This is a genomic window from Arthrobacter terrae (genome assembly GCF_015708085.1).
Classification (GTDB): domain Bacteria; phylum Actinomycetota; class Actinomycetes; order Actinomycetales; family Micrococcaceae; genus Arthrobacter_M; species Arthrobacter_M terrae.
On the sequence record NZ_JADNYM010000025.1, the window covers coordinates 1 to 55,118 of the forward strand.

The following is a 55,118-nucleotide window of genomic DNA, read 5'->3' on the forward strand; positions in this document are numbered from 1 at the left end:
GGCAGGGCACAGGCTTCCGCCTTGTCAGACGAAGTTACTGCAAAGGCTTAGGGCAACAAGACCGCCAACCAGGGGCGTAGTGAAGAGGACTTCTGACATTTAGTGCCGTCAGCTTCTGAAAATGACACCACCGGTCGCCGCGCACGCCAGGAACGACACCCGAAACAGCCCAATAATTCTCTCAAAATCCCCGTTATATCAACCCAAAGCACCTGTTCATCCATATGAATGAAGGGTATAATTGGACCTATACAGCAGTACAGACGAACGTAACTTTTGACCATACGAAACCAGGTACTGACCATGCTGACCATAACCCTCTACACGAAGCCCGGTTGCTTTGGCTGCCGTAAAACGGCCGAGAAGTTCACCGCACAGGGGATCCCGTTCCAGGAAGTTGACCTGACCACCACGCCCGCCGCGCTGGAGTACGTGAGTGAGGAGCTCGGCTATTCCCAGGCCCCTGTCATTGTCGTGGATGACCACTTCCACTGGTCCGGACTCCGCCCGGACATGATCGATCAGGCCATCGCCGCCTTCCACACCCAGGCCAGCACGCCTGCCCCCGCTGGTGCGGGGGAGTGAGGGGCCATGATGGACGAAGAAGAACTGGCCGTCTTTATCACCGCCGATCCTTTGGCCTGGCGGATCTGGCTGGTCGGGTACGAGAGCGGGCTACGCCAGGGCCACGACGACGAGAGGAATGGGATGGATGATCTGGCTGACCTGATCGCGCGCCGCCAGCTCACCCTCCAAGAGTGCGGAGAGCACATCAGGGCGGAACTGGCGAACACGCTCACCATGGCAGAGGTCCGCGCTGCCAGGGCCAGCACCCGCATTGGCGGCTACCGGGGTGGCCCCGTGACCTGGGACGGTGAGGGGGACTGGTGAGTAGAAAGAAACCCTCCTCCTTCGCCCCCTACTTCACCGGTGAGGACGCGGACCAGGTACGGGCCGCGTTCCTGGCCGCCGGTCACGCCGAGGGCTACGCGTCCATCTCCGAACTCATCGAAGCGGCCACGCTCAAAGAAGTGCGCCGGCTCCAACGCAAACACCACAACGGCCAGCCCTGGGAAGGAGCCGGCCCCGGCGCCCTCCGCCCGGGACAACGCACCAGGACCGAACAAAACACAGAACGAAAAAACACCCCCGCAACCAGCAAACACGGGACCGGTGGGGGCTAAGACTTTTGCCGGCCCTGGCCTGTCAGCCCGCGCCAGCCATGGGCCCGTGAATCAAGAGCGGCGATCTGCTCCGGCGGGAGGGTTTCCTGGCTGAGCTTTTGCCGCTGCACATGCCTCCACACACCCAGAACCCGCTCATGGTCATCGGCTGCCCCCGGGTACCGCGGCCACGACCCAGTCTGCGTTGTGAAGGCCACCAACTGGTTCAGTCGCTCCGCCCAACGCTGCGCATCCCTGACAGCCCGGGATGGTTGCTTCCATCCCGGAAGCTGCTCATCAAGCCACGCCTCGTACCCGGACGGTAACTCAAGATGACGCCACGCCGCCAGCCTGACCGCCAGCCACCGGGCCATCGTCCTCGTCTCAGCGATCTCCGAATGCTGGTGTGGCCAGCAACCCGTCCGGGCCCGATATTCCCGGATCTGCTGGGCCCGGCCAGTCCAGTTCGCCGGAACGGTCTTGGTCTCCGGCCCCGGGGTCGGTTTCTGGTTTGCGGTGTGATCAGAGAGCAGTATTGGATCACGATCCGTCGCGACCTGGATCCGGCGAAAAACCGTTGACCGGGGTACACCGCTGAGTTCAACAATCGTGGCAGCCGGGATACCGGCCCGGAACATCCGCACCGTCTCACTTTCAGGTCCGCTTTTGCCCATGAAGTGGAGACTACCAATCCGGCTCAACCTTCGTGGCCGGAGGAGACGACAAAATTGTCAGGGGGCCGGAGCAGCAAGCGGCAGACCTGACTTAGGACTGGTAGAAGCGTTCTCATTTATGGTAACGTGGGAAACAGGAAACGCCGTTACCATCGTTATCAAAGGGGGGGGGCTAGTTTTATGACTGAGCAGCAGACACCTGAGCAGCGGGCGGCGGAGGCCGCCGAGGCGCTGGCCGCCGGCGGGACTGCCGTCACAGCCCGAGCCGTCCGTGAGCGGTCCGGAGTGCGCATGACCGTGGCGGCCGAGGCTGCGCGGTCTTGGAACGAGCGCGAAGCCCAAACGGAAGCCGTGCCCGAGCCTCCAGCCGCCGTTGAAGCGCGGTTCATTGCGCTGTGGCGCGAGGCAGTGACCTTCTCCAGGGGCGAGTTCGTGGAGGCTCGGACCGGATGGCACGCCACAGTGGAACAGGCCCGTGCCGAACGCGACGCCGCAGTGGAGGACGTCGAGAGGGCTGAGACCGAGCGCGACGCCTTGGCCGAGCGGTTAGAGGACGCAGGCCGCCTGCATGCAAGCGCGTATGAGGCCCTGACGGCCGCGAGAGATGAGGCGCGGGCGGAGACCCTCGCAGCACGGGAACAGGGTGTTGCTGCCGAGACCAGAAGCAGGGAGGTGCTGGCTGGGCAGCGGTCCCGGGCTGATAAGGCGGAGGCCCGCGCCGAGGCCGTAGCGGGCGAACGTGACCGCCTCCTGGCTGAGCGCGACGAGCTGCGCGACATGAACCGCAAGCAGGAGGACTGACGGCCCGATGACAGGAATCGGCCCGGGAAAGTATCTCTGGCAAAGGCATCCGGAGGTAGCGCTGTGGAGTGGTTGGACAACATCTGCCACCACCGCGATCCTCGAACCCCTCTTTCTCCTGCTCCCGATCCGCACGTTGTCGCTGGGACTTATTGATTCCTAAATTTTCTACGCGATAGGTGTTTCTCACTACCGAAGTGAAGCACGCTTACTAGTATGTGAATGACGATTCGATGCTGCAGTTAGCGGGAGGGTCGTTCGTTTGATTGGAGTCTTATTATCAGCTGGGGTTCTCGGGACGTGATGAGACATCAATCGCTCGCTGAAAGCACCGCTGGCATACCTAACTGGGAGAACGATTATGACTACTGCAAATAAGCCTCGTGCGGGTACCCTCACTAATGTCCAGAAAGCAGCACTCGCGGTCGGCGTCGTGTTCCTGCTCGTTGGCGTGCTTGGTTTCATTCCGGGCATCACCAGCCAGTACAACCAGCTCAGCTTCGCCGGCCACGAGTCCGAAGGCATGCTCCTTGGCCTGTTCCAGGTCTCGGTCCTGCACAATATCGTGCACCTGATCTTCGGTGTTGCTGGTATTGCCAGCGCACGCATCATCAGCGGGGCCCGCTCCTACCTGCTCTACGGGGGAATCATCTATCTGGTCCTGTGGATTTACGGTCTGGTCATCGACCAGAACTCAGCTGGCAACTTCGTGCCCCTCAACGGAGCGGATAACTGGCTGCACCTGTTCCTTGGCGTCGGCATGATCGCCTTGGCGCTGCTCCTCACCCGCGGCCGCTCACACAACACCACCGAGGCCTCAACAGCCTCTCGTAGCTAAAGAACGCGGCAAACCGACCATTGACGGGGCTTCCGGATTCTTTGATCCTGAAGCCCCGTCAATGGTCCGAATGCGCCCCCGGCAGGTGGATAAACGGTTTTATTTCTCCGGGAGGCAGTGACTAATGTTGTTATGCCCGGTGGTCTGTGATGAGGAGAGGTTTGGTTATGACTGCGTTGCGCAGGTTTGAGACGATCACCATAATTTTTAATCCGAACAGCACTGGTGACGCCCCGAGGCTGGCCGCGGAGCTCCGCGATGAGCTGGTACCGGCATTGCCTGAGTCGGAAGTGAGGTTGCAGCCAACCGAACACGCCGGTCATGCGGTCGATCTCGCCCGTGAGGCGGCATCAGCTGGCAACGCGCTGGTCGTGTCAGTTAGCGGTGATGGTGGTTATAACGAAGTTATCAATGGTGTGCTCGCCAGTGGTAGTGACGGCGCTGTGTGCGCGGTTCTGCCGGCAGGCAATGCGAACGACCATAGTCGGGTTACGGGACGCAAGCCGCTGGGCGAGGCCATCATTGAGGGTCAGGTACGCAGGATCGATGTGCTGCGGTTGAGTATGGATCAGCAGGGTTCGCAGCCCGTTTATGCCCACTCCTATATTGGTTTTGGCTTGACGCCCGTCATGGCGATTGATTTGGAGAAAGGGAGCAAGGGTGCTGTGAAGGAGGTGTTCTCGGTTGCGCGGACATTCGCCAAGTTCGAGCCCTTTGAAATCCGTCAAAGTGATGGCAAGCACCGGAAGTTCGACAGTTTGGTATTCGCGAACATTGCGCAGATGGCTAAGTACGCGACGTTGAGTGAAGCCGACGAGCATCCGAACGACGGCAAGTTCGAGGTCATTGTCTTCCCGCACATGGCCAAGTGGCGGATCCTGTTGACCGCCCTGCGCGCCACCACCAAGGGTTTGGGTGATCAGCCGAGCTACAGGCAGTACCGGTTCTCAACTCTGGATCCCATTCCGTACCAGATCGACGGTGAAGTGAAATCCGCGGAAGGCCACACCATCATCACCATCGACAGCGTTCCGCAGGCCCTATCGATCCTCGGCTGACTGCCCCTTCAAATCCGCTTCACTAAGCGCCGAACGGCACGCCATTGCCTCGGTGAATCCGTGGTCCGCCGTGCCCGCAGACGAGACATCGATTCAGTTGTCGAAATGCGTGTGGGTGGCTTCCTGGTGGATGGACTGTACGAGGGTGGTCGCGACGTCGCGGAGTTTGAGGTTCCGGGCGCTGGATGCTGATTTGAGAATTTCAACTGCTGTTTCCTGGCTACACCGGTTTGGGCCATGATGATGCCCACTGCAAGGTCGGTGATGGTTCGTGATTTCAGCGCCGTTTTCAGATCGGAGGCGGTATCGATGTGTTGGGCGAAGCGAAGCCCGAGCTGCAAAGCGGTGGTTACCTCCCTGGTATAGCGTGTGACGGTTTCCTGAACGTGGGCATCAAATTTCCCTACTTGTGCCGAAGACAGGTTCAGTGCTGCCTTCGCGTCTCCTTCGAGGTTGAACGGGACGGCCAGGATAGTGCGCATACCGTACTCCTGCACGGTCGCGGCGTACTCTGGCCACCGGTCTTCACCTTCCAGATCGGGTACTTCGACGGTGATCTGGTTCCGGGATGCTGTCATGCAGGGGCCGTCGCCGAAACTGTACTGAATTTCATGACGCTTGAGGTGAAAATGTCCAACGGGCATACCAGTGGCTTAGTTCATGGGGTGTGGCGTTGGCCAACAGCGATCTGCTGACAGTCGCGAAGTCCTATGCTCCGGGTTTCGGATTAACGACAGCTTCGGTGATCCCGCCGGGAGCGTTGTTCCATGTGTCCAGGATTTTCTTGTAGTCCCCGTCTTTGATCAGTTTGTTGATCACTTTGGCTACCAGGTTAGCCATGTCAACGTCGCTTTTTGCTACCGCGATGCCTTGAATGGCTGCGTCGTAGACGTCGCCCAGCGGCTCTAACTGCTGCCCTGTTTGAGAAATGGCGTAGTAAGTGATGGGCGAATCGGCGAGCATCGCATCAACGCCACCGTTCGTCAGCCGGGTTGTCACGTCGGCTTGAGTTTTTAAACTGATGACGTTAATCGGGGCGTTTCCCGCGTCGACGCAGGCCTTGGACCGGTTGGTTAAGTCCGGTTCTTCTTCGATCGTGCCGGTCTGGACTCCCACGGTCTTGCCGCAGACATCATCCATACTGAAATGCTTGGGGTTACCCTTCTGCACCGCCCACAGCACGCCGGCATTGAAGTAGCTGACCATATTCACGGCTTGGAGACGTTCCGGGGTGATTCCCAAGGAGGCAATCGCCACGTCGTATTTTGCCCCTAACCCCGGTAAAATACTGGGGAACGCAGCCACATGGAATTTAGCTTCGAGGCCCAGTGTTGCGGCGATCGCCTTGCCAAAATCGATCCCGTATCCCATCGAAGTCTGGCCGTCGTTTCCACCGGTGAATTCGGCAGGTGCATATCCGGTACCGGTACCAATATCCAACGCGCCTTTGGCCTTGATGTTTGCGGGAAGCATGCTGGCGAGATTCTCGTCTTTGGGGACAGAATCTGCACTGAAGCTCCCCGGTCCTGAAGGAGCTCCGGCCCCGGATTGGGACGCCGAGGTGCAGCCGGCGGTGGCCAGGCAGATGACGATGCCAAGGGCTGCGAATTTAGCCGAGGCCAGCTTGGCTGTTCGTGTGTAAATCTGAATCATCGTTTCATCCTCTGGATAAGATCTAGTGGCGAACTCTTCTGCACTAAAGTGGCTGACCTGTGCCGCACAGCCTAGGCCTGGCCCGCTCCCGGGGGTGGAGCGTTGTGGGGCTGAGAGTCCTGGTGCGGCCACCGCTCTTTCGGGGGCCGCACCAGGATCAACAATTGTTCGTGCGCCGTTATGGCCGATCTCGATTCGGGAATTATCCGTGGGTGTGGGTGCGGTTCCCGGCCTTGGCGAGGCCACGGGCCACCATGAGACCGATGGTCAGCCAAGTGATGAGCTGCATGGCGTCGTGGGCATTGAAGACATCCGCGCCGTTCTCGTTGGCGTTGTCCCCGACGACAGCGGAGGTGATGATCGTCGCGATCACGGCGGCGACGTAAACGGCGAACTCGAGTGTCCGCGTGGAGATCTTGATGTCGTTTGTATTGCGGGTCGTGTCCGTATGGGCGTTTTGGGAGTTGTTCGCAGTCATGGGTTTCTCCTGTGGTGATGTGAGGCGCCGGGGGTGGCATTGCAACCAGGGCCCACTTCTGGAACCTAAGATAACAACTTCTCTACGATGTAGACTGTAGCCGTAGACTACACAACTAGCAAGCCTGCTTAGTATCTTTGGAGCGGGCTTCTACTTACCGAACCGAACGGAAGACCATGTCGTCTAACGAGAATCCGGTGCCCACCGTGGTCCCTGTGAAAAAGAAGAGGCTGAACCGGGAGCTCGTTCTATCCGCGGCTTTGGTATTAGTGGATTCCGAAGGGCTTGACGCTCTGACCATGCGCAGACTAGGGCAGGAACTGGGCCGGGATCCCATGAGCTTGTACCGTTACGCCGCAAACCGCGCGGCGCTGCTGGACGGTGTCTCCGAACTTGTCCTCAACGAACTTGCTATCTTTTCCGATGACCCGGACTGGCGGGCGCAGCTCCGGCGCATCGCCCACGACCTGCGCCGACTGGCGCTCAGGCACCCCAATGTCGTGCCACTGCTGGTGACCCGTCCGCTGTCCACACCCCTGGGTCTCCGCCCGCTGGGGACGCTGCGGCCCCTTGAACAGATCCTGTCCCTGCTGATCGACGCCGGGTTTACAGCGGATAGTGCCCTGCACGTCTACCGCGCCTACTACGGGTACCTCTACGGTCACATCCTCAACGAACTGCAGGAATTCATCGTTGACCCGGATGAAAACGAAGCCCTTCTCCGCCTGGGTCTGCACCGTTTACCGCCGAAGGACTTTCCCCGCCTGCGCGCCCTGGCCCCGGTCCTAGCGGATTACGACGGTGCAGCCGAACTTGATCAAGGCCTCGACATCCTCCTCGCCGGCCTCGCCGCCCGCCTTTCCCTGCCAGAAGCACCAATACAGCCCTGACCGTGAGACTTACCTGAAAGGCACGAACCATGTTTCTACTTTTTGGTCTCAAAACCCTCCTGCGTGACCTGCCCGGACGGATGGCTGCGTGCCAGCACTGTGGGCAGTTCGTTCAGCAGCGGGTGCAGGAACGGGCCACCAAACTCAGCTTGTTTTTCATCCCTGTCTTCACCACATCGAAGGTCTACGACATCACGTGCACCAACTGCGGGCAGAGCTCAACGATCAAATCCCGCCAAAAGAACGCCCTTCTCAGTTAAGGGGCGCGGGCAACGGGATAGGCAGTGACCGGACCGGTTACACCCCTGACCCTCTGCCACGCGGCACGTGAGAGATCTAACACTTCGAGAGCTGGTTCAGGTGCTGTTGGAGACTGCGGCGTAAAGACGCGTCAACATCGGTATCGGGCTGTGTCAAGTGAACCTGGCTCCATGAGGGCAATCTAAGCGGGACCCACCATGGGGGCGTCCCCAGCAGGCAGCCTCGAAGGCCCTGAGTATGGGTGCCTGGAATACGCTGTTTGAGCGCAGTCGGACACAGATGAGCAGGTGCTCCACCCAGCGGTAGTGGTTCAGCGTGCGGAACAGGGGGGCGGGGTCGCCTCTAAACGGTCAACGAAGGCAACGGGGGCTGAAACTTGTTCGGCTAACGGCAGTGGAACGCTGGCCGGCGGGGTTTTTTCGTTGGTGTGCGATCAGGATCAACCCCAATCTCCGGGTCGATGATTTTCGGATTGACGGCATCCGGACGGGGTGCGTCCTCCGGGTCTGGACCGCGACCGCAGCCTCAATCCTCAAGAACGTAGCCCGCGGCCGCGTAGCCCTCGAAACCATCAGACAAAACTCAGACACACCATTAGTTCGGCGTAGCGCGTCAGCCCAGCCCACCGGGCGGGTCGGTGCCGGCATCTTTTATCGTTGTCGTGATTGTGCTGGATGATCCGGGATCGCTACCCCCGGAAACGGGTCTGACGTATAGTAAGCACACTGACGGTTGATCTTTATTGTCATTGCTGTCTTTTCTGTCGTTCTGGTTGAAGGAGACGTTGTGAGCACGAAGGTTGAGAAAAATATTATGGTGAACGTGCCGGTGAGCGTCGCGTATAACCAGTGGACCCAGTTCGAGGACTTCCCCCACTTCATGGGTGGGGTGAAAAGCGTGACGCATATCAGCGATGACCGGCTGGAATGGGTTGCTGAGATCGCCGGGGTGCGCCGGAAATGGGAGGCGAAAATTCTGGAGCAGGTGCCGGACCGTAAGGTGGCCTGGGCAGCAACTGAGGGAGCTACGAACGCCGGTTCCGTATCTTTTGAGGATGTGGGCGGCGGGCAGACCCAAATCCACCTGTCGCTGGATTACGAGCCGGAGGGGCTGGTGGAGAAGATCGGCGACAAGCTGAACGTGGTGGAGCATCAGGCGGAAGGTGATCTGGACCGGTTCAAGGCGTTTATCGAGGCGGAGGGGTATGCCACCGGAGCCTGGCGGGGGACGATCAGCGAAGGCACCGCTGCCGCTGGCACGCCCGGTGTGGAGGACGCTAACCAGTCACGCGGGGACAGCGGCAAGGCCGGGGTATCAGGGAAAGTGGCGGCTGGTATCGGATTGGCGGCTGCTGCAGCTGCCGCTGTCGGGGTAGCTGCCGCCGCGGCCGGCAAGGACGCGAACGAGAAGACGGAACCGGGTGCTCCCGAGGTTGTTGTGCCCGCCGGGCCGGAGCAGTCCTACGCGGCGACGCCGGGTCATCCCCTTACGGCTGATGACGCTGTCGTAGGCGGTGAGCCCCTACCCGCGCCTGCGAGTGGGGGATCCGTGGGGCATCCCTTCGACCAGACCAATAGCCTCATCGACACCGGCGGTGATTCGGATGGCACCGCAGAAAGTGACACCAAAAGTGTGGCAGACCGTGAGGACGCGGACACCGGTACCGGCGTCTTCCCGCCCAGACTGCCGGGCGGCAACGTCAGCGGCCACCACTAGATGAGTAATTCCAAGGTGGGTTAGTGGTCGTAGGCGGTTAGTGAGCGGCGGATGGCTTGGCCGATGCGGTCGTTGTGCCAGATCGCAGCTGTCATAGCCAGCAGGCGTTGAGTGATGCGGGTGATCACGCCGTCTGGTTTTCGACCGCCGTGTTGCTCCAGGTCGAGTTGGCCTTTGAGGGTGTCGTTGATCGATTCGATGATTTGCCGTAGGGGTTTGAAGAACCGCGACGCTGCCCGCGGTTTTTCGCCCTTACGGGCTGGGCGGAGCAGTTCCAGCCCTGCCTTCTCCAGGGTCGCTTCGAAGTTGTGGCCGAAGTAGTTCTTGTCCGCGATGACGGTCTGTTTCTGGCCGTCTTCACGCACCGCTGCCATGGTCGGTGTTCCGGCCAGGACGTCCAGAAAGATTTGGCGTTCATCAGCCTTGGCTCCGGTCAGGGCGTATCCGACAGGAAGGCCGTGCAGCGTGCAGACCAGATGCAGGCGCAAACCCCAGAAGTACCGGCTGTGCGAAGCGCAGTAACCGTACTCGGCCCAACCGGCTAGATCCGAACGCTTGACGGTGTCCCTGGAGCGGGCGCATTCGACCGGGGTGGAATCAACGATCCACACATCATCGGAGCAGATACCGCTGCGCTGGCCGAGCATGCCAATGAGCCAGTTCATCGCCGGTCCAAGCCGGCGCAACCGTTTGTTGTAGCCGGACTGGCCGGGCAGATACGGAAACATTGTGCAAAAGGACCGTCGCGCGTAACGCAGCCATCGGGCCTCGCTGGTAAAGCCGAGCAAAGCCTGCATCACTGCCAAGGTGATCAGCTCGGCATCGGAGATTCTAGGCATGATCCCGATCCTGGGCCGAGGCGGAACATGTTCCGGATAGGCCTTCAACAGATCATCAGCTTCCACATACAATGCAGTAGCAAGGGTGTCCAGATCGGCGTCCACGTGAGCCTCCAAGTTCGACGTTGGGTAGATAACGCCGATTCTGGACACCCCTGCCCACGATTACACCCCGCCACGCCGAGACGACCCCTTGGAATTACTCATCTAGGGAGCAGGGTGTGCCCGGCACGTGATGGGCACATGTCTTCGGAGCGGCGGCCAACAACGGCCGCCGCTCCAACGCATACCAGGGTTGTCGCTGTGCTTCGCCAGGGTGCACAGCTCCACTGCCCGGCACCAGCGCTCCGGGACCCGAAGCATGGCCACATGGACCGGTGTGGGTTCTGCGGGCAGGGGGTTACCGGTGTCGCTGCTTGGTGATCAGTCCCCAGATAAGCAGGAGCACAATGGAGCCGGCGATAGCGAGCAGCCAGGTCTGCAGTGAGAAGAAGTCCTGCAGGTGTGCACCGAAGGCCAGGCCACCTAGCCAGCCGCCCAGGAGCGCTCCGATGACTCCCACAATCATGGTCTTGATAATGCCGCCGCCTTGACGGCCGGGAAGTATCAGTTTGGCAATGGCTCCGGCGATAAGTCCGAGCACAAGAAAAGCAAAAAATCCCACTATGTATCTCCTTTTAAGGGCTTCCATCACGAAAGACCCGCTAACTGCGCGATGGGAGCCAAACCTCGGTGCTGGCTCCCGAAAATGGTGTCCACTGCTCACCTGAGTCTGCGGGGCACCTCAAGACGCCATGGATTCAAGCTCACGAGTTGGTGTGGTACCAGCGGCAGCCGGACGCCGTCCTGGCGACCGACGAGAGCATCGTAAGCATCCTTACAATATAATCATAAGCATGGTTATTATAATGAAGCCAACGTTTTCAGTTCCAGACCAGCAACAAACCTTCGAAAGAGAGTGACGATGACGGAGAACCCATTGACGCCAAACGCGCAGACCCCTTCTCACCGGGCCACCGCCCAAACAGCCGGGACCGGCTCCACCACAGAGGCTGCCAAGACCGAGGCGACGGATGTGGCCCAGGTGACTGCAGAGTCTGCAGGTCATGTGGCTGCGACGGTGAAGGATGAGACGGCCCACGTCGCGTCGGAAGTAGGGTCCCAGGCCAAAGACCTTTTGACACAGATGCGCACCGAACTGGGGGATCAGGCCGACACTCAGCAGCAGCGACTGGCCGGGGGGTTGCGCTCTGTGGCCGATGAACTCCATTCCATGGTTGAGTCTTCCGAGCAGAGCGGAATGGCCAGTGATCTGGTGCGCCAGGGTGCGGACAGGTCCGCTTCTGCGGCTTCCTGGCTGGAAGGACGGGATTCAGCGGCCTTGCTTGAGGAAGTGCGCGGTTTCGCCCGCCAGCGGCCGGTAGCGTTTCTAGCTCTCGCTGCCGGGGTCGGCATCCTCGCCGGCCGGCTAACGCGAGGTCTGAGCGCGGGAACTCCCAGTAAAGGGGCTACCAACTCCGCGGCACCGGATAACTCCGCGGCACCGGTCCCTGTTGTCCCTGTTGTACCTGTTTCGCCGGCCCCTGTTGTGCCTGTTTCGCCGGCCCCTGTTGTGCCTGTTTCGCCGGTTCCTGCATCTATGCCGGTGCAGCCCTATGGCTCCGGTGACGTGTACGCGGAGCCCACACTTGCACCGGGGGAGCCCCCAATTTCTACAACAGCCCTGCCCGGGACGCCGGGTTACCTGGCTCCCGCGACGGAGCCCCTGCCGGATAACGGACGGTACTGATGAGCAGCGAACTACCGCACACCCCCGCCGAAGAGAAAGCTGCCACCACGTCTCTGGGTGACTTGCTCGGTCAGGTCACCGGTGATGTCTCGACTCTGATGCGCCAGGAAGTGGAGCTGGCCAAGGTCGAGCTGAAACAATCAGCGACCCGGGCAGGAAAGGGCGCCGGTCTGCTTGCCGGCGCCTCGGAAGCGGCACGCTTCACCCTGCTTTTCCTCTCCCTGGCCCTGTGGTGGGCGCTGGGCGCCTACCTCACCGGGCTCGGCTGGTCCGCGGTGATCGTCGCCGTCATCTGGGGCATCATCGCCGCGGTGCTGGCCGCCAAGGGCCGCAAGGAGATGCAGGCTATCAAGGGTCTGCCCAAAACGACGCAGACCCTGCAGGAAATCCCCGAAACTCTGAAACCAAGCGAGGAACCACGATGAGCGAAAACCCAGAAGTCCTGCGAGCCAACATAGAACAAACCCGCGCCGCCCTGAGCGCCAACGTCGACGCCCTGGCCGATAAAGTCAGCCCGTCGCACATCGTGGACCGGCAGACCGAGAAGGTCAAGGAAAACGTCCGCGGCGCCGTGACCGGGCTCAAAGACCGCGTCATGGGCGCTGCCGACCACGTCGGGACTACGGCACACTCGGCCGTTTCCGGAGTAGGTGACACCCTCTCCGACACCGGGGAAGCAATCGGAGATGCCCCGCACCGGGTCGCGTCCAAAGCCCAAGGCAACCCGCTGGCAGCGGGCCTGATTGCCTTCGGGGCCGGAATGCTGATTGCTTCTCTGATCCCGGCGTCGCAGAAGGAACGTGAAGCTGCCGAGGCCATCAAAGATGCCGCCGCCCCCCTGACCGCGCATTTGGGTGAGGCTGCGAAAGACGTCGCGCAGGGACTGCAGGAACCGGCACAGGAAGCCATGGAAAGTCTGAAGTCCACCGTGTCCGATGCTGCCGGGCACGTCAAGGACGAAAGCCAGTCCGCTGCGGGCGACGTCACCGACCGGGCAGCAGAAGCCAAAGACAACGTGCAAAACGACTAGGTCCTCAACGATGTCCGGCGGTTGTGTCCGTGTACTTTCAGGCGCAGCCGCCGGACCTCCTTGTGGAAAGCAGGACCACTGGGATGAAAAGGCGAACCCTTCCCGCGGTGAGGTTGGGCAGCATTACCGCGCTGGAGGACACGATGCGCAGGACACCGAACGAGGGAAGAAACCACGCACGGTACACCGGACCCCTCTCAGGGGAACGACCTCTCCCGGGACAGGCCCCGGGTAATACCGTGGTGGGACCGGACCTGGGTGTGAGTCAGTGAGAGCCGGCCCAGAACGGACACCTGCTAAGGTGCCGCCGGGACCGGCGACGGAGCGCGCTACGGAACTTGATTCTTGGCCCACCACACGGCTGCTGATCACCGCTGGTCGGCACGTGGAATACCTCGGCAACCAGATCCTGGCGCCCCTGAACCTGACCATGTCGTCATTTACAGCCCTGATATCCCTCAACACGGCCGGTCCGCTATCTCAATCAGCACTAGCCGGCAGCCTCCGAATCCGGGCCCAAACAGTGGGCAAAATTCTTCAGGGCATGGAAAACGAAGGATTCATCACCAGGAACAGGGGAGTTTCCGATCGGCGCAGCACCAAAGTCGCGCTCACCGACACCGGCAGACAAGCCCTGCAAAACGCTCAGAAAGCCGTAAACGACCTGTCACTGGAAAATACCGACGGATCAGCGGAACTGCGTTTACTGCTCAAAGACTTGATAACGGACATCCCCGCAACGGACACCAACCCACGGTCCAACCCCGGCCATGTGGATCCCGGCAGTGAACCCGGGCAGCGGAATGAGTGCGCTTTTCCTGATATCTGACGCCGTGGGGGTTTGGTGTCAGGCGAACAGCGGGCTTTAGTGGCCGTCGTGCGGATGGGTTGGTGGTATCCGGGCGGTGGTGTAAGCGGGTGCTCTCAGGTTCGTAGCCCAGTTGTAGGTCCCGGCGCCGGGCAGGGGATGGGTAGTGGGGTCGAAGCGGGTCTTGGTGTCGGTTATCTCGGGGTCGGTGGCCAGGCTAAGGGTACCGAACCGGGTCCATGGACCCGTGGGGGTTCCATGGTAGAGCCCAAGGATCCAGGTCCCGGCGCCCAGGGCCTTCTGGAAGACCTCAGGCGAGGCAGGAAGACGCATACCGGTCCCGTCTGCGTGGGCTGCTAGAAGGACCGGGCCGTTGGTTCCTTTGAAGGGCATGAGTGAGGAGAAGGCGCTGGTGCCGGCGTGGCGGCGCGGGAGAAGGAGCCAGCGACCGGCCCGTGACATCCCAGTGGAGGCGAGCAGGAGATCGAAGTGGCCTGTCGCCGTGGTGATGCGCAGTGCCAAGCCAAGGATGTCGGGACATCCGGGAGGCGTGCCGAGGGATCGAGACAGCCGTCCTGTGACGGCGCCAGTGCCGGGGGAATCGATCCACCGGATCCCGCTGCCGGTGCTGGTGGGGGACCGTTCGACCGTTCCGGTCAGGGCCACCCCGGCGGGGTGGATGGGCCGGTCGGGCCGCAGGGCTTTTACGCCCCTAAAGAGTGCCGCGAATCCCAGTCCGGCGGCACCGCTGATGGAGGGTTTCATGCTGTCTCATCCTCAGACGTAGGCCCGTTTTCCACTGCTGTTTCGCTTCCGGTCGTTGGGAACAGGAAGGGCGGTTCCGTGGTTCAAGAGAGAAGAACCCGGGTCTGGTTTTCCCCGAACCGGGACCTTTCTCCGGCGCGGCCGGTGCTGTTTTCGGGGTAATGGTCAGGGTGCCCGTGTCCGCGCCGGAGTTAAGAGGGCCGTTCTTCTGTTCAGGTGTGCTTTTTAAGGAGACCCTGGACGACATTTCTTGGGCGTTGCATCTCTCCGTGCTGGGCTCCGAGCGCGATGACGGCACCGGCGAAAGCCGGGACAGTCCACTGCAGTATCCGCAACTGGTTCTGGGCCTTTTTGAGCTCCTCGGGCGCCCCGGCGCGAGGCTCCGTGGCGCCTTCTGCGCCGGCTCCGGATAGCTCGTTGACTTTCTTCCCGAGGATCCCGGCGTACAGGGTGACCCCCGCCCCGAGGAAGGTCACGGCCGTCTTGATGACCGTGAGCCCGGTAGCGCCGGCCTGGCCGGTTATGCGTCCTTTGTTCCCGGCGATGACGGCCAGGCCGGCAAGGGCGTGGGCGGCGAACGCACCGGTCTGCACCGGGGCCCATTTGCCCCACCCCAGACTGGAGAGGCGGGTCCGTTCGGCGGGGTCTTTTGCACCCGCTGCGGCGCCGTTGAGGCCGACGGCTCCCATCAGGGAACCGCCGAACCATGCCGCGGCACTCAAATCGTGGATTGAACGAGCAAACAGATTTCCTGCCATGATGCATCTCCTCGAACTCCGGGGTCTTCGCGTCACCTCGGGTGCAGCGCAAGACCAGGTCTGGTGCACGGATTTGCCCACCGTGGAGGCCAGCGCGGACCTCCAGTGGAAAGTGTACTTACTGTTCTGCCTCCCGGCCACTATTGCTCCAAGCCCCGTAAGGGGTAACGGTGGAATTTTAGCCAGAGGAAGAGCCAACGCCTTCACACCACCGTTTTCCGGAAAGCTTCGCCCGTGGGGCTCACCATTGGGAGAATGGCCTCATGACACGTGCCGATGTTGCTCTTCCTCGTGGTTATGCTCAATACACTCAAGCGCCGGGTCCGTGATGCCAGGATCCAAGCGCAGCGCGCCGTCAACACCGAGCTGATTGAGCTGTACTGGAATATAGGGAACGAAATCCTCACACAGCAGGACCGGCAGGGGTGGGGAACAGGCGTTGTGAAGCAGCTGGCCGCTGACCTGCGTGCGGAGTTTCCGGAGATGGAAGGTCTCTCCCCGAGCAATCTGCAGTAAATGCGCGCCTTCGCCGCTGCATGGCATAGTTCGGAACCAATTTCCCAGCAGCCTGCTGGGAAATTGCCGTGGGGCCACATGCTAGAGAACTTCCATGCCGCGATTCCTTCCTGGATCGACGCCCATTAGGTGCGTGGGGCAGTACTCGTGGCGGGTTACTTCTGATAGAACTACTCGGACTATGGCCGCCGATGCGCATCTAAGTGGGATACTGCCTACGAGCTGTTATTCATTACTAAAGGAGCAACTTGGCCAAGCAAGTAAGCGATGTATTTGGTGTAGCTACAGAGGTGCGCCCAGACTCCTACGTGGACCGCGGAAGGCTTGACGACGACTTCGCAAAGTATTTGAAGCGGAACGTTCACGTCTCCATACGCGGAGCGTCCAAGAGTGGAAAATCCTGGCTTCGGCAGAAGGCCGTGCCAAATGCGATTATCGTGCAGTGTCGCCTAGGTAAGACGGTTGAAGACATCTATCGAGAGGCTCTGGGAGCCCTTGGCATAAGTCTTACCGTTCGTGAATCGCGGGCAGGGACGTTCAGTGGACAAGTTGAAGCATCGGCCGATTTGGGGAAGGCGCTCATCGCTAAGGTGGCGGCGAAACTGATCGCGGGCTACTCCCGAACAACTTCCACAGAATCAGAACCATTAAGTCAAAACATCGACGATTTGCGATTTGTCTCTCAGCTCATTCTGGACAGCAAGCGTCGTCTTGTCATCGAAGACGTGCACTACCTATCTTTCAGTGAAAGGAAGAGACTCTCATTTGATCTCAAGACACTTTGGGACTTCGGTCTCTACGTCATCATCGTAGGGATCTGGAGACAACAGTCTCTGATCAATCTCAACAGCGACCTAAGTACCAGAATTCGCGAGTTTTCTATTGAATGGTCGGATGAGGATTTGAAAGCGATCCTTGACAAAGGTGTATCAGCCCTCAACATCGAGCTGTCGGCCGCACTTCGTGAACGCCTGGTTCAGGACGCCTACAGCAATGCCGGGCTTCTTCAGTCCCTTGCGCTCGGTGTCTTGGATGATGCAGGTATTACGGAGAAGAAGACGCGCCTTCAGCAGGTCGGATCAGTCGAGCACCTAGACAACGCTGCTATGGAGTTGGCAGAGAGTCTGAACACGCTATATCAGTCGTTCGCCAAACGGACTTCCGCAGGTATCCGCAGCCGAACAAATTCCACAGGCATCTATGCACACGCGATGGCGGGGATCATGGCTCAGGAGGACCAAGACTTAATCAAGGGGGTTCCTCTCAAATCTGTTTTTCAGGCCGCAAAGCAGCGTGAGGCGCGAATTCTTCTACCAAATTTACGAACAATCCTTCAAAAACTCGATCAACTTCAGATTGATGACGAAGGCCGGGGGTTGGTAGTTACCTACGACGAGGGCCGTGAGGAAGTTATCGTCGTAGATCTTCAGGTGTTGCTCTACCGTCGATTCACAACCACTCAGTGGCCATGGGAGGGGTTGATAGAAGAACTCGGCGATGATGAAAATGTTTACGCCTCCGATGCGGACTCCTCGCCTCTCTGGTAGCAGGGTCTTATAACTCTAGGGATACGAGGCGTCTCGTTGAACTGGAGACCGGTGCAACGGCAGCGCCTCTCACTTTCGCGGAATCGAGCGAGTTCATCTCCGGCCGGTGATTCTCATAACTAAGTCTTGAAAACTCTCTGGCCAAATCGGTGTATCCACCGTTAGCTACGAGACACAGCCGGGCAACGCCTGATGAAGCTCCGGCTCAAGTTTTACAGCGACGATGCGGTGTCCACTAGGGTGTACCCAGGTGAACAGATCGAGGTCACTGCAGAGTTACGTCAATCAGGGTCCCTTTCGACTATGGTTAGACATAACTGATGGAGGGTTATAAAGATGGCTGGACATAAGGGGCAGGTGGTTGGCTACGTGCGGGTTAGCGCTGCCGACCAGAACGAGGCACGGCAGCTCGAAGCACTTGGCCCTGTGGACAGGCTGTTCTCCGAGAAGGTCAGCGGCAAGAACACAGACGACAGAGCCCAGCTCCAGCAGATGCTCATCTACGTCCGCGATGGGGATAAGGTCCGGGTGAAATCACCCGACCGTCTGGCACGGTCCACGACGGACCTTCTCGCTCTCGTTGAGCAACTCAAAGCCAAGGGCGTCGCCTTGGAGTTCATCGACAACCCGGCCCTGAACACTGACACGCCGCAAGGGGAGTTCATGCTCACGGTCCTCGCCGCCATCGCGCAGTTGGAGCGCAAAACCATCCGTGAGCGTCAGGCCGAGGGCATTGCCATTGCCAAGAGGAACGGCGTTTACGACCGGGTCCCGAAGCTTTCACCGGAACAGATCCAGCTGGCACGCGAGCGGATTGCCCAGGACGTACCCAAAGCCAAGGTGGCCCGGGATCTTGGCGTCTCGCGGCAGACGCTGTACGCAGCCCTGAACGGCAGCGGAAAGTACGCCGAGGTGAGCTCATGAACGAGGGTGATAGGGATGCCCTCGATCCCGCTGCGTGAGCCGGCTCAGCTGCTGAACCGGACGCATCCCAGACGCTGACCACTTACAGCACGCCAGGATTGAAACCGTCAGGATGAAATCCGAGACCCGCGACAACACCCGTCAATAAATTGAAAAAGGACTTCATTCTGCCAGGCGAGAAGGCATCATGCCTGACGTCTGGTTGGGGTACACGTTATGGGCAGACATTGGCGACGCGTTAGGCATCAGCCGCCAGGCAGCACAGCAGCGCTACGGGAACCGCTAAAACGTTCCAGAAAAGTTCATGGATTTGGGTCGTGAATTTCCGTTCCATTCCTACCAAGACCCCCAAGTGGGACACGGCTTCTGTAACTAGGCCCGCCTCACAAGCTTCCCCCCATAACTATCGTTTGTCAGTGGCATCAGAGAGGATGAGGAGCATGGCTGAAACTATCAAAGCACGACTGCACCGGGTGATTGGTGGATATCTGTGCCTTAGCCGGGGTCGTCACAATCTCGTGCTTGCTGAACATCATTGGCACGAGAGAACCGGAGTATCGCACAGCTCGAAGCTTGAGGGGCTGCCAGGTAGGTCGATCACGCTACACGAGGTCGAGCACCATTCCGCGAACCGGCCTTTCTGTATGACCTGTTGGCAGATGCCCGGAGATTGACTGTTTCACTTCTAAAGGCTTGGTGCTCCGGAAGGTGTCGTGAGACGCCAAGTTGGGGTACACCGCAACTTGACAGAGGTTAACACGACTACCCAGGGTGGCATCAGCTCGGGCTTGTGAACGCAGAGACTTCAAATGCGTCGCTATTGCAGCGTTATGGGGTCTAGACGTGTCGGTCGGTAATCCACTTGCCGGCGGTTGAGCTAGTAATTGGCAGGACTTCCTGGGTATGACATTCGATCGTCTTGCGGCGGTCAAGTCCAAATGCAGGGTGTATTGCGGTTGCCGCGTGATCCTCACACCTGGGAGAAAAAAGTCTCTGCAGGCCCAAAAACAGGAGATTGGCACGTAAAAAACGGTCAGGATGAGGCGTCAACGACTAGGACATCGAAGAGCAGATACCCACGGCCACCAGGCATGTCGCCCACCGTCGCCACTGAGTAGGAGCCGTTCATGGCCGTCTCCCCCAGCTGCACTGGCTGAAGCTTCCCGAACTGGCTATCCGGCACCACAAAGCCACCCTCCGGGCTGTGATTGGTGACGAATCTCAAGGATCCTGGGATATATGCAAGCTTGATTTTAGACGCCGATTTTACCGTGGCCCCGTCCCAGACGGGCTGGATGTTTTTACCGTCGTAGACAACACCAATAGTAGATTTTCCCTCCGGGGTCTGCCCCAAAACCATGCGGGCCGTAAATCCTCGGACCGCGGAAGTTCCACTGGCGAGATTGTCCGCGACATCATTCTCCGCATAGGCGTAGACCGAAATCTTGTCGCCGGGAACGGCGTTCACCTCCTCGACATACCGTCCCGGAGGCAGCTTGATCTGGACGAAATTGCGCTCATCCCCCTGCAGATTGTTGTCCGTAATGGAATTGAGGACCGCATAGTCGGCCGGGTGGCCCATGGTGAACGTTTCCCTGGCGGGCCCCCAACCCCCTGTATATGCTGCAGTAGCGGGTGCAGCAGTGACTGTGGCTTTGGAAACGTCCTTGGGCATCAAGCCCATGCTTTGGACTGTAGAGTCCACTGTTGCCGGGAGCGTGATCCAAAAAACAATGCCACCCGCGATGGCCGTTGAAGTGATGACGACCGCCTTCGTCCGGGTCCACCACTGCCGACGGACAGGAACCACCGCCGGGAGTTCGGGAGCCTGTCGGGGAACCCGTGCGCCTACAGCTATTTGCCGTGATCTGTTCCGCGCCATAAGTTACCTCCTCAGGCTACCTAATCATTGCCGACGAACCGGATCCGGACAAGGCCCTACAGGACTCCTGCGGTCGCTTCCGCCCGGCGGTGGATGTCGTCCCAATTGGTGGAGGCCATGGCCAGAAAGTTCCGCGGCACCACAATCTCCACCGCGACCGTACGGCTACCAGGGGCAACGTAGATGCCGTGCCTCGGATGACCTTCTTCGTTCTGGGGTCGCGCAGCGCGCGCATCGACCCCCAGTTGGGGCCCCATCGATGCCGGAAATGCAAAAGAACGAATCAAACCCGTAGTGCGAACGCAAAGCGATGAACCGAGGATTTTTCAACCGTTAGCGCCCCAGGGCAACCCGGATGACCGCAGGGGGCAAGTTGTCATAGCGGATCCGTCTCGGTGGGATCCCACCGAGACGTTTAAAGGCGAAGTTATGGCCATCGAAGAACGATTCCTGGGCTTGGATGGCCCTGCCCGAATACGACAGGCGCAGCACGAACATGAAAGGCTTGACCATGATGCCGCCAATCATGGCCTGGAACTCGCCGAAGCCAACCTGCTGGGAACACCACGCCCTGGGCGTCCATCGCTTGGCGGATGGAAATTCCTGTTATGAGGCGTCAACGACCTTCATGTCGAAATAGATATATCCTGCATATTGGTATCCAGGTCGAATGGTCCCATTCATCTCGTCATAGCCCAGCTTCAGGCCGGTGGCCGATCGAAGTTGGTCAAAGTCAAACTTGTATGGCCCTTTCGCTGTCTTAAGTCCATGAGCGTTGTTGTAGATCCGAGCCGAGTCACGCACATATTCCAGCGAAAACAAATTTTCCGACTCGAGAACGAGCGCAGACCATATCATGGGCGAGTTTGCAGCACTTATGGAAAGTTGCATCACCCGTCGTAGTAGAGGGCTATCGTCATATGCGAGGACCGCTGTTGCTCCTTGAATCCAAGACGGGTCCGAATCTTCAAAGTTGTCGGCGGCGGAGTCCTCATATAGGACACGAAAGGTCAGTACGTCCCCCGCAGTGACTCTTAGAGAAGTCTTAAAGTTCGGTCCAAATTTCGTGACATCTGCCGGCCTCACAGTAAAGAACTGGCGTTCATCGCCATAGTCGGGATTGTCCGTGATGCTGTTGAGTACGGCGTAGGTTGCTGGTTGATCTATCTTGAAGGTCGCTCTGGGGGGACCCCATCCTCCACCAGTTGAAACGGGAGTTGGGATGGTGCTTGTCGGTGAAGGAGCTGCGACCTCGGGACTATTAGGCCAGAAATCCTTCAGTGAAAAGCCGGTGACCGTGATCAGGAAGACTAGAATACCGATCCAAAACTTAGCGCGTTTAGACAATCGATGATTGCTGGTGCGCTCCTCCCAGGACTCATGTGCCATGTGTTATTCATACAGCAAGCTATGCATGATCAAAGCATGCCGGCATTCCTCGGTCCTGGGGACGGTAATAAACCCTGGTTGGGCAGTGCCCCCATTGTCGGCCCGAATGGCAGGACTGCTTGGATCACCTGCAGCCCGGAAACATTCTTGTGGTCAACGACTTGTCCAGATTGGGTAGGAATACCGCCGACGGGGCCAACATAGTCAAAGCCGTGGCAGACCGGCACGTCGGGCTGCGTTCTCTGACCGAGATGTGGCTCGACACCACGACCTCTCATGGGTTGCTGGTGTTCCACTTCTTCTCAGCCACCGCCGAGTACGAACGAAACCGGCTGCGGGAAAGAACCATGGCGGACATCGCCAAGGCCATTGAAGTCAGCGAAGCCACCGTCGTCCGGGAACTTGCCAGACAACGGAAGGGATCTGCAGGTCCCCCCCGGCTAGCCCTGCGTGTGACTGTTAATCCGGCTCTTCAGAATTGAGGGTGTAGCTTCGGTCTGAATCCGCCGGATTCCAGCAATGATCTGGCGACGTAGTTGGTGAGGTTGCTGAAGCCAAGGGCGGATCCTCGTAGGTGTTCGAGTCGGCATTGGATGGCTTCAGTTGGCCCTTGGAGGTCCCTAGTCGGTCGAAGTATGCCATCACATCTTTTGCCCGACGTTTGAGGGTTCGCCCGAGTTTTGTGAGCTCGGTGAGTGCGCTGGGAACTCGGCGCTGACGGAGTCGATCACGGCCTGCATCAACTCCCGCCCTTCGGGCCGGTCTGGTTGCCGGTAGGCGGCAACCATGCGTTGGTAAATACCCCAGCTCGCTTCAACTTCGACATGCGTATCAGTAGAGAACAGGGTTTCAAGACGTTGGCGTTGCTTGTCCGTGAGCAGATCCGCCCCGGTATGAAGCGTCAACAGCGCCGAATACAGCGGGTCGCCGGCCCGCCCGCGATAACCGCATGTCTGCTGCTGAACCCGTCGGCGGCAGAGATGCTGCCCCCGGCCCCGGCCCCGGCCCCGGCCCGACTACCGAAAAACCGCCGCGCTAAGACCTGCGGCGAACAACGGTACCCGGAAAGGAGGGGGCAGTGGCACTCTCACAGTGAGCGCAGAAAAGACCGGCACCTTGTGGTCCTTGGAATGTGTGGAAGTCCCCGGCGCGCTCATTCGGGCAAAGCTCCTCACTGACACGCACGCGATCGCGCTCGGTGCCGGGGTTGATGTAGCGGAAGTAGAGCTGATCATCCAGCCGGTTCTACCGTTCACCATCAACACCGGAAGAACAACACCACGGGCACCACGGAACAGCACGACCGAACAGCACGACCGAACAGCACGGGGTAGTCCTGGATCCGGAACTGACGTAATGGATTGGGGGCTTGAGGACCAATGCTCGGCAAAGTCACGCTAAGCCGATCTCCAGCGGTAACGATGGTTGCCTCGGTTCGTTAAGCCTGTATGGCCAAACATAAATATTTGACTGCGGCCGAGGAAGCCTCGTACGGACTCATCCGGCGCGGGCCCCGGAACAGACGGGGTTGGAGCGGTTCTTCTTCCTGGACGACGCCGATCTGGACCTCGTCGCGAAACGGCGCGGTGATCGCAACCGGCTCGGGTTCAGTCTCCAGCTGGTGACCGTCCGAAGCCTGGGTACGTTCCCGCGGACGCTCACCTGGGTCTGACACGGTTACCCCTGAGCATGCTGAAGGAGGCCGTAGTTGCAGTCGGTGACGGCATCGATGATCTGTTTGAGCGGGATGTGAGTGGCGCCGCGCCTACCAGCGGAAGGGGACCCTGCTAGGGATGACCGGTATGTTCCGCCCGACGGACCGGAGGAGTTCACGCGCGCCGGCAGCGGCCTCCTCGGGGTAGGGTGTCGGGCCGACGGCAATCCCGACGATCGGAAGTTCCTGGACCGGTTCCGGGGTGTTGGAGGTGTACCTGGGATCCTCTGTCAGGATGGGTTCGAAGGGCAGGTCGCTTCGCGATTCTGCCGGAAGGCAGAGTTCGACGTACGGGACGATGCCGTAACGGCTGGGGCGATGCTTGACGTAGACGAGATCGGTGTGGAGGGCGGCTGTGCATACAACGCGCGTCTCCTGCTCGTCTTTGAAGCCGGGATGTTTGAAGGTCTGAAGGTCGCGATTGATCTCCGTCATGACATCAAGTTCGTGCTTTTCGATCGTTCGACCGTTGCGGCGAGCGACGGCGGTGTTTTCCAGGTCCCGGAGGAGACCCCAGGCAGTATCGAGCTGCTTCTTTGGATCGTAGACTGTCTCCTGCCACCCGAAGGACCCCATATCCCATCGTGCGCCGTCAAAGACCTCGTCCTCACTGTCTTTATCCAGGAAACCCATCTTGGCGACCATCTCTCTGGTCATCGCCCTTTGTCGCCGGACAGATAGGGCCTTATCGGGGGAGAGCCCGACGGCGAACCCGACATCAGGGCCCGTGTAGTTGCGCCACATGGTCAGGTTGTTGGCATCCTTGCAAGCGCACGCAATGAAGGTCTTATACCGGTCCTGGGTTGTCGCCGAACGCACCATCGCCCGGACATCTGCCACGACCTGCGGGTCAAGGTTGGGCCCATGGCGGGCGAGAAGCCCTTGGAGCAAGTCCGTGCCTGTACGCAGCTCCTGGTGGTCGTTCATGAATGCCGTTGAACTGGCCCACAGGACGTTCTCCCGGATGATTCCGGCCAGGCCCGAGGCATTCGTGTAATGCCAGACGATTCCGTTCGGCCAACTCTCCGATGAGAGCAGATCAGAAACATAGGCCGGATCTGGCTGCAGGGGAAGTGGGCTCATGCGCCAACGATAGACGGCACGGCACCTTCCCGAAACCGTCAGGAAACTTAGACCCCCACCGGGGCAGGAAACCATGCTGCGTCTCCGTCCCAGTCTTCGGTATCCCAGCCAAGGCGACGACGAAGGGTCGTCTTGTCAAAGGATCCTTTGACAAGACGGTCAGTTCTTCCGTCACCACAGGGGCTGTCATGGATTCCCGTACCGAAGAACCAGCCCGTCGCTACCCGTAGGAGGGTCGTTCTCCTGTTCTGCGTCCAGTCTCAGTTCCTGGAATTCCTGCGGGTCGAGTTCACTGGGCCTGATAACGGGCTTCTTCGGCCGGTCATCGAAGACGAGGCGGGTGACGTCCGCCCGGGCGTAGTGGCCGGCGGGATCGACTATGTTCTTGGCCAGGTCAATCTCTGCCAGGTCGATGTCGGCGTAAACGATTCCTTCGGTGGTCGGGGCGAGGGGCTCGGTGATGAGGCCGGAGTGCGGCCCGTAGACCCGGGCGTACCCTCCGCCGCCGGTGTAGATGGGGGTCGGGCCGCCGTCGGCCGTGGGGAACTTGCGTGCCCCCTCGTGGGACATGATCTGCGTGGCGGCGATGACAAAAGCGCTGCCCTCGAGGGCATAGGTCTGAGTGCAGGCCATGATAGATTCCGGGCTGAGGGCTGGCACGTTTCCTAAGATCCCGAGGCAGGGCCACCCTGCGACATGGATCTGCTCGTTCTGTGCATACATGGCGTACTTCGTCAGCGGCTGGATGTGTTCGAAGCAGTTCAGCGCACCGATACGCCCAAGCGGGGTGTCGATGACCTTGATGCCACTCCCGTCGCTTTCCCCGAACAACGTGCGCTCTGCGTGGGTGGGCTTGAGCTTGCGCCGGTGCATCAGGATCTCGCCATCGGGTCCGATGACGGCCTGGGAGATGTAAAGCGATCCCGCGTCCTTCTCGCTGAAGCCCAGGACGACGGTGATGGCATGGCGGCGCGCCGCTTCGCGAATCCGGCGGAGGTGTTCCCCGTCGAGGGTGGGGGAATTGGCGTGGTACCGGGCCACGAACTCCATCTGCTCGTACACCGGGTAGGACCACAGGAAGACGGGGTAGCCGGGGATCCACGTCTCGGGGAACGCGACTAAATCCGCTCCACCGTTTGCGGCTTCGCCGATCAGATCTATGGTCTTGGTGGTCGTTCCGTCGATGTCCAGCCAGACCGGTTCCGCCTGCACGGCCGCAACTCGTACCTTATTGCCCACGACTTCTCCTTATAGGGTTTGGATGTACCCTCAATTTATGGCGTGATCCACGTCATGTCATTGGCAATTCCTGCAGGCCCGGCTGCGATTCCTGCAAGTTCAGGGCTCTTCTGCGGGGAACAAACTGATACGGGATTTGGGGTACACGATGGCTGAACTTGAGGCCACCGACGTCCGGGCCTGGCAGGACGCAGCGAGCACGGCCTTCGTGCCCCTGCTCTGCACAAGTCTTGCTCCCGGATTCACCGCGCATCTGGAGTCGGTTCCGCTCTCCGGCGGCGTTTCGCTGGCCCGCATCATGTCCGGCCCCTTGCGTGTGGAACGCACTGTGCAGCTGGCCCGTCAGAGCGGCGACGACGACCTGCTGCTATCGCTGCAGCTCAAGTCGACCGGCGACGTCCACCAGCACGGACGGACCGCCAGGCTCGTCCCGGGAGCCGCTGCCCTCTACGAGACGAACCGCCCCTACCTTCTGGACCAGCCTCGAGCCGGCCAAGACCTCATCGTTCTACGCGTGCCCCGCAGGCGCCTCGGACTGAAGGACGCGCTCGTGTCGGACCTGTGCGGACGGACCATGGACGGATCCGTCCCCGGCATGGCCGCCTTCAACGGCTACGTTTTCGGCATTATCGCCGGCCGCTCCCAGCTGACCGCACAGGCACGGCAGGAACTGGGCCAGATCAGCGCCGACCTCCTCGCCTTGGCTCTGCGCTCCTTCGCGGGACTCCGCGGCACCGGCTGGGACAACGACCAGACGCTCCTTCAATCCGCCAAGGCATACATCCGGAGACACCTCGGCGATCCGAACCTTGGTGTCGAACGTTTGGCTCGCGCCCTGAATGTCTCCCAACGGAAGCTCCACTCCCTCTTCTCCTCCACCGGAGAAACGCCGGCCGCCTACGCGCGGCGTCTCCGCATGGAACATGCAGCGTCCCTCCTTGCCGCCCGTCCCCAAACAAACCAAGCCATCCACGCCATCGCCACCGCCTGCGGTTTCCGCGACACCTCCACTTTCACCAGGACGTTCAGACAGGCCTACCAGTGCTCACCCACCCAGTGGCTGCTCCTGGCCGATCAAGGTGACGAGCAGACGCTGTAAGCCCCCGCACACCAGTAACCCCGACAAATGGCCAGCCGAGGCGGAAAAACCGGCTGATCGAAGGATCCGTTAATGGTGGGTTTGCTACGCTGCGGATCTCGTACGCCCACAGAAGGAGTGAAGTGGAGGCACGCTGTCCGGAAGACAGACGGGCCCAGCCGTCTCGGTTCCAAAGAACTGGAACACTAGCTCGAGAGTCGTTCACCGCAGCAGGTTGGGGTCTGAGTGAATTGTGCGGATGACTGCGAGGTCTCCGCTAGACGGCGAGGACGATTTTTCCTTTGGCTCGGTGTCCTAGCATGTGGGCGACTGCATTCGCGGCCTCGCCAAGCGCGTAGATCTTGTCGATGACCACCTTGACATCGCCGGATGCGAGGAGCCCGCGAGGGCGCCCAGGTTCTCTTGGTTCACAACACAAGTGACCAGCCGAACTGGTCCTGATCTCCTCCCCATCATTGCTGCTTGCGCCATCCTCGGTAGTCCCGCGAGAAAGCCACCTGCGTTGCCGCATGATGAACTCGATTCCCTATAGGACCGGCGTCGCGCCGGTCACTGGATGGTGGGCCTGACGCTTAGACTGGGCAATCCAGATGTACGACCGCATGGTCCGGGCTTGGCATCATGTCTACACAGCGACCTGGCGTTGATCCACCTAAGCGTTACGCCTCGGGGGCACCCGCGGAGTCGTGCTCGAGCGCTGCGGTGATGGCTGACGGGGATGGCAGAGTAGCTCGCTCATCAGCCGGAAGTGCTTCGTACGTGTAGGACGTCACGGTCAGGGGTTGGGCAGAACCGTCGAGTGCGTAGCGCACGGTACGTTCGTTCCTGGATCCACATACGAGGATCCCGACAGTTGGGCCCTGCCTGGGCAGCCGGAGCATGTCGTTGACCGCGGTGACGTAGAAATTCAGCTGACCCAGGTGCTCGGGTTTGAATTTGCCAGCTTTTAGTTCCACGACGACGTAACGGTCGGAAGGGACGTGGTAGAGCAGTAGGTCGATGAAAAAGTCATCTCCATCGACGTCGAGATGGTACTGGCGGCCGACGAAGGCGAATCCGGGCCCGAACTCGGCCAGCGTCTGCGCCATGCGCAGCGTCATAGCCTCCTCGATGGCAACTTCCTGGGCTTCCTCGGTCAGACCCAGAAAGTCAAGCACCAGAGGGTCCTTGGCGACCTCCCGTGCCAGGTCAGTGCCTTCTCCGGGCAGCCGTGCCTCAAGATTGTTCGGGGCCGCACCGGTGCGGCTGTGGAGGCTGGTGAGGATCTGGTGTTCCAGCACGGCCACCGACCAACCATGCTGGACAGCTCTGAATGCGTACCATCGGCGTAACTCGTGGTCGTCCAGCTTGTTCAGGAGCGCGACGTTGTGGCTCCAGCTCAATTGTCCAGACGGTGTCTGGACAATTGGTTCCGGGCCGTTCCATGCCGCGGCGAAGGCGCGCATGTTGTACACATTGGTGCGGGAGAACCCCTTCATGTGCGGGAACTCTGCCCGCAGGTCACGTGCGATCTGGTCAAGAACCTTGCTCCCCCACTGCTCGGTCACCTGCCTGTCCAGAATGGTCCGCCCTATGTTCCAATACAGCTCGATCATCGCCGTGTTCACTATGCGCTGCGCCCGATGCTGGGCTTCCCGTACGAGGCCTTTCAGGGTCGTCAGCGCGGCGGCGTAATCTCCGGGAAGGTCCGGTTCGAGCTCGGTCATGACTCCACCCTAGTTGGCGGCACCCGACGCACCGGTCCCAATCGTCCAAGACACCATCGGGACAATTGGGACTGAAAAGTTCGGCCGCTTCTGGGTGTCAGAGGTAGCAGTGTTGTTCCGGGGGGCCCTCACGTTCTCATGAGACTTGGTGGCTCGCTAGCTCGCACCGGGTTGTCGGGCGTCCGCTGCGCGGCCGGCTGTTGGGGTCGGTTCCGGGCTCCGCAAGCTCCGCCCGGCCCGGACCCGGTTTCTACGCTTCGCGTTTTTTGGTTGCTGTCCTTCGGATTTTACGTGGCCGCTCCGGCCCGTCTAGCCCCTCCTTCGTCGGGGCCTGCGCCCGGGAAAACATGCTCTGGCGCTCCTGCGTCGCTTATTTCCTCCGCATGTTTTCCCTTACCTTGCCCTCAAGGGTAGACAGGCCTCCGTCGGCCACAGCTCCGCAAGCTTCGCCAGCAACCAAAAAACAACGGGGAAAAGAGGAGGGCAGCTGGCCCGGTCACACCGCCCACTCCCCCAGCCTTCGCACAAGGAAAGAGAACACTATGAATGCATTGCGCACCGCGACCGTGACCACCGCCGACACGAAGGAGGTCATCGAAGGCTTGCCCGTCCTTGGCAACTGGTACAACGGCGACGGGTACGACTGGATGGGCCGCGTCGAGGCCCGCGGCTGGCAGGTCATCTCCGGCTGGGGCTGTGACGGCTGGGACCTGGGTAGCTGGCCCTACATCATGATTGCCGGAACCCGGACCCGGGATGAGGCAGGCGAATTGTGGGGCATGGCCAGCTACTGCGAGGGCGATGTCACCACCACGTGGCACCGCACCCGAGATGCCCACTGGGAAGAAATCAGCCGACACGCCCACTTCCACTGGCAAAGCGGACAGTCAGACGGCCCGGCCACGCTCCCGGCAACAGCGGAGAAGATGCCTCCTGAGTGGAAGCGCCCCTACGGCGAACCTCTCGGGTAGAGCACAGGCCGCCGGGCGAGACCCCGGCGTCCGCCGGCGCTCTGCGCCGGTTTAGTACTGCCGGTTCGCGTCCGCTGCGCGGCCGTGAACCGAGGTCCTGGTACTCGCTAGCTCGCACCAGGTTATTGGGCGTCCGCTGCGCGGCCGGCTGTTGAGGTCCGGGCCGGGCTCCGCAAGCTCCGCCCGACCCGACCCATTTCTTCCACGTCTTCGACGTTTTTTGGTTGCTGTCCTTCGGATCATACGTGGCCGCTCCGGCCTGTCTAGCCCCTCCTTCGTCGGGGCCTGCGCCCGGGAAAACATGCTCTGGCGCTCCTGCGTCGCTTATTTCCTCCACACGTTTTCCCTTACCTTGCCCTGAAGGGTAGACAGGCCTCCGTCGGCCACAGCTCCGCAAGCTTCGCCAGCAACCAAAAAACAACGGGGAAAAGAGGAGGGCAGCTGGCCCAGTCACACCGCCCACTCACCCCATCCTTCGCACAAGGAAAAGAGAACACCATGAAAAAGCTCAATATCTCCACTCCCGCCGGCCTGCTGGCCGTGTTCGCCCACACCCTCGGCATGACACCGGTGGAATCGTTCGTGTTGGTGACCTTGCAGGGCGGCCGTCTCGGGGCAACGCTGCGAGTGAACATCCCGACCAACGCCCCCGCCGCCGCCTATGTCCGGACGGTTGTTGACTATCTCCTTAACGATAAGGACGCGGACGGAACGATTTTGGCCGTCTACACGAACGCGGACGGCGAGCAGCCGCACCGCGAATACGTGGAGGCGCTGGAATACGACCTGCTGGCCGCCGGAATGCCCATCCGGCAGGTCCTGCTGGTAAGCCCGGGAGGGTGGAAAGACTACTTCGACACCGACGCCGCCGTGACGGCCTTGGCGTCCATCACGGACAGCGAAGCGAACGCGGACATGATCTTTGCCGGTTCCAACCCGGACGCCGGAAAAGCCCAAGATCGCGAGTTCACCGGGGCACCGGGCAACGCCACCACCATCACCAATATTGCCAGCGGGTTGACGGACGTTGACGCGCTGGACTTCGGCGCCCCGGCCATGATCGGAGCCCGGGCAGCGTGGACAGGCGCCTTGGGCACCGTCCCGGACACCGCGACGGCCTGCCAACTGGTAGCGTACCTGCAGAACGTGGGCTTGCGTGATCGCGTCATCGCCGATTTCATCAACATCAATGATGAGGAATACGGCGCCGTGTTGATCGGGAAAACCAGCACCTGCCCGATGTGGTCACGCGTCGATCAGGGCGAGGCGTTGCTGGTGGAACTGCTGGCACAGACCCCGGGCGAGTTCCGCGCCCCGCTGTACACGATGCTGGGCCACATCAGTTGGTACAAGGGCTGGTCAACCACCGCGGACCAGTACTTGGATAAGGCTTTGACGGCGGCCCCGGGTTACCGGTTGGCTGACTTGCTGAAAAAAATGATTGACCTCGGTTTCCTCCCCGAGGTGGTCAAGAACAAGGCCACCGCTTACCCCGGGGCTTCCTAGCAGGTCAAGGGTTGGGCACCCATCGTCGTTGGGTGCCCAACCCGCGCCTGTGGGCGCGGCGGCCTCCGCCGCACGCTCCCCCGGCCGCATCCACGCTGCGCGGGCGCAGCGACCAGACACGATGTCGGAACGTGACGATAGGCTAGGGAAGCAACGCACCTATTGAAGGAGCCCTTCCCGTGTCAGCGCCGGATATATCCCACCCCGACTTGTTCCTGGAGTACACCCCCGTGGACTCGCGGGCGAGCAAGGCGGAAACACTCCTTGCTGCCAACACCGACCGGACCGCAACGCACGCCGCGGGCGCGGTCGATATGGTTTTCAAGGATCCCCTGGAAGGGTTCACCTGGTAAACCACCACGCAGTTTTTACTGCCCCAAAGATTTTCCCGTGCGAAGGAAAAAGATGAGAGGGCCGGCCCCTGGCCGGCCCTCTCATCTCGTCTGCTGAACCATACGGGGTAGCAGCACCCGCGGACAGTCGGACGTCGCCCGCAACGTAGGATGGACGGGAAGCCCTACCGGGTCGTCCCCCAATAGATCCGGTAGGGCTTTCTCATGCGCAGGCATCAAAGGCGGCGCGCTTGCGTCCTGATCGAAAACCGCGCCCGTGGTGTCAGGTTTTCAGACGCGACCGGGTGTCGGCGTCGCCACAGTCCGCACGGATGCCACCAACGATATTGCTATGCCGTCACCGTCGCCGGCGTGCCGCCTTCAGCATCTTCTTGCCACTACCTTGCCGGGGCACCGGAGGCGGAGATGCCGGCGTTGGTGAAGCCGGCGCCGATGGTGTGGGCTTTGGTGGTGAATACACCGTGTGGAGGCTGTACACATCCGCCACGCGCTTTGGTCACCTCTTGCTGTGTCGGTGCCGTGGCGGTTGTGTGCAGCCGGTTCGCTGGTTCCTGTCGTCCACCATGTGTGCAGGAAAAGACCGAAGGATTAATCTTTTGCTGTGCACATGTGGGCGAGAGGCAGCTAGTGGTGACCGACAGATTCTCCAGCATTCGATGGCTGCCTTGTAGCTGCCGGTTTACGGGCTGCACGTTTGCGGACGCGCAGCTTCTTTTCCGGCTCAGGGAGTCCCGAGGAGCGTAGCTCGTCTGCGTTCCAGCCCGCGCTGAGCGCGGCCTGGTAGCGGCGGGCGTCTTCGTCTTCGGCCTCACTGAGTGCCGCCCGCGCATTGGCGACAGACGTTCGCGACTTCACTAAGGCGCGAACGGAATCCATGCGACTGTTCAGCCGTTTCTGTAGCTCTTGTTCGATCTTCTCTGCGTCAATGTGGGTAGCCATGGCACCCAGCCTAGCCGAGCGGTCTAGTAGCCCGCAGGGCCGACGAAAGAGCAGGCACGGCGAAGCCGTCTACGCGACCGAAGCGGAGAGTATTTCGTAGACGAAAATCTGCCGCGCGGAGCAAGCTATACACTTACAGCCGTGTAAGTGGCTTGTCGCGCTCGACACTGGCGTTCTGGTGCGGCACACTGGTCAGTGTGGTCCCCGGTTTCGGGGTCGCTGCGCTGGGCCTTCGAAAGGATGGATGGGATGGCAGATGAAGAGCCGAACCTGCCTTCCAAACTCTCCCGCCGGCGGCGGGCGAACCGGCCGGCTGGGACGAAGAAGCGGCGCGACGTTTGGGTCACGGCCGAGGAGGAAGCGGCTCTCATCGCTAAGGCTGCGAGCCAGAAAGTGACCGTTCCGAATCTTCTGATGTCGGCGGCCCTGTCGGAGCATTCGGATTCACCGACTGAACGCCGTGCACTGGCAGCGGAACTGATGGCCGTCCACACGTTGCTGGCGCGTTCATCGAACAACATCAACCAGCTCGCCCGGCAGGCTAACGCCACCGGTGAGTTCCCGGTCGAGGCCCGTGAATCGCTGAAGTTCATCCGATCGGTGGCGGTGCGCATTGACCGTGCGTTGGATGGGTTGGTGTAGGGATGATTCCCAACATCACCCGGGGTTCACGGATGGGCGGACTGATGGTTTACCTGGCGTCCACGGATGCGGACAAGACGAAGAACGCGCACACCGAGCCGCACCTGGTGGCCGGTGATGCTGCGATCATGGCGTGGTACGACGATGGCGTCCTGGACCGTGTTGATGCCCTGGCAATAGCGAAGCACCTGGACCGTCCCCGGAAGAACTTCGGCGTCGAGATGAAGGTCAAAAATTTCGAGTGGGACGCGGCCAAGAAGGAACGCATTCATGTCGGCTACAAGGACGCCAGTGTCTGGCACTGCTCAATGAGTTTGCGCGCCGAAGAGGGCGCGCTGACGGATCAGCAGTGGGGCGATATCGCCAACGACTTCATGGACTCCATGGGCTTCACCGAGACCAGCGGAAAGGCGCAGTGCCGCTGGGCCGCGATCAACCACGGCACGTCCGAGAACGGCAACCACCACATCCACCTGGCCGTCTCACTGGTCCGTGAGGATGGCACCAAAGCCTCCACCCACGGTGACTACAAGCGGGCACAGGAAACCTGCCGCGAGTTGGAGGTCAAGTACGGTTTGGAACAGCTCTCCACCGTGCACGCCGCGCGTGGATACGACCAGGCCGAGAAAGCCACCGCTATCCGGGACGAGCGGGAAATGCACCGGTCATCGCTAGCACGGAAAGTACGCGCCAGCGCCAGTGCCTCCGCGACGGAAGCGGAGTTCGTCCGCCGGGCCCGTGGCACCGGCCTATTGGTGCGGCCGCGATACGCGAAGAACACCACTGACGTGATTGTCGGGTACTCGGTAGCTGAGCGACCCAAACGGGGAGAACGTCCTATCTGGTTCGGCGGTGGCACACTGGCCTCTGACCTGAAGCTCGGTGCGTTGCGTGAAGAGTGGATGGACACCCCGCACTTGGCGACGGAGGCTGCAGTGGAGTGGGACGCGGCGGCCCGCAACAAGCGCACCATCTCCAAGACCGGCTCTGAGAATGGAACACCGCCGGCGGAAATGTGGGTTGAGTACACCCGTAACGCGACCGCTCTGGCGGATCAGCTGCGCACCATCCCGCGTGACGATCACGCGACCTGGGCGAAAGCCGCGCGGGACGTTTCCGGTGCGTTCGCGGCATGGTCCTACCGGCTGGAACCGAGACCGGGACCGTTGGCAGCTACGGCCGCTGAACTGTCCCGCACAGCCCAGCTACGAGCACCACGACAGCACAGCAAACCCGTCGCGCTACCGTCGATTGCCGGGACAGCCATGTTGTTCATGGCAGCGTCCAGTAAGAACAAGACGGCCGCCCAAACAGCACTCATGGTGCAGCTGATCAACACCGCCTTCGCCGTCTATGAAATGCATCAGCAGTCCGGACGGACCCGGGAGGCGCAGCGCATCCGTGCAGTGGTCGAGCAACAGCTTGCCCCGTTCACCGGCACCATGCCCGAGGCCTTGCTGGTGGGTGCAGCACAGCAGTCGGCTACGGAAGCAGCAGTGCCGCCCAGGGCAATCGACATCGCCCGGCGCGGCATGGTCCCCATCCGCCCGGGATCAGCAGTGCCCGCAACGCCAACACCGGCGACCCCGACCAAGACCTACCAGCCCAGCCGACGCGATTCCGGGCCGGGCCTGGACCGATAAGACTCACACCACTAGTGCAAGGGGAACACGATGAGTGAATCAGATGGAATGGATGACGTCCTGGACGGCGGGCTACGGCAGTCGCTGATGATCGCCTCACGTATTGCCGAGACTCTGGCCCGTAACCGGCAGGAATCCCAGCGTCAGCAGGAACACCAAGACGCCCAGGTGGCGCACGAAGCACAGGCACGTCTCGCCGCCGAGCGCAGCGCAGCCCACGCAGGGCTGGCTCCTGTGGAAAAGGACCAGTGGTGGGACAAGGCACAGCCCCACGATATCGCGACGGCCCACGCCGTCGCTGAAGGCTGGAAAGACCACGACCCCACCGCACTCGCCGCCTCTGAAAAGATCCGTCAGGAAGTGCTCACCCGCTACGGCATTGACACCCGCGACGTCGGCACTGACGCCGCTTACCTGGAGTCAGGGATCCAGGCCGCCGCCATGGACAAGGTCCGGCAGGACGAGCTGGCCCGCAGCCAGGAAGAGACACGCAAGGCCGCTGCCGAACACGAGAAGGCAATGGGCCTGCTCGCTGCTGCCCGCGTCGAAGAACTTCGCGCACAGGCCGCCGAGCTGGCCCCCGAGATGGAACGCCACCAGGTGCCCGTCGAGTACCTGGCCAACCCCGAACTGGCCCAGGCATTGCAGACCGCCCACAGCGCGAAGGCGCCCGTAGCAGTGGCGGCCGCCGACGCCACCGTGCAGGAACGCCTGTTCCTCATCAGCAAGGACGGGATCAACGGGCTCAACATCGACCAGCTCCGCAAGGAGACCACCGCGAACGTCAACGGCGCCGATGACGCCTACTTTGAGGATCCCCAGTTCGTGAAATCAGCCAAGGACCTGCACGAAGCCAGGCTCCTGGCCGAGGGCGGGTTCGAAGGCTCCGAACGGACGCCCGTGGAACAGCGGTACGAACGCGCCGAAAAGGAACTCTTTACCCGCATGGAAAGCGTCGGCCGCGAAATCGAGAACCGCGTCACGGGCAACGGCAGCCGCCGGCCCACAGATCAGGGCCTCAAAACAGAAACTGCGTCGGCCGCCGGGTACGGCTCAGCCGAACACCACGAGAAGTTCGCGGAGTCCCTGGAACAGAGCGGCGCGAACGAAACCCAGATTCGCGGTCGCCTGGTCGCAGCCCGGAGCGAAGGGACCCACCCCAGCGCAGCGGTAACCATGGACAAAGGCGCAGCCAAGGCCCGAAAGTCGCGCACCGGGGCAACAGTGGGCGCTGAGAGAGGTAAGAACGGTCTAAGTCGATAACCACATGCTCCGGGTGGCTTGGGCTAAAAAGGGTAGAGCGCCAGATGGCGTTCTACCCTTTTGTATGGCGTCCGGCGCCTAGCTTGTCGGCAAGCTAGAACCTTCGGGTTTATCCGAATTCTTCGTCACCGCTTCATCCGAGACGGTCCCTGTCGCTTGGCCCGGGGTAGTTGGCTCTCCTTTGGGCTTGGCGTAGTGGGTAGCGGCCCACGCGACGGCGAAGATTGCCATTATGAGTGCGGCTCCCCACATAACGTATGCCGCTGCTTCCCCGCCTGCTTTGAAGGCAGCGAAAATCAGGCCTCCCAAGGACACGAAAGTTCCAAGCGTGAAACTGGCAAAGTCAACTTTTTCTTTTTGGGACCATCGGCCGTCGGCCGCCGGTACCGGCGCTGGTTTTCCGTAGTGTTTCGCGTGCTCAGCCTCAGCCTCAGTGGTCTTATTGGCACCGTCCAGCACAGTTTTTACGAAAGTGAGCAGCGCGAATATCGCCAATGCCCACAGTATTGATTGATCCAAAATTCCCCATTTCTTCGGTAACCGTATCGATGCTAGCGTGCGTGCCACCCTCTCCTCCATTGACCGGCCGATGCGGGGTAGAAGAAGCGGATGCTGAACCCCCTCTTAGGACTGCTGGGTTCGCACGTCTGGGAACCATCCGTTTGGTGCCTTCTTGGGTTCCAGGTGTTCGGGATCGCGGTGCTTTTGCATGTCGCATTTGTAGAACGGGCCGCGTGGGTCAAGCATCACGCTCATGTGGTGGTCCGCGTGGTCCTTGAACCAGACACTGATGCCCGTGGCTCCGTCCAGCCTGAGGTGTTCCCACGCCCGCCACAAAGCTTCTACCCGCGTGACTGCTTCCGGGTGGTAGTACCACTCGATGCACCACTTCGCGGCGCGGCCGTCGACGTCGCGGACGTACGTTGGCAGCAGCTGCTCGTGCAGGAACTCTTCGGCAGAGCCGTAGACCAGTTCAGCTGGCTTCTGCTCTTCTGCCGAGGGGTCTGCAGGTGTCTCAACGTCGCTTGAGCTGAAGCGGCCGATGTCGGTAGTCATCTCAGAACCTCCTAGCCCGTGACCCAGGGATTAGCGACCGGCGCAGCAGAAACCGGGACAGCCTCTTCTTCGGGTCGCGGGCTGTACTTCTTGATGGACGCTTCTACGGCTTCCTTATGTGGCCCGGTGTACCAGGGCATGGTCCGGACCAGCGTGGCCGGGGCTCCAGAGGCGAGAACCACGGCTCGGCCACGGTCCAGCTCCGCAAGGTTGGAGACATCAAAGATGCGTTCCTTCCCCTCCTGCCGGGACCGGCTGGAGCCGGACTTTCCGGACGAGACGGAGACGTTGATGTAGCTGTAATCACCGATCAGGTCCGAGAGCGCCCGGAGGAAACCTTCCTCGGCCACGCCGCCGCCGTAGACCTTGACGTTCGCGGCCGACCAGATCTTCCGCATGTTCGCCTCCCCCCACAGTTCAACGCCCTGTGACCAGGACTGCAGGATGCCCATGACGATCAATCCCTTGGAGCCGTAATGGCTGAACTGATCCGGCAGCCCGGCCCAGCGGACCACGTTGGCCAACTCATCCAGGGCGAACAGTGCAGGTTTGAGCAGGCGGCCACCGCTGCGCTCGGCCCTTTCTTCCATGGCCTCGGCGATGGCCACCGTCAAAGCTGTGGTGAGCGGGGCGGCCGAACCGGCGCCTTCCTTGGAGAGGATGTAGATCGTCTCCTGTGAGGCTGAGAAAGCGTGCGGGTTGAACTGCCGGCGTGGGTCCGTGGCCACGGACGCGCCGCGGGCTGGGGCGACCCAGCGCAGTGTGTTCCTGCTCTTGAGGCACTGGATCATTTTCTCGGCGGTGCCGAAGATACCGTCGCGTTGCTTGTCGGCCAGCTTCAGCGTGGACTCCAGGCCCTTGTATTGCAGTTCGTAGTCATGTTCTTTGAGGATTTCGATGGGTTCCTGGCTGACCTGCTCGGTCACCCACAGATACACCTGCGTGATTGGTAACTTCCCGAGGGCGGCGGCGAGGAAGTACGAGGAGAGGATGTCTTCGGCCTTGGGGTCGAAGTAGGCATCCGGCTTGGATCCCGGGACCCGTGAACCAACGGCGAAGTGCTGGGTGAGTTTGTAGGCCTTCTCTTCGTCGGTGACGTAGGAGAGCGGGTTCCACCACCAGTCTGGTTGCTCTTGTGCGATTTTCTGCGGATCGAAGACCCACACCGAGGCCGTGACCTCGCGGACGCCACGGGTACCGTCCACCACGTCCCGCTTGTTCGAGGTCGAGACGACAGCACCGGGTGCGTCCAGGATCGCAGGCATCACCCGGGAGGTCGACTTACCGGTCCGGGGCCCCCAGATATCGAGGCTGAGGTCTTCCCAGGACTGAATGAACGTCTGGCCGGTGGAGACGACTTTGCCGACCACGATGCCCGGGGTGTCCTTCACGCCAAGGCGCTCGGCCGTGGCTTTGGCGCCCTTTTCGGAGAACGCGGCCAGGGACTTCCCTCGGCCCAGGTAGCGGGCGGCTTTATCCACACGGGCGCGCTTGGACGCGCCATTCTTCCAAGCCACGAGCACGACGATGGCCAGGACCACGATCACGGCGGCCATGAGGGCCGCGGCGACGGTCGACTGGACGGGCCAGGGCACGCGGCCCTTGGCCAGCCCGGCGATCAGGTCAATCGGGTGGCCCGGGGGTGGCTGGATGCCGGCCATCCAGGAGCCGAGATGGGCGGCTGCGTAGGTCCCGCCGCCGAAGACGACGATTAAGCCGATGACCAGCCAGACCAGCAGGGCGTCGCCGAGGCCCATTCCTTTACGGTTCGGTGCACTCACGGTGTTCCTCCTTCGGTGGCCAGCTCCGAATCTCCGGGCTCCATGAGCGTTTCAGTTGGTGTGCGCCAGCGGGTGTTGGTGTCGTTCAGTCCTTCGTCCTGTTCGATGGACGTGAGCCCGATCTGCACGGGGATTCCGGGGCGGCCGCCGACCTTGATGAGGAATTTCCCACGACCGGGAGGTTCGACGTCGGTCCCGCGTGAGTCCCACGCGGGCGGGTCCTGCCACCCGATGAGTTTCTGCTGTTCCTGTCGGGAGAGGGGTATCGCTGAGGTCAGTAATGGCATCTCCGAGGCTGGCAGGCCGCCACAGATCACCATTCCGGAACGCTCCACGAATCCGCGTGCCTTCATCCGGTCCTCTTCCGCTGGCAAGGCCAGCAGATCTGACATGGTGTGGGAAATCATGATCTGCCCAACACCGACGGAGCGGTTCAAGCGGGTCAGGGCGTCCACCCGGTCGACCATGCCCTTACCGGATCGTAGCGCCCGCCACAGCTCGTCCAAGACCACGAAGTAGTTCCGGCGCGGCTCCAGGTGCGCGTCGGCGAGGGCGTTGGCGACGTTGACGGTCCCGAAGCCGTAGGACCAGCACGCGAGCAGCACGGCGGCCTGCAGGTCCGTTTCGGTTTCGTCGATGCTGGAGACATCGAAGACCACGGCACGGTCCCGTTTCATCGGGTTGGTGGTTTGCCGGGAGAAGATTTCTCCCAGCTTCCCGCCGCCGGTCAGGCCGAGCAGGGTTGCTTCCAGTGCCCGGGTTTCCTGCAGGTAGACGGTCATGTCGCCGCGGTCCAGTGCGACTTGGCGCAGCTCATCCGGGGCGGACACAATCACATCCAAAAGGTCCTTCAGAACGGGAACACCGTTGACCCGGTCATCGAGGACCCGCAAGGCCCGGTCCAGGATGGTTTGTTCCTGATCAGTGGGCGGGTTGTTCCGGCTGATCGTGATGAGGGAGACGACCATGTTCAGCCGCCGGCCATGGGCGTCGGCTCGGACACGGGTCGCTGCTTCGTGGTGCCCGTGGTCTTGAAGGAGTTGGGCGACTTCGACGGCCTGCCCGGGATCGAGGATATTCAGGTACCCCACGCCCCGGCCCAGAGAGATCACCTGGCCACCGAGTGCCTGGACGGCTTTGATGTGCTCGCCCTTCAAATCCCCCAGGACCAGCGCATTCACGCCCTGGCCGGAGAGGCCTAAGAACATGCGACGCACCAGCGTGGACTTCCCCAGGCCGGGTTTGCCCAGGATGAACGCTGAGGGGTTGGAGATGAGCCGGGCGCGCTGGAACCAGCTGATCGGATCACAGCAGACCGTGGCCTGGGTTTCCTCATGACGTCCCAGCGGGACCCCGATCATGGGTGAGGACGCACCGGAGGAAAACGGCCACAGCCCACAGACCTGGACCGTGGTTCCCCGGTATTCCTTCACGGACGGCACGAGGGCGGCCATGCCCCCGCCGCGTCCGGTCCAGCCACGGGCGCCGGGCCCGGCCTCCCGGGGCTGCTTCTCAGCCTTACTTTTGGGGGCAGCTTTTGCTGGCTTTACTGTCTTTGCTGTCATTGACGTCAGAAACTTTTTGAGAGCCATTAGAGGGCATCCTTGATTTCGGTGGGCAGCATGCTGTGCTTGGGTAACACCAGTCCCAGGGGCAGTGAGGCTGCGAACGCGGTGTCCTGCGCACCGTAAGCCCGGCGCAAAAGGACCCGGGCGGTACCGGAGGTCTGTTCAATGGCGGCGACGGCGTCTGTGAGGCGTTCCTTGTCGGTCACGGTGGCCGTGACGACGAGGCCGAAGTTCACCAGCCCGGCGCCCTGGGCTTCCTCGGCCGCGCTCTGGGCGGCGGAGCGGGCATCGACGAGGGCACGGGCGGAGGGCCGGTTCCCGGAGGTGATGCGGACGTTGGCGTTGTTCTGGTCCCGCTCCACCACCGCCGCTGCCCGGGCGGAATCCATCGGACGGTACAGCAGGGAAATCCGTTTACGGTCAATGTCCCCGTGCGGGGCCAGCAGCCGGGACAGGACCGAGGAGTTCACCGACCCGCGCGGTGCCCCGGTCATCGTCCAGGACGCTGAGAACGCACCCTCGTGCCGGTAGGTCTCCCAGCTGGCCTGAGCCGCGGTCGGGCCGACCTCACCCCAGGTCAGGGACACCGGGGAGCCGGCGGCGTGGGCCTGATCAATGATCAAAGCTGCCGGCGGGTCGTAGGCGATCCTCACGACTTCGCAGAGTTCCTGCGCGGACATCGGACGGGCGATCCCGGCGCCGGTGGACTGCAGCCGGGCCGACAGGCCCGGGATCCGGGAGGCCAGCTCACGGGCCACATCTTCAGGTGCGCGTTTCTTCGACCCTGTCCGCAGTGCGGCGTTGAATGTCAGGGACACCCAGGCCCGGACCGTGGCGGAGCCTTCCGGGTAGGTGTCCACGACCTCGCGCAGGATCGCCTGCGCAAAGGCCGGGGCGTGCGGGTCGATGTTCATCATGACTTCGTTGCGGAGCCGGTAGCCGGAATCCGGGGCGGTCTCCACCGTCACGGCCGCGGCGTCCAGGCCGGCCTCATCGGCGAGCCCAGCCAGCCAGCCGCCCCAATTCGCGACCCACGCATCCACCTGCTCCGGATCCACCAGGGACGCGCCGTCGGGTTCGGTGGAGAAGATCACGGTGTAGTGGCCGGTCGTGGGTATGTGCAGGAGCGCGAAAGGGCGTTTGTAGGAGTCAGTGAATTCGTACAGGGTCGACTTCGCTGCCAGCCCGGGGAGTTGGTACATGCCCCACGGCGTCACCCCGAGCGGGCCGGAACGATACAGATTCGCACCCGAAGACCTGGAGAGCCGGAAGCTCAGCCGTGTTCCGACACGGTCCACCACGGACTGGCCGTGCTTGTCTTTCACGCTCAGCAACAGGGCGCTGGTCCCGGCCACGGCCAGGACCGTCAGGCCCGGGAGCAAACCGGCAAGGGCGAAGCTGATGATACCGGCCAACAGTCCGGCCATGACTATCCCGGTGCCGATCGTGCCGAGGTTCCCCAGGCCCGCTGAGCGCGGGACCCGCCAGTTGCCGTAGGACGGTTCCTTATAGTCGGTGCTAATTGCTGCCACTGGGGCCCTCCTGTGGTGAGTCGTGCCGGGTTGAATCCTGCGCTGCCTGTTGTGCGGCCTGTCCGGCCCTGGCCGCCAGTTGTGCTCCAGCGGCGACGACGAGCCCGGCCGGCCCGGCAGCCGCCCCCGCCCCCGACGCTGCACCGGCACCGGCAGTGCCGGCAGCAGCTCCAGCCCCCGCCCCAGCTCCTGCAGTCCCCGCGGTTGCGGTGCCTGCAGTACCAGCTCCTGTGGTTCCTGCGGTAGCAGTGGTTGTGGTGCTGGTGGCTCCGCCCGGGCCTGTGGGACCGGTCGAGCCCGGCGTCGGCAGTCCACCGCCTCCCTGGGGTCCGGGTGTTCCGTCACTGCCCTTCGGAGAGGTGCCGGGTTGGTCACTGTGCGTGCTCGCTGGTGTCGGGGCGGCATTTCCTTTGCCGCTGCCGCTGCGCCCCAGGGAGACAGCGCCTGTGGCCATGGCACCAACGGCCATCCCGGCCCCGGCACCGCCGCCGGAGGCAACGGCGCCTACCATTGGCGTGACGAACCGCATGAGCGCCGGCAACGCGAACAGGGCGACAACCATCAGCGTGAACCCGGTGATGGACCCGATCAAAGTGTCCTTCCCAGTGTTGTTTCCCATCAGGAGGAACGCGACCGAGTACACGATCGCCGCGGCGGGTTTGTAGAGGATGAAAGCCAGGGTCCAGCCGACTGCTTTTTGGAACCACTGCCTGCCCATCTCGGTGTTCGTGAAAGCGGCCGTGGTGGGCAGGATACCGGCCAGGATCACCAGCATGCCGCTGCGGATGACCATCAGGACGATCTGGACGAGGGAGGCAAGTAACCCGATCAGTCCCAGGATGATGAGGATAAACACCCCAACGCCGGTGGGGGTGATCAGGACGACGATGTGCATTGCCTCAGCAAAGCCCTTACCATCCGTGGAACGGTTGATGATGGACGCTGAGAAAGCATCCGCTGCGATGACCAGGATCGAGATGACACCCAGGCCCAGACCCGAGACCACGGTGAGCGTGACCAGAGAGCGTAAAAGCTCTTTCAACGGTGCCCCGCGCTGTTCCCAGATCATTCGGATGCCACCGACAATGACGGCGAGGACCGCTAACGCCACCGTCCAGACCATCAATTCGCTGTTCACTATCGACACGACCGGGCTCGGCGTCGTTCCGTCTGCACTGGCCAGATTCACCGTCGGCGTGGACACCCAGAACGTCGACAGTGTCGTCACCATCTGACTCATGCCCTCCATAATGGCTTTCGCCATATTGCCCATGGCATCGTTGCTCAAATCAGAGACGGCGTTGCCAACCCCACACCCTATGTCCCCAAAACCGCATTCGGCCATATCAGACTCCGGACCAAAGGATAAAGCCGCTCAGATCGCTGATCTGTGTGGTCCCCGTGAAGGTAGTTCCGTCGTCCGCTGGTTTAACTTTCCAGTCCCCGCCCATCCACCGCATGGACAGAGTAAGGCGGGCATAGGCGCCTTTCTCGGTCTGAAAGGCAAGATCGATGTTCGCCTCTTCCGGGGTATAGGACTTGATCAGGAAACCGCGGACCTGAATCGGGGTGCTTGAACCCGAAGAACCCGAATCAGCAGCAGCTTGCTTCATAGCGGCATCCCTTCCTGCTCCAGGAACCAGCAGTTTTTCGGCTAATTGCCGCTCAAGTACCGAAGAACCTGATGAACCAAGGGCGGCGACATTCATTGCTGCGTACAAAGCCCCAGTGGGAGACTGCGCAAAGCAGGACCGAAAGCCGTTTTCGTCAGTTCTCCGTGGTCCAAAGGTTTTCGGATCAGTAGGCGTAGCAATTTTCCCGACAAGCTCCCACTTGGACTTCGGCGCAGTTCCCAGCGTCTTTTCCGACGACGAGGCCAGTCCGCAGACGCTCTTATTGGACGCTGTTGTCGCAGAAGTGCCGGGACTCGCTGCCGGTGCGCTGCTAGAGCCTGCGGCCGCTGGTGCCGGCTGTGCGTTGCTGTCGCCTTTGGGGAGTAGGAAGATGACGGCGGTGGCTGCGATCAGGGCGATGACCAGGGCGGCAGCAATGATGAACCCGGGTTTGGTGAACGGATTGGTCTCCGTGGTGCTCTCTGTTGACTGGCTCATGGTGAACCTCCCGTTGGTTGGTGCTGGCTTAGACGAAGGCGCGGACGATGCCTGCGGCGCTGGTGATGATGATGCAGCCCAAGAGGACCCAGCCGAGTTTGGCGAGGGCCTGGCCGCCCTCACCGCGCTGGAGCTGAATGACCATACCGATACCGACGATGATCACGCCCAGGACGCCCAGGACCAGACCGATACCGGAGGCCCAGTTCAGGATCGTGAGCAGCCCGCCGGCCTCGGGCGGGACGACCGGGGTGGGGTCGGGGATGACGTTTACTGCCAGTGTGGACAAGGAATTCATGAACGGGAGACCTTTCAAAAGGTGGTGCTGGGGGTGGTGTCGGTAGCCAAAGCGGTTAAGTCAGTGATGAAGCGTTGGTACTCCCGGTCCGGCGGCACGGTGGTGGAGCCCCCGTGCCGCCAGGCCTGGACCCAGGGCAGGATCCAGAGCCGGGGCGCTCCGCCGCCGATGATGGCGGCGAAGTCCCGCAAGGGTTTGGGAGTTTTCCCCGGGGCGTCAGCCAGGATCGCAAGGCCGAGCAGCTCAACCGCGGGTGCTGCACCTGAGGCCCATTGGGTCAGTGCGTTCCGGGCCGCTGTCAGGCCGTGCATGTCGGCCCGGCAGGCCAGCAGCACCCGCGGGGTGCTTCCCTCCTGGATGACGGGCCAGCAGTGATCGCTCACGCGTGCCCCGTCGATGAGGTCAGCGATGCGGCTTTCACCGGCTCCCCCATGGGCACCGGTGATCCACAGCACTGCGGAGCCGGAGACGGTGCGGCAGGCGAGGCGGTCTGCTGCGTCAGGTGCCACCATTCCCCGCAAGGGGGTACTGATCACCGTCGCAGGGAGCAGGTACGCGTCCGGGGCTGCCTCGCCCGCGCCTTCGGGGGTGGTTGGGTGGGTGAGCCAGGGGTTCAGGGACTGTTGCATGTTTCCTCCTTTCAACGTTTTTTCGTTGCTGAGTGCTTTAGAAGCCGGCAGCGACAGCGGCCGCTGCGGCCAACCACGCCCTTCGTGTGGCGGGTTGGAGGGCTTCGTAGCGGATAGGGCCGTTGACCAGGGCCGGATCGTAGGGAATCCGGACCACGGCCCGGACGAACGGTTCAAAACCGTCAGCGATCCGCTGCGCTTCGTCTTTGGCCCGTCTCACGGCGTCCCCGCTCATGTGGGGCTTGGAGTCAGTGGACTCGGAGACGATGACGACCGCGTTGCGGGCCAGCTCCGCGTCGTGGCCGCCACGGGATTCGAGCGTCTGCAGGGTCAGCCGGGCAGCTTCGGCGCGGTCCTCGATGGCGGTGACGGGGACGACGAGCTGGTTGGTGTGCTCGATCATCCGCCGCCAGTTCGCGGCCCGGGCCGTGTTACCGGAGTCCATGATCACCAGCCGGTAATAGCGGGTGAGGACCTGGTGGGCGATATCGACTTCCTCAGCGGTCACTTCATGATCGCCTTCTTCGTTTTCATCCGAGCGCAGGACATCGAATTTATCCCCCGTTTGGTGATGGACGAACTGGGCGATTTCGGCTGCGTTCGTTGCCGGGGACAGCAGCCCGGTTGAGGAATCAATAAGGTCCAGGACGCTGCGGTCGTGGGATCCTTTTTCTGTCCGCCATCCCAGGGTGCCTTGGGATTCGTTGTTGTCCCAGGCCACGGTGGCAGCCCCGCTGTAACGGGCCAGGATGGCCGAGAGCATCACCACGGTCGGGGTCTTGTTCGCCCCGCCTTTACGGTTGACCACGGCAATGGTGCGGGGACCGGGCCAGTGCTGGCTGACCATGCGGATATCCTCCCGCTCCGAAAGTTCTTCCGCTGAGGGGCCCAACCGGAGCCCCAGGCGCGTGAGGGTGCCGCGCCAGCCCTGTGTGGCCGGTTCCAGCACCGGGGCGCTGACCAGGAAGGAGGTTTCCTTCAAACTCCGCCGCGTCGGCGCCGTTTCTTCAGCCACTGCAGCCGGCTGCGGTCCCGGGGTGGCCGGCAACCCCCTGCTGCCGGAGGCGACTGAAGTGGGCGCCCCCGGTTGACGGTCCACCGGTGTGGCGGGGGCCGGAACCGCCGTGGGCGCTACGGCGGCCACCGGCTCAGGGACAGCAGCAGGTGCAGCAGGGACAGCATCAATTACGGCCGGTGCTCCGGTCTCGGGCGCGGTTTCCGGAGCATCTGCCCGGCGGCGGGTCGGATGCGCCTGGTAGGAGAGAGATTCAATCCTGTGATCCGGGTGCACGATCAGTTCACCGTGCCCTTCGGGATCCTCAATCCGGACCCGCACGGGGCGCTTCAACGTCTGCGCCTCGACCACCACCAGGGCCAGGGCATTGCGGCGAAGTTCCTGCACGGACTCCCCGGCAGGAACGACGCGGGAATTCCCCGCGACGATGACCTCCGCGGTCCCGTTAACGCCGACAATGGCCCTGATGCTGGGAAAAGCCAGGACCTCGGTTGGTGTAGTACCCATGAACTTCTTCCTTACCTATATGAGATGCAAAAAGTGCCGCGCTTAGGCGGCCGGTGGTGTGAGCCGGTTGACCTTCCACCCGGCGTCCTTGCCCCTGCGCAGCAGCTGCAGCGTGTAGGTCCCGGCATTGGTGGGGACCGCTGCCGTGACGCCGAAACCGTTCGCCTCATCAACGCTGAGCGTGGCCGGGCCGGTGACACGGTGAGCGGGTATGTTGGCCGGGTCAACGGCCGAGTAGTCGGCAATGGCCTGCGGGGTCAGCCACCGGGCAAGGTCATTGGCCCACTGCCTTTCCTCCACCGCCGGGCGGGCGAAATCCGCCATGGCTTTCCCTGCGACGTCCACAGCCCTGTCCTTACTGGCCTGATCCCAGCGGATACCCAGGGTCGCCGGGGCCGTTCCGCCAGGTGCCTGCGGCCCGCTGTTGGCGCTCAACGACACCGGCGCGGACGCGGTGGGGGCGGTGCTGGTCGCTGATTCCGCCGGCGCCGGGGTAGTAGTTGCTGCCGGTGCACACGAAACACAGAACACGGCCACGGTGCTGGCGACGGCGGCGGCGAGCAGGGTCAGGGGCTTTTTCACTTCTTCTCCTCTTGGCTGGGCAGGTACAGGAACGATGAGGGGACCTTGCTGGACACGGTCCGGGTGTAGTAGTTGTGGTCATCCGGGGCCGGCTTGCCGTTGTAGCCCTCTTCGACGTAGGTCCCGTCAGTGTTGACGGCCTTGACCACGGCGACATGGCCGAAGTTCGGGTCCGCTCCCCCGGTTCCCGGTGCGTACCAAACAACCGCACCAACCCTGGGTGTGTTGCCGGTAGGCCAGCCCTTGGCGTCCCACCCGGCCTTCCACGTCAAAGCCGAGCCAAGGACCTGCCCATCCGGGCGGAACGTGGCGTTAAGGAACTTAAACGGTGCACTCGTCGACCCCATCTGCTGGTTCACCCGCCACAAAGCGAAGTCCACGCACTCCCGGTAGTACATGCCCAACGGGGAAGTGCTGGCAGCACCGGCGCCAACCTGCACCCAGGTCGGAGAGTTCTTCCACGGGTAGTCATCCCCGGCACCGGACTGTCCAGGAATGGCGCAGCCGCTGCCTTCCACGGAGAACTGAGAGTTCGAAAGTGCCTGAACAATTTTGACGGCCTCGGGCCAATACTTCTGGTAGTGATATGGGTCCGCGTTGCGCTGAACCTTGCTGGCAGCCAGTGTCGGTTCCAACAACTCCCAACCAGCGACCCCCTGCAAAGCCTTAATGAAGTTGGTAGCGCTGATAGAGGGGTCCATACGGTCCGCGTAGGAGCCCCACGCGCCGTTATCACGCTGCTGAAACACCCCCCGAGAATCAGGACCGGCACCGTCACCGTAATCCAAAACACGCAATCCCGACTCCCCCAGAGCCACCATCACGCTGATCATCTGCCCCTTTACAGACAGACCCAGCACCTTTCCAGCACCCATGACCGCCGCCGCGTTCTTCAACTGCTCTTGGGTATAGCCCTCAACCTGGGTGTTGCCGTCAATGACGACGGAAACGGCCGGGCCGCAATCAGCAACGGCTGGCGCTGCCGGGGTCAACAGCAAGAACATGGTCATGATCGGCCCAAGGAACAGTGCAGGTACCGCGATAAGCGCCACGAGACCAAGCGATTTGGGTTGGCTCATGATCGTCCACTCATAACGAGACGTTCTCCAGGATGGGCCGTCATTGGCCGATCCGTACCGGACGGCAATGCCTCCATGACACCGCTCCCCTTTCATTGACCTCGGATGCCGGTAGTACGTCCAGCAGAGGCTGGTCCCCAGTGAGCTCAATTTGTGTCGGCCGCCGGTTCATGCAACCAATCTAACATAATGCACTGTACTTACATTGGAGCTGAGTAGTTCTAGCGTAGTGGCACTGTTTATATTGTTTCACTAGGCATATTCTCTCTATTTCGTAGCTTTGGGAGGGGTTGATAGTGCTGTCGCGCTAGACTGAGTCAAAGATTTTGGGAATATCACCGACGCTAGGGAGCTATGTCCGAACAACATCTGGCCCCGTCTGAGCTTCGGTATTTGCTTCTTGCCATCTCAAGAGAATGGGAACGGGCAGTTCTGGATCAGGGCAGCACCCGTGATCTAACGAGCGCTCAAGTCGAAATATTGTTGATGCTTAACGAGTCTGGTTCTCGTTCCATGCAAGAACTCGGGGACATGTTGCTTCTGAACCGAGACCCGTTCCGATCCGTTGACTCTCTAGTTGCAAAAGGGTTGGTGGAGAGAGGCTCTGGCACGGACAAAAGAAAAGTCTTGTGGTCGCTCACAGACAACGGAATAACTACCGCTGATTCAATAATTGCCGCTGATTTTGCGCTCTTGAAGAAGTTTGTAGGCCCACACCCAGCAGAACATACCAGCATGTTGGTGAGGCTGTTACGCGAACTTCAGATGACTGTGGCCCCGTCGAGCCTCCTTGAACAGCGTTTTGGAACTCAGCAAACCCCGGCGGCACAGCTCTTGGCAGCGTCGACAACATCGCAGACACAAAAGAATCGTTCCGAGTCTGTGTCCCTGCGCCTCCACAAGGTGATTGAAATTAAGGATGCCGGCGACTCACGCCAGGCATATGAGAAATACGGTCCCCTCATGGCCGAACGCAATATGACGATGAGCTATAAATCTTGGGAAACCCTCGTCGAACAGGGCGGTCCTGCTAGCGATTATTTTCTGAACTATCTTTCGGAAGTACTCACCGGAACAGTAAGTTATCTACTCACAGATGACGACGAGACTATTCGTGAGGTAGAAAATCGTATGCGAGCCGAGAATGCACTTTCTCTTGCTGGCGTCATCGGCTTCGGAGGCCGCGGAACATTGGACAGTGGGGCACTCCAAGCATTGGCAGAGCTCGTCCAAAAAAGACTAGGCACGTCTGAAAAGGACTGAGTCGTGCCACGGAAATATGACAACCAGCCGATCAGGATCTCGCCGCAGTCACGCATACGTGCCGAAGATGCGCTCAGCAAAATTCGGCTGTCTCCCGGTATGACCGCAAACGACGTCGTTGAAACTGTTGCGGAAGTAATCGGGAAACCGATCGTGCTCGAATCAACCGTGGACGACCGGTTTAAGACGACAACTGGTACTTTCGCCATCACTTTGGAGTTCGTTTTCATCGTCTTTCGTGGGATTGATCCTCACTCCTATCAGATGCATAGCCTCTTCCATGAGCTTGGACACCTGTTGTGCGGCCACACCAACTGCGAAAGACCAGCAACGGCTCCTGATTCGGATCCTACCCGGCAGCTGCTCTGGAATGAAGCTGAGAGGGAGGCGGAGTTCCTCGCCTACAAGATCGCCGCTCTTATCAGCCGAAAGCCGCGCAGCAGCCAGGCGTTTGGCTGATGAGGGAACCCTCCACGCTACTGCTCTACCTGACAGGGATTATTTTGGTGCTGCGGGCACCGTATGCCTTGCGGACCAAAGCTTCGCGGCCAGGATGGCTGGCTGGTACCTTCGGTTTGCTTGCGGTCATTTGCCTGGGCTTTGTTATTCCTATCCCCGAGCTTGACGCCGTGCTGGGCTCGGCCGGGTACTGGAACATACTCGGGTCGACTTCAGCCATTCTGTCCTTCCACTTCATGTACCAGGCGATTCTTATCCACACATCGAGAGAAGCCGCTCGGTTTTATTACCCTGGCCTGATGCTCGCTATCGCCTGTTGTTCAGCGTGCTTCGCTCTCATCGACGACAAGCAAGAAAGATTTGTGTCTGTTGAAGGCTTTATCGCCACACTCATCGACCAACCATGGACGGCTCTCTACCTCAGCATCTACTTGGGTAGCGTGGGGATCATTTCCTTGCTCTCGCTCTATGCGGTTTGGCAGACGGCACCGCGATCCAAAGTTTTTATTGCGGGGTTCTCCCTAGTAAGTCTTGGCAACGCGATCGATATCGGACTTCTCTGGCTTCAACACACGAAGATTGTCGGCCCCAATGTGCCGGCCTTTCTGTATAAGGTCTACATCGCACTATTTTTTGCAGGTGTCATCATTCTTTGTGGTGGGTTCCTGCGAGGGTCGTTCTACTCCCTGCTCAGATACCACCGATTCCTTTACTACGCAGTCAGAATCTGGAGAATACTGGCTCATACGGAAGCGAAATCCCCAAATTGGCTGGCAGTTTTCCTAGACCCCAAGAACGCTTGCTACCAAGGTCTGATCCTTGTCCGTGACTTCATGGCTCTTGGCGGGTTCATCCTTAACAGCTCGGAGTTGACGCTTACCCACAGGGCCGACGATCTTCTCACTGAATTCCCGCTCACGAACTCCTCTTGAAGTAAGGAACACGTATGTCCCCTAAAACATGGACTGGCATTATAATCGCCACCGCATTGTCAATGCTGATTATCGCGGTAGCAGCTCTAGGTCAAAAGATGACTGCCTGGAAAGATCCCAAGCAACGGGGGCTTACTGTCTCTGCCGATTACAGTGAAGTAACACTAGAGTCAGACGCAAAAACCACGGCTCCTGGTACCTACGGGATCCTCCTTAAGGACGCCCATCTAACGGTCGGAAAAGTCGTCTCACAGACGATCGGCGGTGAAGTAACACGCGAAATAACGCAGTGGAGCGGCTCACGCGCTACTGGCAGATTGCGCGGAGTATGGACTGGCCAAGCCATTGCATCACCGGACCAGCTGGGCATGGTTTTCGATGAGGTACGACTTGGCCAAGCAGAAAGAGAACTCCCAGCTTGGGTCTTCCGCCCGAAGAGCACGTCTGACGATATATGGGCCATACATATACATGGCCTCCGTTCCTCCCGGTCTTCGATGCTTCGCAGCGTGCCATCGGCCGCAAACCTCGGGATGGTTTCATTAGTGCCTTCCTTTTACGGAGACGCGGAGAACCATAGCAAGGGCCAGGTCTGTCACTACGGAAGACTGGAGGCCGCTGATGTTGAGAAAGCGCTAGGGTATGCAGCCGACCACGGCGCCAAGGCCATCTACCTCTTCGGGTGGTCCATGGGCGCGACGATTTCGCTTCTGCTCACTGAGACGTCTAAATACCGGCATCTGATCGCGGGATTGGTCCTGGTATCGCCAGGACCGAATACAGAAGCAGTCATATCCGAAAACGCCAAGACTGCGGGGCTTCCCAGGAGGATCGCTGCGTTGGTTCCGCGCATACTTTCCAGTCCATTACTGAGGCGGCTCACTTCGCTCACAGAACCCGTTGATTTCAAGAACCTGGATTGGACTCGTATCCCCAGCCGGCTCCGCGTGCCGGCACTAGTGCTTCACTCACCCGGAGATACTGAGGTGCCGTACTCGCTGTCACTCAAGTTTGCTGACTCTAACAACAACCTCGTCACGCTCAAGGAATTCCCCGCAGTCCCCCACCAATGCGAATGGAACTCCCTGCCGGAGAAATTCGAACACGAGGTGGAGTCCTGGGTAAGCACCATCAAGACGGCCCCCTGAAACTTTCGATCAGGCACAACCCGAGGTGTACTGTAGATGCAGTGCACTAAAATTATTACAGTGCACACGTTCTGAATGACCTATATCTGGCTGACGGAGCAGATATGGCCAAATCCTGATCGATGGAGAACAAAATGACCAGCGTGTCGGTAGGCCCAAATGCCTAGTCCTATGAATAGTCTGGTTTCTATGGGAAACGTACAGCGGCGTCCGCGCGGGTCAGGTCTGAGCAATGTCCAGACCAATTACTCAATTCCTGTCTCCTGCAAGACCAAGCTTCATGACATGTCGGACCGTATGGGCATAAGTGCATCCCAGGGTCTTGAACTTATCCTAGAACGCCTCGAGCTAGAGGCCGATGGATTGCCGGCCTGGGCCGACCGTAGCCAGATTCCGGAGGCTTTGCCTATCCAGAAGGCCAGTTAAAAGCAGAAGGCCCGCCTTGGCGGGCCTTCGTCTAAGTGTGTAGTTCAGATCCGAAATCTTGGCGGACGAAGATCTGAACATTTTGAACACCCACCCAGTGGGTGGACTTTGTTTTACCCATCCACGAGGGAAGGAATGACTCCATCGTACCCCACGTAGTTTCTTCGTCAATGCATGCCCACGCGAGTGTCGGCTCTCCGTCGACCCCCGGTGATGCATGGGCTCTTGCTCCACTGATCGCTGGTAACCCGTCATACCGGCTTGGTAAGTGGATAGGTTCCAGGTTCCAATACCCTCGGCCGAGGAACCCGCCGAGGATCACCGGGACATTGCCTGAGCGTCCAGCAGCAGTGATGATTCACGGCGCGGACGGTACCGTGGCCACACTCTGCATTGACTTGGATACATCCAAGGCCCTGCAGGGAGTGGTGGACGCTGACGCCCAGCGGCTGAGGATGCTGCTGAACGCGGCCGGGGTCATATTCGTGGAGGACTTCTCCCCCAGCGGCGGCCGGCACCTGTACATCCCACTGCAAAAACGTCTTGGCGCTGTCGAGGCCCGTGAGCTCGTTGAAGGGCTGGGCCGCATAGCCGCGAGTCTGGACCCGGGACCTCATCAGAACATCACGGATGGGTGTATCCGCGTCCCAGGATCTGCGCATAAGTTGGGTGGCCACCAAACCCTCGTCACTCCCCTGTCCCGCGCCTATGACATTATGCGTCGCCGCAATCCGGCCGAAGCAGTAGCGGCACTCCGAGCCGTACTGGCTCCTGAGTTGCTCCGTAACCAGACGCTGAAAGCACGTGTGGCCAAAGCTGCAGCGGCACCGCGTCCTTCGGCCACACAGCTGCCCTTGGGCGCTGGCAGCGAGTCCCCACTGCGCTGCACGGCTCGTACCGGTCTGTATGACACAGCCCGGTATGCCAGCGCCTCAGAGGCCCGCATGGCCGTCCTGAACCATTTCTGTGCCTGTGGCTGGACCCTGGAGCAGGTCCGGCGCGAACTCGGCGGGCAGTTCCCCGGCCTGGCCGCCCTCTACGCCAGCACCGGCAGGCAGGAACGCCTGCTCGAGGCCGAATGGGCCAAGGCCTGCGCCTGGATCCAAAAACCGGCCAACCCGAAGCAGCCCCGAAAGGGTGCCCATATTAACAACACAAGCCAGTCCTTACCCACAGGGGGGGCACTCGGATCCACCAGCACCGCTGGTGTGCACCAGCTCGTAAACGATCTGGAAAATGTCCTCTATGCGGTCCTGGACCACCGGCTGAAAGAACGCGGCCGGGAAGGGGTGAGCCTGCGGCTCCTTATCCGTGCGGTGCTGGGCTACATGCGGACCATGGAAACCAATGTCTTGGACGTAGGCTGCCGAACCTTCGCGGCCGCCCTGGGCAAGCACCACGTCACGATCGCACGGCTGCTGCCGGCCCTGGCCGCAGCCTCGGACGGAATCCTGTCCAAAGTCCTCGAGGCCCGCGGTCGTAACGCCGATACCTATCTGATCCAGCTCCCCCAGCACTTTGAACGACTCGCCCGGGACCTGTCTTGGCGCAGGGGCAAAATTCATGGCATCCGCCCCGTCTTTCGCGCCCTGGGTGACGTCGCCGCCCTCGTGTACGAAGCGATCGAACGTGGACGCCTCTCCCCCACCACCGCAGCCATCGTCCGATCTACAGGGCTCAGTCGTACCGCCGTGGAAACCGCACTGGCTACCATGAGCAGCTACACCATGATCGAACGCCGGCATGGACACTGGACCATTACGGCCGGAACCGGCCTGGCCGACCTGGCACGCCGCCTTGGGGCCCTTGACGACGCTGCAGAGCAGATTAGCCGACACCGCAAACAACGCGCAGCTTGGCACGCTTGGCTTGACCGTCACCTGGTACCTGAACTGGCCGAATACGAAGTCGATAGCCCCGAGGTGGATCTCTACTGGATTCCTCCCTCAGATGGGGAACTGGACTGGGGTGGGACGATATGGCGAGTGGCATGACGATTCGGGAAATTTGACAGGAAAGCCTTCATTGACTGTAAAGCAACTATTGACAGTAAAGAAGTCAATAGTTGCAAAGACAGTATAAACAGTAAAAAAGTCTTTGACACGATTACCTTCAAAGACGTCTAAGACAGTATTGACAGTAAGATGGGGTACATGGCAGCTACAACAGCATTTGACCGGACAGGCATGGACCGCATTTGCGGGTTCGTTAATGGCAAGGGAGGCGTGCTGAAGACGACACTGACGGCAAATGTCGGCGCCCTGCTCGCAACGTCCGGGTGGAAAGTCCTGCTCGTAGACATGGACCCGCAAGGAAACCTAGGTCTCGACCTTGGGTACAGGCACGGCACCCTTGATGACGACGGCAGCGCCCTTGCCCAAAGCCTTATGTTCGGGTCACGGCTGACGCCGCTGAAGGATATCCGTCCTAACCTTGACGTCATTCCTGGAGGGGCAGAGCTTGACCAAGCAGCGGCCGGCCTCATCTCGCAGGGCAGCAAAGACGGCAGCAAGGCCAAGTTGGCACTTGCTCGATCGCTCGCACCGATCGCCGCCGACTATGACATAATTTTCATCGACTGCCCGCCGGGCAACGAACCCCTGCAGGTTGCGGCCCTAGGTGCAGCCTCCTACGTGGTTGTACCAACCAAAACGGACAAGGCTGGACGCGAAGGACTCATCGGAGTCGCTAAACGCTTGGAAACAGTCATTGATGTCAATCCAAACCTCGATCTGCTCGGTGTGATCATCACTGCCACATCCTCTACCGCCACTAACGTTCACCGGATGACACGG

General features: G+C 61.0%; 60 protein-coding genes and 2 pseudogenes (1 of these 62 running past the window's edge). 33 read left to right on the plus strand and 29 right to left on the minus strand.

Annotation, left to right across the window (positions count from 1 at the left end):
• The first annotated feature begins 306 nt into the window (after positions 1-306).
• The 3 genes from IV500_RS16970 to IV500_RS16980 are packed head-to-tail and all read left to right on the plus strand — an operon-like array spanning position 307 to position 1,184.
• Complete coding sequence (locus tag IV500_RS16970; protein WP_196398092.1) at positions 307-585, plus strand: glutaredoxin family protein; 279 nt, start codon at positions 307-309, stop codon at positions 583-585.
• A 6-nt stretch (positions 586-591) separates the two neighbouring features.
• Complete coding sequence (locus IV500_RS16975; protein ID WP_196398007.1) at positions 592-891, plus strand: hypothetical protein; 300 nt, start codon at positions 592-594, stop codon at positions 889-891.
• On the plus strand, positions 888-1,184 hold the full coding sequence (locus IV500_RS16980; RefSeq protein ID WP_196398008.1) for a ParB family protein: 297 nt from the start codon (positions 888-890) through the stop codon (positions 1,182-1,184). The genes IV500_RS16975 and IV500_RS16980 overlap by 4 nt, the downstream gene beginning before the upstream one ends.
• On the opposite strand, the gene IV500_RS16985 is transcribed toward IV500_RS16980, so the two are convergent.
• Positions 1,181-1,837 (minus strand): helicase associated domain-containing protein, encoded by a 657-nt coding sequence (locus IV500_RS16985; protein WP_196398009.1) that lies wholly within the window; start codon positions 1,835-1,837, stop codon positions 1,181-1,183. The genes IV500_RS16980 and IV500_RS16985 overlap by 4 nt on opposite strands.
• Positions 1,838-2,017: 180 nt before the next feature.
• Here IV500_RS16985 and IV500_RS16990 point away from each other — a divergent pair, with 180 nt between their 5' ends.
• From IV500_RS16990 to IV500_RS17000, 3 genes are all read left to right on the plus strand, one after another.
• Complete coding sequence (locus IV500_RS16990) at positions 2,018-2,638, plus strand: DNA-binding protein (protein ID WP_196398010.1); 621 nt, start codon at positions 2,018-2,020, stop codon at positions 2,636-2,638.
• A gap of 361 nt (positions 2,639-2,999) precedes the next feature.
• Positions 3,000-3,476: a DUF4383 domain-containing protein gene (locus IV500_RS16995; RefSeq protein WP_196398011.1), complete on the plus strand. Its 477-nt coding sequence runs from the start codon at positions 3,000-3,002 to the stop codon at positions 3,474-3,476.
• A gap of 167 nt (positions 3,477-3,643) precedes the next feature.
• Entirely contained in the window at positions 3,644-4,534 is an 891-nt protein-coding gene (locus IV500_RS17000; RefSeq protein WP_196398012.1) for a diacylglycerol/lipid kinase family protein, read from the plus strand.
• 8 nt (positions 4,535-4,542) lie between these two features.
• On the opposite strand, the gene IV500_RS17005 is transcribed toward IV500_RS17000, so the two are convergent.
• The 3 genes from IV500_RS17005 to IV500_RS17015 all read right to left on the minus strand — a co-directional run bounded on the left by IV500_RS17005 (position 4,543) and on the right by IV500_RS17015 (position 6,665).
• Entirely contained in the window at positions 4,543-5,178 is a 636-nt protein-coding gene (locus IV500_RS17005) for a GAF domain-containing protein (RefSeq protein WP_376770223.1), read from the minus strand.
• Between the two features lie 64 nt (positions 5,179-5,242).
• The gene (locus IV500_RS17010) at positions 5,243-6,187 is read right to left on the minus strand and encodes an ABC transporter substrate-binding protein (RefSeq protein ID WP_196398014.1); all 945 of its coding nucleotides are present in this window, start codon (positions 6,185-6,187) and stop codon (positions 5,243-5,245) included.
• A gap of 202 nt (positions 6,188-6,389) precedes the next feature.
• Complete coding sequence (locus IV500_RS17015) at positions 6,390-6,665, minus strand: hypothetical protein (protein WP_196398015.1); 276 nt, start codon at positions 6,663-6,665, stop codon at positions 6,390-6,392.
• Between the two features lie 176 nt (positions 6,666-6,841).
• Here IV500_RS17015 and IV500_RS17020 point away from each other — a divergent pair, with 176 nt between their 5' ends.
• The 3 genes from IV500_RS17020 to IV500_RS17030 all read left to right on the plus strand — a co-directional run bounded on the left by IV500_RS17020 (position 6,842) and on the right by IV500_RS17030 (position 9,532).
• Positions 6,842-7,555: a TetR/AcrR family transcriptional regulator C-terminal domain-containing protein gene (locus IV500_RS17020; protein ID WP_196398016.1), complete on the plus strand. Its 714-nt coding sequence runs from the start codon at positions 6,842-6,844 to the stop codon at positions 7,553-7,555.
• Between the two features lie 29 nt (positions 7,556-7,584).
• Positions 7,585-7,815 carry a zinc-ribbon domain-containing protein gene (locus IV500_RS17025; RefSeq protein ID WP_196398017.1) on the plus strand — a complete coding sequence of 77 codons (231 nt, stop codon included), beginning with the start codon at positions 7,585-7,587 and terminating at the stop codon, positions 7,813-7,815.
• A gap of 787 nt (positions 7,816-8,602) precedes the next feature.
• Positions 8,603-9,532 (plus strand): SRPBCC family protein, encoded by a 930-nt coding sequence (locus tag IV500_RS17030; RefSeq protein WP_196398018.1) that lies wholly within the window; start codon positions 8,603-8,605, stop codon positions 9,530-9,532.
• A 20-nt stretch (positions 9,533-9,552) separates the two neighbouring features.
• Here IV500_RS17030 and IV500_RS17035 read toward each other — a convergent pair whose 3' ends face one another.
• Both IV500_RS17035 and IV500_RS17040 read right to left on the minus strand, forming a co-directional pair.
• Positions 9,553-10,476: an IS982 family transposase gene (locus IV500_RS17035; RefSeq protein WP_196398019.1), complete on the minus strand. Its 924-nt coding sequence runs from the start codon at positions 10,474-10,476 to the stop codon at positions 9,553-9,555.
• Between the two features lie 295 nt (positions 10,477-10,771).
• Positions 10,772-11,035, minus strand: a complete 264-nt coding sequence (locus IV500_RS17040) for a GlsB/YeaQ/YmgE family stress response membrane protein (protein WP_196398020.1) — start codon at positions 11,033-11,035, stop codon at positions 10,772-10,774.
• 300 nt (positions 11,036-11,335) lie between these two features.
• On the opposite strand from IV500_RS17040, the gene IV500_RS17045 reads away from it, so the two are divergent.
• From IV500_RS17045 to IV500_RS17060, 4 genes are all read left to right on the plus strand, one after another.
• Positions 11,336-12,160, plus strand: a complete 825-nt coding sequence (locus tag IV500_RS17045; protein WP_196398021.1) for a hypothetical protein — start codon at positions 11,336-11,338, stop codon at positions 12,158-12,160.
• Entirely contained in the window at positions 12,160-12,585 is a 426-nt protein-coding gene (locus tag IV500_RS17050) for a phage holin family protein (protein WP_196398022.1), read from the plus strand. The genes IV500_RS17045 and IV500_RS17050 overlap by 1 nt, the downstream gene beginning before the upstream one ends.
• On the plus strand, positions 12,582-13,190 hold the full coding sequence (locus IV500_RS17055; protein ID WP_196398023.1) for a DUF3618 domain-containing protein: 609 nt from the start codon (positions 12,582-12,584) through the stop codon (positions 13,188-13,190). The genes IV500_RS17050 and IV500_RS17055 overlap by 4 nt, the downstream gene beginning before the upstream one ends.
• A 268-nt stretch (positions 13,191-13,458) precedes the next feature.
• Positions 13,459-14,019, plus strand: coding sequence for a MarR family winged helix-turn-helix transcriptional regulator (locus IV500_RS17060; RefSeq protein WP_196398024.1), 561 nt, complete (start codon positions 13,459-13,461; stop codon positions 14,017-14,019).
• A gap of 36 nt (positions 14,020-14,055) precedes the next feature.
• Here IV500_RS17060 and IV500_RS17065 read toward each other — a convergent pair whose 3' ends face one another.
• Positions 14,056-14,763 carry a hypothetical protein gene (locus tag IV500_RS17065; RefSeq protein WP_196398025.1) on the minus strand — a complete coding sequence of 236 codons (708 nt, stop codon included), beginning with the start codon at positions 14,761-14,763 and terminating at the stop codon, positions 14,056-14,058.
• Between the two features lie 212 nt (positions 14,764-14,975).
• Entirely contained in the window at positions 14,976-15,521 is a 546-nt protein-coding gene (locus IV500_RS17070) for a hypothetical protein (RefSeq protein WP_196398026.1), read from the minus strand.
• A 276-nt stretch (positions 15,522-15,797) separates the two neighbouring features.
• Between IV500_RS17070 and IV500_RS21625 the strand changes: the two genes are divergently transcribed.
• The 3 genes from IV500_RS21625 (at position 15,798) to IV500_RS17085 (ending at position 18,508) form a co-directional block, all read left to right on the plus strand.
• Positions 15,798-16,037, plus strand: a complete 240-nt coding sequence (locus tag IV500_RS21625; RefSeq protein ID WP_230855103.1) for a DUF1016 N-terminal domain-containing protein — start codon at positions 15,798-15,800, stop codon at positions 16,035-16,037.
• Positions 16,038-16,285: 248 nt separating this feature from the next.
• Positions 16,286-17,584, plus strand: coding sequence for a hypothetical protein (locus IV500_RS17080; RefSeq protein ID WP_196398027.1), 1,299 nt, complete (start codon positions 16,286-16,288; stop codon positions 17,582-17,584).
• Positions 17,585-17,920: 336 nt separating this feature from the next.
• Positions 17,921-18,508 (plus strand): recombinase family protein, encoded by a 588-nt coding sequence (locus IV500_RS17085; RefSeq protein WP_196398028.1) that lies wholly within the window; start codon positions 17,921-17,923, stop codon positions 18,506-18,508.
• A gap of 1,033 nt (positions 18,509-19,541) precedes the next feature.
• On the opposite strand, the gene IV500_RS17090 is transcribed toward IV500_RS17085, so the two are convergent.
• Positions 19,542-20,390: a hypothetical protein gene (locus tag IV500_RS17090; RefSeq protein ID WP_196398029.1), complete on the minus strand. Its 849-nt coding sequence runs from the start codon at positions 20,388-20,390 to the stop codon at positions 19,542-19,544.
• A gap of 56 nt (positions 20,391-20,446) precedes the next feature.
• Positions 20,447-20,677, minus strand: a complete 231-nt coding sequence (locus IV500_RS17095; RefSeq protein ID WP_196398030.1) for a hypothetical protein — start codon at positions 20,675-20,677, stop codon at positions 20,447-20,449.
• Between the two features lie 142 nt (positions 20,678-20,819).
• On the opposite strand from IV500_RS17095, the gene IV500_RS17100 reads away from it, so the two are divergent.
• Positions 20,820-21,002, plus strand: coding sequence for a hypothetical protein (locus IV500_RS17100; protein WP_196398031.1), 183 nt, complete (start codon positions 20,820-20,822; stop codon positions 21,000-21,002).
• Here IV500_RS17100 and IV500_RS17105 read toward each other — a convergent pair.
• Positions 20,997-21,779: a hypothetical protein gene (locus IV500_RS17105; protein ID WP_196398032.1), complete on the minus strand. Its 783-nt coding sequence runs from the start codon at positions 21,777-21,779 to the stop codon at positions 20,997-20,999. The two genes, IV500_RS17100 and IV500_RS17105, sit on opposite strands and share 6 nt — an antisense overlap.
• Before the next feature lie 74 nt (positions 21,780-21,853).
• Here IV500_RS17105 and IV500_RS17110 point away from each other — a divergent pair, with 74 nt between their 5' ends.
• Positions 21,854-22,261, plus strand: a complete 408-nt coding sequence (locus IV500_RS17110) for a recombinase family protein (RefSeq protein WP_196398093.1) — start codon at positions 21,854-21,856, stop codon at positions 22,259-22,261.
• Here IV500_RS17110 and IV500_RS17115 read toward each other — a convergent pair.
• A pseudogene (locus IV500_RS17115) lies at positions 22,252-22,756 on the minus strand (ISL3 family transposase); the annotation flags it as partial. The gene IV500_RS17110 and the pseudogene IV500_RS17115 overlap by 10 nt on opposite strands.
• Positions 22,757-22,871: 115 nt before the next feature.
• On the opposite strand from IV500_RS17115, the gene IV500_RS17120 reads away from it, so the two are divergent.
• Positions 22,872-23,180 (plus strand): hypothetical protein, encoded by a 309-nt coding sequence (locus tag IV500_RS17120; RefSeq protein WP_196398033.1) that lies wholly within the window; start codon positions 22,872-22,874, stop codon positions 23,178-23,180.
• Positions 23,181-23,241: 61 nt separating this feature from the next.
• Positions 23,242-23,445: pseudogene (locus tag IV500_RS17125) on the plus strand (DUF4158 domain-containing protein); the annotation flags it as partial.
• Positions 23,446-23,544: 99 nt separating this feature from the next.
• On the opposite strand, the gene IV500_RS17130 reads toward IV500_RS17125, so the two are convergent.
• Positions 23,545-24,576 (minus strand): DUF2971 domain-containing protein, encoded by a 1,032-nt coding sequence (locus IV500_RS17130; RefSeq protein ID WP_196398034.1) that lies wholly within the window; start codon positions 24,574-24,576, stop codon positions 23,545-23,547.
• Positions 24,577-24,762: 186 nt separating this feature from the next.
• Positions 24,763-25,815, minus strand: a complete 1,053-nt coding sequence (locus IV500_RS17135) for a carbon-nitrogen hydrolase family protein (RefSeq protein ID WP_196398035.1) — start codon at positions 25,813-25,815, stop codon at positions 24,763-24,765.
• Positions 25,816-25,963: 148 nt separating this feature from the next.
• On the opposite strand from IV500_RS17135, the gene IV500_RS17140 reads away from it, so the two are divergent.
• Positions 25,964-26,914 (plus strand): helix-turn-helix transcriptional regulator, encoded by a 951-nt coding sequence (locus IV500_RS17140; RefSeq protein WP_196398036.1) that lies wholly within the window; start codon positions 25,964-25,966, stop codon positions 26,912-26,914.
• 256 nt (positions 26,915-27,170) lie between these two features.
• Here the strand turns inward: IV500_RS17140 and IV500_RS22300 are convergent, their stop codons facing one another.
• A complete protein-coding gene (locus IV500_RS22300; protein ID WP_376770224.1) occupies positions 27,171-27,425 on the minus strand; it encodes a zinc-binding dehydrogenase in 255 nt (84 codons plus the stop codon).
• 148 nt (positions 27,426-27,573) lie between these two features.
• Entirely contained in the window at positions 27,574-28,620 is a 1,047-nt protein-coding gene (locus tag IV500_RS17150) for a PDDEXK nuclease domain-containing protein (protein ID WP_196398038.1), read from the minus strand.
• 542 nt (positions 28,621-29,162) lie between these two features.
• On the opposite strand from IV500_RS17150, the gene IV500_RS17155 reads away from it, so the two are divergent.
• The 3 genes from IV500_RS17155 to IV500_RS17165 all read left to right on the plus strand — a co-directional run bounded on the left by IV500_RS17155 (position 29,163) and on the right by IV500_RS17165 (position 31,450).
• The gene (locus IV500_RS17155; protein ID WP_196398039.1) at positions 29,163-29,591 is read left to right on the plus strand and encodes a hypothetical protein; all 429 of its coding nucleotides are present in this window, start codon (positions 29,163-29,165) and stop codon (positions 29,589-29,591) included.
• Positions 29,592-30,089: 498 nt separating this feature from the next.
• Positions 30,090-31,097 (plus strand): DUF4192 domain-containing protein, encoded by a 1,008-nt coding sequence (locus IV500_RS17160; RefSeq protein WP_196398040.1) that lies wholly within the window; start codon positions 30,090-30,092, stop codon positions 31,095-31,097.
• 179 nt (positions 31,098-31,276) lie between these two features.
• Positions 31,277-31,450: a hypothetical protein gene (locus tag IV500_RS17165; protein WP_196398041.1), complete on the plus strand. Its 174-nt coding sequence runs from the start codon at positions 31,277-31,279 to the stop codon at positions 31,448-31,450.
• 624 nt (positions 31,451-32,074) lie between these two features.
• Here the strand turns inward: IV500_RS17165 and IV500_RS17170 are convergent.
• Entirely contained in the window at positions 32,075-32,389 is a 315-nt protein-coding gene (locus IV500_RS17170; protein ID WP_196398042.1) for a hypothetical protein, read from the minus strand.
• Between the two features lie 249 nt (positions 32,390-32,638).
• On the opposite strand from IV500_RS17170, the gene mobC reads away from it, so the two are divergent.
• Genes mobC through IV500_RS17185 form a run of 3 tightly spaced genes read left to right on the plus strand, consistent with a single transcriptional unit; the run spans position 32,639 to position 35,937 of the window.
• Complete coding sequence (gene mobC / locus IV500_RS17175; protein WP_196398043.1) at positions 32,639-33,031, plus strand: plasmid mobilization relaxosome protein MobC; 393 nt, start codon at positions 32,639-32,641, stop codon at positions 33,029-33,031.
• A gap of 2 nt (positions 33,032-33,033) precedes the next feature.
• Positions 33,034-34,674: a relaxase/mobilization nuclease domain-containing protein gene (locus IV500_RS17180; protein WP_196398044.1), complete on the plus strand. Its 1,641-nt coding sequence runs from the start codon at positions 33,034-33,036 to the stop codon at positions 34,672-34,674.
• 30 nt (positions 34,675-34,704) lie between these two features.
• The gene (locus tag IV500_RS17185; protein ID WP_196398045.1) at positions 34,705-35,937 is read left to right on the plus strand and encodes a hypothetical protein; all 1,233 of its coding nucleotides are present in this window, start codon (positions 34,705-34,707) and stop codon (positions 35,935-35,937) included.
• Between the two features lie 78 nt (positions 35,938-36,015).
• Here IV500_RS17185 and IV500_RS17190 read toward each other — a convergent pair whose 3' ends face one another.
• Genes IV500_RS17190 through IV500_RS17245 form a run of 12 tightly spaced genes read right to left on the minus strand, consistent with a single transcriptional unit; the run spans position 36,016 to position 48,095 of the window.
• A complete protein-coding gene (locus IV500_RS17190) occupies positions 36,016-36,504 on the minus strand; it encodes a hypothetical protein (RefSeq protein WP_196398046.1) in 489 nt (162 codons plus the stop codon).
• A 57-nt stretch (positions 36,505-36,561) separates the two neighbouring features.
• The gene (locus tag IV500_RS17195) at positions 36,562-36,993 is read right to left on the minus strand and encodes a DUF4913 domain-containing protein (RefSeq protein ID WP_196398047.1); all 432 of its coding nucleotides are present in this window, start codon (positions 36,991-36,993) and stop codon (positions 36,562-36,564) included.
• Between the two features lie 11 nt (positions 36,994-37,004).
• On the minus strand, positions 37,005-38,774 hold the full coding sequence (locus tag IV500_RS17200) for a type IV secretory system conjugative DNA transfer family protein (RefSeq protein WP_196398048.1): 1,770 nt from the start codon (positions 38,772-38,774) through the stop codon (positions 37,005-37,007).
• Complete coding sequence (locus tag IV500_RS17205) at positions 38,771-40,366, minus strand: helicase HerA domain-containing protein (RefSeq protein WP_196398049.1); 1,596 nt, start codon at positions 40,364-40,366, stop codon at positions 38,771-38,773. Before IV500_RS17205 ends, IV500_RS17200 begins: the two co-directional genes overlap by 4 nt.
• Positions 40,366-41,874, minus strand: a complete 1,509-nt coding sequence (locus IV500_RS17210) for an SCO6880 family protein (RefSeq protein WP_196398050.1) — start codon at positions 41,872-41,874, stop codon at positions 40,366-40,368. Before IV500_RS17210 ends, IV500_RS17205 begins: the two co-directional genes overlap by 1 nt.
• Positions 41,861-43,162, minus strand: a complete 1,302-nt coding sequence (locus IV500_RS17215; protein ID WP_230855106.1) for a TrbL/VirB6 family protein — start codon at positions 43,160-43,162, stop codon at positions 41,861-41,863. The genes IV500_RS17210 and IV500_RS17215 overlap by 14 nt, the downstream gene beginning before the upstream one ends.
• A gap of 58 nt (positions 43,163-43,220) precedes the next feature.
• Positions 43,221-43,985, minus strand: a complete 765-nt coding sequence (locus IV500_RS17220; protein ID WP_196398052.1) for a DUF8175 domain-containg protein — start codon at positions 43,983-43,985, stop codon at positions 43,221-43,223.
• Positions 43,986-44,013: 28 nt separating this feature from the next.
• On the minus strand, positions 44,014-44,283 hold the full coding sequence (locus tag IV500_RS17225) for a hypothetical protein (RefSeq protein WP_196398053.1): 270 nt from the start codon (positions 44,281-44,283) through the stop codon (positions 44,014-44,016).
• Positions 44,284-44,297: 14 nt separating this feature from the next.
• Entirely contained in the window at positions 44,298-44,912 is a 615-nt protein-coding gene (locus tag IV500_RS17230; RefSeq protein ID WP_196398054.1) for a DUF6668 family protein, read from the minus strand.
• A gap of 37 nt (positions 44,913-44,949) precedes the next feature.
• A complete protein-coding gene (locus IV500_RS17235; protein ID WP_196398055.1) occupies positions 44,950-46,434 on the minus strand; it encodes a chromosome partitioning protein ParA in 1,485 nt (494 codons plus the stop codon).
• 42 nt (positions 46,435-46,476) lie between these two features.
• The gene (locus tag IV500_RS17240) at positions 46,477-47,016 is read right to left on the minus strand and encodes a hypothetical protein (RefSeq protein WP_196398056.1); all 540 of its coding nucleotides are present in this window, start codon (positions 47,014-47,016) and stop codon (positions 46,477-46,479) included.
• Positions 47,013-48,095 carry a CHAP domain-containing protein gene (locus IV500_RS17245; RefSeq protein WP_196398057.1) on the minus strand — a complete coding sequence of 361 codons (1,083 nt, stop codon included), beginning with the start codon at positions 48,093-48,095 and terminating at the stop codon, positions 47,013-47,015. Before IV500_RS17245 ends, IV500_RS17240 begins: the two co-directional genes overlap by 4 nt.
• A gap of 354 nt (positions 48,096-48,449) precedes the next feature.
• On the opposite strand from IV500_RS17245, the gene IV500_RS17250 reads away from it, so the two are divergent.
• The 6 genes from IV500_RS17250 to IV500_RS17275 all read left to right on the plus strand — a co-directional run.
• Positions 48,450-49,358, plus strand: a complete 909-nt coding sequence (locus tag IV500_RS17250; RefSeq protein ID WP_196398058.1) for a MarR family winged helix-turn-helix transcriptional regulator — start codon at positions 48,450-48,452, stop codon at positions 49,356-49,358.
• A 3-nt stretch (positions 49,359-49,361) separates the two neighbouring features.
• Positions 49,362-49,817 (plus strand): M78 family metallopeptidase domain-containing protein, encoded by a 456-nt coding sequence (locus IV500_RS17255; protein WP_196398059.1) that lies wholly within the window; start codon positions 49,362-49,364, stop codon positions 49,815-49,817.
• A complete protein-coding gene (locus IV500_RS17260; protein ID WP_196398060.1) occupies positions 49,817-50,749 on the plus strand; it encodes a hypothetical protein in 933 nt (310 codons plus the stop codon). Before IV500_RS17255 ends, IV500_RS17260 begins: the two co-directional genes overlap by 1 nt.
• A gap of 14 nt (positions 50,750-50,763) precedes the next feature.
• Positions 50,764-51,897 (plus strand): alpha/beta hydrolase family protein, encoded by a 1,134-nt coding sequence (locus IV500_RS17265; RefSeq protein ID WP_196398061.1) that lies wholly within the window; start codon positions 50,764-50,766, stop codon positions 51,895-51,897.
• Positions 51,898-52,652: 755 nt separating this feature from the next.
• Positions 52,653-54,317 (plus strand): hypothetical protein, encoded by a 1,665-nt coding sequence (locus IV500_RS17270; RefSeq protein WP_230855107.1) that lies wholly within the window; start codon positions 52,653-52,655, stop codon positions 54,315-54,317.
• 159 nt (positions 54,318-54,476) lie between these two features.
• Positions 54,477-55,118, plus strand: the 5' portion of a protein-coding gene (locus tag IV500_RS17275) for a ParA family protein (protein ID WP_230855108.1). It continues 282 nt past the right edge of the window; 642 of the gene's 924 nt are visible here — the first part of the coding sequence; its start codon is at positions 54,477-54,479; its stop codon lies off the right edge, out of view.

What these genes read in the sequence shown, in the direction of transcription:
- IV500_RS16975 (WP_196398007.1), top strand. Translation starts at nt 592, where the DNA reads ATGATGGACGAAGAAGAACTGGCCGTCTTTATCACCGCCGATCCTTTG.
- IV500_RS16985 (WP_196398009.1), bottom strand. Translation starts at nt 1,837, where the DNA reads ATGGGCAAAAGCGGACCTGAAAGTGAGACGGTGCGGATGTTCCGGGCC.
- IV500_RS16990 (WP_196398010.1), top strand. Translation starts at nt 2,018, where the DNA reads ATGACTGAGCAGCAGACACCTGAGCAGCGGGCGGCGGAGGCCGCCGAG.
- IV500_RS16995 (WP_196398011.1), top strand. Translation starts at nt 3,000, where the DNA reads ATGACTACTGCAAATAAGCCTCGTGCGGGTACCCTCACTAATGTCCAG.
- IV500_RS17000 (WP_196398012.1), top strand. Translation starts at nt 3,644, where the DNA reads ATGACTGCGTTGCGCAGGTTTGAGACGATCACCATAATTTTTAATCCG.
- IV500_RS17005 (WP_376770223.1), bottom strand. Translation starts at nt 5,178, where the DNA reads ATGCCCGTTGGACATTTTCACCTCAAGCGTCATGAAATTCAGTACAGT.
- IV500_RS17010 (WP_196398014.1), bottom strand. Translation starts at nt 6,187, where the DNA reads ATGATTCAGATTTACACACGAACAGCCAAGCTGGCCTCGGCTAAATTC.
- IV500_RS17015 (WP_196398015.1), bottom strand. Translation starts at nt 6,665, where the DNA reads ATGACTGCGAACAACTCCCAAAACGCCCATACGGACACGACCCGCAAT.
- IV500_RS17020 (WP_196398016.1), top strand. Translation starts at nt 6,842, where the DNA reads ATGTCGTCTAACGAGAATCCGGTGCCCACCGTGGTCCCTGTGAAAAAG.
- IV500_RS17025 (WP_196398017.1), top strand. Translation starts at nt 7,585, where the DNA reads ATGTTTCTACTTTTTGGTCTCAAAACCCTCCTGCGTGACCTGCCCGGA.
- IV500_RS17045 (WP_196398021.1), top strand. Translation starts at nt 11,336, where the DNA reads ATGACGGAGAACCCATTGACGCCAAACGCGCAGACCCCTTCTCACCGG.
- IV500_RS17050 (WP_196398022.1), top strand. Translation starts at nt 12,160, where the DNA reads ATGAGCAGCGAACTACCGCACACCCCCGCCGAAGAGAAAGCTGCCACC.
- IV500_RS17055 (WP_196398023.1), top strand. Translation starts at nt 12,582, where the DNA reads ATGAGCGAAAACCCAGAAGTCCTGCGAGCCAACATAGAACAAACCCGC.
- IV500_RS17065 (WP_196398025.1), bottom strand. Translation starts at nt 14,763, where the DNA reads ATGAAACCCTCCATCAGCGGTGCCGCCGGACTGGGATTCGCGGCACTC.
- IV500_RS17070 (WP_196398026.1), bottom strand. Translation starts at nt 15,521, where the DNA reads ATGGCAGGAAATCTGTTTGCTCGTTCAATCCACGATTTGAGTGCCGCG.
- IV500_RS21625 (WP_230855103.1), top strand. Translation starts at nt 15,798, where the DNA reads ATGTTGCTCTTCCTCGTGGTTATGCTCAATACACTCAAGCGCCGGGTC.
- IV500_RS17085 (WP_196398028.1), top strand. Translation starts at nt 17,921, where the DNA reads ATGGCTGGACATAAGGGGCAGGTGGTTGGCTACGTGCGGGTTAGCGCT.
- IV500_RS17090 (WP_196398029.1), bottom strand. Translation starts at nt 20,390, where the DNA reads ATGGCGCGGAACAGATCACGGCAAATAGCTGTAGGCGCACGGGTTCCC.
- IV500_RS17100 (WP_196398031.1), top strand. Translation starts at nt 20,820, where the DNA reads ATGGCCATCGAAGAACGATTCCTGGGCTTGGATGGCCCTGCCCGAATA.
- IV500_RS17105 (WP_196398032.1), bottom strand. Translation starts at nt 21,779, where the DNA reads ATGGCACATGAGTCCTGGGAGGAGCGCACCAGCAATCATCGATTGTCT.
- IV500_RS17130 (WP_196398034.1), bottom strand. Translation starts at nt 24,576, where the DNA reads ATGAGCCCACTTCCCCTGCAGCCAGATCCGGCCTATGTTTCTGATCTG.
- IV500_RS17140 (WP_196398036.1), top strand. Translation starts at nt 25,964, where the DNA reads ATGGCTGAACTTGAGGCCACCGACGTCCGGGCCTGGCAGGACGCAGCG.
- IV500_RS22300 (WP_376770224.1), bottom strand. Translation starts at nt 27,425, where the DNA reads ATGCGGCAACGCAGGTGGCTTTCTCGCGGGACTACCGAGGATGGCGCA.
- IV500_RS17150 (WP_196398038.1), bottom strand. Translation starts at nt 28,620, where the DNA reads ATGACCGAGCTCGAACCGGACCTTCCCGGAGATTACGCCGCCGCGCTG.
- IV500_RS17155 (WP_196398039.1), top strand. Translation starts at nt 29,163, where the DNA reads ATGAATGCATTGCGCACCGCGACCGTGACCACCGCCGACACGAAGGAG.
- IV500_RS17160 (WP_196398040.1), top strand. Translation starts at nt 30,090, where the DNA reads ATGAAAAAGCTCAATATCTCCACTCCCGCCGGCCTGCTGGCCGTGTTC.
- IV500_RS17170 (WP_196398042.1), bottom strand. Translation starts at nt 32,389, where the DNA reads ATGGCTACCCACATTGACGCAGAGAAGATCGAACAAGAGCTACAGAAA.
- mobC (WP_196398043.1), top strand. Translation starts at nt 32,639, where the DNA reads ATGGCAGATGAAGAGCCGAACCTGCCTTCCAAACTCTCCCGCCGGCGG.
- IV500_RS17180 (WP_196398044.1), top strand. Translation starts at nt 33,034, where the DNA reads ATGATTCCCAACATCACCCGGGGTTCACGGATGGGCGGACTGATGGTT.
- IV500_RS17185 (WP_196398045.1), top strand. Translation starts at nt 34,705, where the DNA reads ATGAGTGAATCAGATGGAATGGATGACGTCCTGGACGGCGGGCTACGG.
- IV500_RS17195 (WP_196398047.1), bottom strand. Translation starts at nt 36,993, where the DNA reads ATGACTACCGACATCGGCCGCTTCAGCTCAAGCGACGTTGAGACACCT.
- IV500_RS17205 (WP_196398049.1), bottom strand. Translation starts at nt 40,366, where the DNA reads ATGGCTCTCAAAAAGTTTCTGACGTCAATGACAGCAAAGACAGTAAAG.
- IV500_RS17220 (WP_196398052.1), bottom strand. Translation starts at nt 43,985, where the DNA reads ATGAGCCAGTCAACAGAGAGCACCACGGAGACCAATCCGTTCACCAAA.
- IV500_RS17225 (WP_196398053.1), bottom strand. Translation starts at nt 44,283, where the DNA reads ATGAATTCCTTGTCCACACTGGCAGTAAACGTCATCCCCGACCCCACC.
- IV500_RS17230 (WP_196398054.1), bottom strand. Translation starts at nt 44,912, where the DNA reads ATGCAACAGTCCCTGAACCCCTGGCTCACCCACCCAACCACCCCCGAA.
- IV500_RS17235 (WP_196398055.1), bottom strand. Translation starts at nt 46,434, where the DNA reads ATGGGTACTACACCAACCGAGGTCCTGGCTTTTCCCAGCATCAGGGCC.
- IV500_RS17245 (WP_196398057.1), bottom strand. Translation starts at nt 48,095, where the DNA reads ATGAGCCAACCCAAATCGCTTGGTCTCGTGGCGCTTATCGCGGTACCT.
- IV500_RS17250 (WP_196398058.1), top strand. Translation starts at nt 48,450, where the DNA reads ATGTCCGAACAACATCTGGCCCCGTCTGAGCTTCGGTATTTGCTTCTT.
- IV500_RS17260 (WP_196398060.1), top strand. Translation starts at nt 49,817, where the DNA reads ATGAGGGAACCCTCCACGCTACTGCTCTACCTGACAGGGATTATTTTG.
- IV500_RS17265 (WP_196398061.1), top strand. Translation starts at nt 50,764, where the DNA reads ATGTCCCCTAAAACATGGACTGGCATTATAATCGCCACCGCATTGTCA.